Origin of the sequence: Arsenophonus endosymbiont of Aphis craccivora (assembly GCF_013460135.1) — a bacterium.
Lineage (GTDB): Bacteria > Pseudomonadota > Gammaproteobacteria > Enterobacterales > Enterobacteriaceae > Arsenophonus > Arsenophonus nilaparvatae.
The window spans coordinates 2359913-2402715 of the sequence record NZ_CP038155.1; the positions used below are offsets into that span (position 1 = coordinate 2359913).

At 40.1% G+C, this 42803-nt stretch carries 33 protein-coding genes, 2 tRNA genes, 3 rRNA genes, 6 pseudogenes and 1 other annotated feature; of the genes and pseudogenes, 28 read left to right on the forward strand and 16 right to left on the reverse strand.

Annotation, left to right across the window (positions count from 1 at the left end; genetic code table 11):
• Positions 1-83: 83 nt before the first annotated feature.
• Positions 84-713 carry a copper resistance protein NlpE N-terminal domain-containing protein gene (locus tag E3U36_RS11925; protein WP_238337465.1) on the forward strand — a complete coding sequence of 210 codons (630 nt, stop codon included), beginning with the start codon at positions 84-86 and terminating at the stop codon, positions 711-713.
• Positions 714-774: 61 nt separating this feature from the next.
• On the opposite strand, the gene proS is transcribed toward E3U36_RS11925, so the two are convergent.
• The 6 genes and pseudogenes from proS to metN all read right to left on the reverse strand — a co-directional run bounded on the left by proS (position 775) and on the right by metN (position 6389).
• Complete coding sequence (gene proS / locus E3U36_RS11930; protein WP_180816667.1) at positions 775-2490, reverse strand: proline--tRNA ligase; 1716 nt, start codon at positions 2488-2490, stop codon at positions 775-777.
• A 107-nt stretch (positions 2491-2597) separates the two neighbouring features.
• Positions 2598-3311 carry a tRNA (N6-threonylcarbamoyladenosine(37)-N6)-methyltransferase TrmO gene (gene tsaA / locus E3U36_RS11935; RefSeq protein ID WP_180816668.1) on the reverse strand — a complete coding sequence of 238 codons (714 nt, stop codon included), beginning with the start codon at positions 3309-3311 and terminating at the stop codon, positions 2598-2600.
• A complete protein-coding gene (gene rcsF / locus E3U36_RS11940; protein ID WP_238337466.1) occupies positions 3304-3564 on the reverse strand; it encodes an Rcs stress response system protein RcsF in 261 nt (86 codons plus the stop codon). Before rcsF ends, tsaA begins: the two co-directional genes overlap by 8 nt.
• 284 nt (positions 3565-3848) lie before the next feature.
• Positions 3849-4670, reverse strand: a pseudogene (locus E3U36_RS11945) (MetQ/NlpA family lipoprotein).
• Positions 4671-4702: 32 nt separating this feature from the next.
• Complete coding sequence (metI, locus tag E3U36_RS11950) at positions 4703-5365, reverse strand: methionine ABC transporter permease MetI (RefSeq protein ID WP_180816669.1); 663 nt, start codon at positions 5363-5365, stop codon at positions 4703-4705.
• Positions 5366-5411: 46 nt separating this feature from the next.
• Positions 5412-6389: a methionine ABC transporter ATP-binding protein MetN gene (gene metN, locus E3U36_RS11955; RefSeq protein ID WP_180816670.1), complete on the reverse strand. Its 978-nt coding sequence runs from the start codon at positions 6387-6389 to the stop codon at positions 5412-5414.
• 171 nt (positions 6390-6560) lie between these two features.
• On the opposite strand from metN, the gene gmhB reads away from it, so the two are divergent.
• From gmhB to E3U36_RS11990, 7 genes and pseudogenes are all read left to right on the forward strand, one after another.
• Positions 6561-7124, forward strand: coding sequence for a D-glycero-beta-D-manno-heptose 1,7-bisphosphate 7-phosphatase (gene gmhB, locus E3U36_RS11960; protein WP_180816671.1), 564 nt, complete (start codon positions 6561-6563; stop codon positions 7122-7124).
• A gap of 411 nt (positions 7125-7535) precedes the next feature.
• A 16S ribosomal RNA gene (locus E3U36_RS11965) occupies positions 7536-9080 on the forward strand.
• Between the two features lie 66 nt (positions 9081-9146).
• A tRNA-Ile gene (locus tag E3U36_RS11970) sits at positions 9147-9223 on the forward strand.
• A gap of 67 nt (positions 9224-9290) precedes the next feature.
• Positions 9291-9366 (forward strand) — tRNA-Ala (locus E3U36_RS11975).
• Positions 9367-9702: 336 nt separating this feature from the next.
• Positions 9703-12606 (forward strand): 23S ribosomal RNA (locus E3U36_RS11980).
• Positions 12607-12760: 154 nt separating this feature from the next.
• Positions 12761-12876, forward strand: a 5S ribosomal RNA gene (gene rrf / locus E3U36_RS11985).
• The 16S, 23S and 5S rRNA genes sit together here with 2 tRNA genes alongside, the layout of an rRNA operon.
• 370 nt (positions 12877-13246) lie before the next feature.
• Positions 13247-14170, forward strand: a pseudogene (locus E3U36_RS11990) (IS5 family transposase).
• A 56-nt stretch (positions 14171-14226) separates the two neighbouring features.
• On the opposite strand, the pseudogene E3U36_RS11995 reads toward E3U36_RS11990, so the two are convergent.
• The 3 genes and pseudogenes from E3U36_RS11995 to hxpB all read right to left on the reverse strand — a co-directional run.
• Positions 14227-14685: pseudogene (locus E3U36_RS11995) on the reverse strand (cation:dicarboxylate symporter family transporter); the annotation flags it as partial.
• A 161-nt stretch (positions 14686-14846) separates the two neighbouring features.
• Positions 14847-15440, reverse strand: coding sequence for a metal-dependent hydrolase (locus E3U36_RS12000; RefSeq protein WP_180816673.1), 594 nt, complete (start codon positions 15438-15440; stop codon positions 14847-14849).
• Positions 15441-15627: 187 nt separating this feature from the next.
• Positions 15628-16293, reverse strand: a complete 666-nt coding sequence (hxpB, locus tag E3U36_RS12005) for a hexitol phosphatase HxpB (protein ID WP_180816674.1) — start codon at positions 16291-16293, stop codon at positions 15628-15630.
• 183 nt (positions 16294-16476) lie between these two features.
• Here hxpB and E3U36_RS12010 point away from each other — a divergent pair, with 183 nt between their 5' ends.
• Positions 16477-17016, forward strand: coding sequence for a YniB family protein (locus E3U36_RS12010; protein ID WP_180816675.1), 540 nt, complete (start codon positions 16477-16479; stop codon positions 17014-17016).
• Positions 17017-17152: 136 nt separating this feature from the next.
• On the opposite strand, the gene E3U36_RS12015 is transcribed toward E3U36_RS12010, so the two are convergent.
• Entirely contained in the window at positions 17153-18076 is a 924-nt protein-coding gene (locus E3U36_RS12015) for an IS5 family transposase (protein WP_180816040.1), read from the reverse strand.
• A 493-nt stretch (positions 18077-18569) separates the two neighbouring features.
• On the opposite strand from E3U36_RS12015, the gene E3U36_RS12020 reads away from it, so the two are divergent.
• Positions 18570-19493, forward strand: a complete 924-nt coding sequence (locus tag E3U36_RS12020; protein ID WP_180816591.1) for an IS5 family transposase — start codon at positions 18570-18572, stop codon at positions 19491-19493.
• Between the two features lie 154 nt (positions 19494-19647).
• Here the strand turns inward: E3U36_RS12020 and E3U36_RS12025 are convergent, their stop codons facing one another.
• The 4 genes and pseudogenes from E3U36_RS12025 to E3U36_RS12040 all read right to left on the reverse strand — a co-directional run bounded on the left by E3U36_RS12025 (position 19648) and on the right by E3U36_RS12040 (position 23183).
• Positions 19648-20511, reverse strand: coding sequence for a metal ABC transporter permease (locus tag E3U36_RS12025; protein ID WP_180816676.1), 864 nt, complete (start codon positions 20509-20511; stop codon positions 19648-19650).
• A pseudogene (locus tag E3U36_RS12030) lies at positions 20504-21382 on the reverse strand (metal ABC transporter permease). Before E3U36_RS12030 ends, E3U36_RS12025 begins: the two are co-directional and overlap by 8 nt.
• A 3-nt stretch (positions 21383-21385) precedes the next feature.
• A pseudogene (locus tag E3U36_RS12035) lies at positions 21386-22269 on the reverse strand (manganese/iron ABC transporter ATP-binding protein).
• Positions 22270-22271: 2 nt separating this feature from the next.
• The gene (locus E3U36_RS12040) at positions 22272-23183 is read right to left on the reverse strand and encodes a metal ABC transporter substrate-binding protein (protein ID WP_180816677.1); all 912 of its coding nucleotides are present in this window, start codon (positions 23181-23183) and stop codon (positions 22272-22274) included.
• A gap of 326 nt (positions 23184-23509) precedes the next feature.
• On the opposite strand from E3U36_RS12040, the gene E3U36_RS12045 reads away from it, so the two are divergent.
• The 18 genes and pseudogenes from E3U36_RS12045 to lplA all read left to right on the forward strand — a co-directional run.
• Positions 23510-24154 (forward strand): transglycosylase SLT domain-containing protein, encoded by a 645-nt coding sequence (locus E3U36_RS12045; RefSeq protein WP_238337467.1) that lies wholly within the window; start codon positions 23510-23512, stop codon positions 24152-24154.
• A gap of 441 nt (positions 24155-24595) precedes the next feature.
• Positions 24596-26518, forward strand: a complete 1923-nt coding sequence (gene thrS / locus E3U36_RS12050) for a threonine--tRNA ligase (protein WP_180816679.1) — start codon at positions 24596-24598, stop codon at positions 26516-26518.
• Positions 26519-26521: 3 nt separating this feature from the next.
• Positions 26522-27061, forward strand: a complete 540-nt coding sequence (gene infC, locus E3U36_RS12055) for a translation initiation factor IF-3 (protein WP_180817658.1) — start codon at positions 26522-26524, stop codon at positions 27059-27061.
• A gap of 87 nt (positions 27062-27148) precedes the next feature.
• Positions 27149-27346, forward strand: a complete 198-nt coding sequence (rpmI, locus tag E3U36_RS12060) for a 50S ribosomal protein L35 (RefSeq protein ID WP_180816680.1) — start codon at positions 27149-27151, stop codon at positions 27344-27346.
• Positions 27347-27403: 57 nt separating this feature from the next.
• The gene (gene rplT / locus E3U36_RS12065; protein ID WP_180816681.1) at positions 27404-27760 is read left to right on the forward strand and encodes a 50S ribosomal protein L20; all 357 of its coding nucleotides are present in this window, start codon (positions 27404-27406) and stop codon (positions 27758-27760) included.
• A gap of 92 nt (positions 27761-27852) precedes the next feature.
• Positions 27853-27975: a sequence feature (Phe leader region), on the forward strand.
• Complete coding sequence (gene pheM / locus E3U36_RS13320) at positions 27857-27901, forward strand: pheST operon leader peptide PheM (protein ID WP_225507512.1); 45 nt, start codon at positions 27857-27859, stop codon at positions 27899-27901. (Overlaps the previous feature by 45 nt.)
• 65 nt (positions 27976-28040) lie before the next feature.
• Entirely contained in the window at positions 28041-29024 is a 984-nt protein-coding gene (pheS, locus tag E3U36_RS12075) for a phenylalanine--tRNA ligase subunit alpha (protein ID WP_180816683.1), read from the forward strand.
• Between the two features lie 14 nt (positions 29025-29038).
• The gene (gene pheT, locus E3U36_RS12080; RefSeq protein ID WP_180816684.1) at positions 29039-31426 is read left to right on the forward strand and encodes a phenylalanine--tRNA ligase subunit beta; all 2388 of its coding nucleotides are present in this window, start codon (positions 29039-29041) and stop codon (positions 31424-31426) included.
• Between the two features lie 4 nt (positions 31427-31430).
• Entirely contained in the window at positions 31431-31727 is a 297-nt protein-coding gene (gene ihfA / locus E3U36_RS12085; protein ID WP_180816685.1) for an integration host factor subunit alpha, read from the forward strand.
• A 379-nt stretch (positions 31728-32106) separates the two neighbouring features.
• Positions 32107-33252, forward strand: coding sequence for a UDP-4-amino-4-deoxy-L-arabinose aminotransferase (arnB, locus tag E3U36_RS12090; protein WP_180816686.1), 1146 nt, complete (start codon positions 32107-32109; stop codon positions 33250-33252).
• Complete coding sequence (arnC, locus tag E3U36_RS12095; RefSeq protein ID WP_180816687.1) at positions 33252-34244, forward strand: undecaprenyl-phosphate 4-deoxy-4-formamido-L-arabinose transferase; 993 nt, start codon at positions 33252-33254, stop codon at positions 34242-34244. Before arnB ends, arnC begins: the two co-directional genes overlap by 1 nt.
• On the forward strand, positions 34244-36244 hold the full coding sequence (arnA, locus tag E3U36_RS12100) for a bifunctional UDP-4-amino-4-deoxy-L-arabinose formyltransferase/UDP-glucuronic acid oxidase ArnA (RefSeq protein WP_180816688.1): 2001 nt from the start codon (positions 34244-34246) through the stop codon (positions 36242-36244). Before arnC ends, arnA begins: the two co-directional genes overlap by 1 nt.
• Positions 36244-37137 carry a 4-deoxy-4-formamido-L-arabinose-phosphoundecaprenol deformylase gene (gene arnD / locus E3U36_RS12105; RefSeq protein ID WP_180816689.1) on the forward strand — a complete coding sequence of 298 codons (894 nt, stop codon included), beginning with the start codon at positions 36244-36246 and terminating at the stop codon, positions 37135-37137. Before arnA ends, arnD begins: the two co-directional genes overlap by 1 nt.
• A 6-nt stretch (positions 37138-37143) precedes the next feature.
• Complete coding sequence (gene arnT, locus E3U36_RS12110) at positions 37144-38808, forward strand: lipid IV(A) 4-amino-4-deoxy-L-arabinosyltransferase (RefSeq protein ID WP_180817659.1); 1665 nt, start codon at positions 37144-37146, stop codon at positions 38806-38808.
• Positions 38805-39143 (forward strand): 4-amino-4-deoxy-L-arabinose-phosphoundecaprenol flippase subunit ArnE, encoded by a 339-nt coding sequence (arnE, locus tag E3U36_RS12115; RefSeq protein WP_180816690.1) that lies wholly within the window; start codon positions 38805-38807, stop codon positions 39141-39143. The genes arnT and arnE overlap by 4 nt, the downstream gene beginning before the upstream one ends.
• Positions 39140-39532, forward strand: coding sequence for a 4-amino-4-deoxy-L-arabinose-phosphoundecaprenol flippase subunit ArnF (gene arnF, locus E3U36_RS12120; RefSeq protein WP_180816691.1), 393 nt, complete (start codon positions 39140-39142; stop codon positions 39530-39532). Before arnE ends, arnF begins: the two co-directional genes overlap by 4 nt.
• Before the next feature lie 142 nt (positions 39533-39674).
• Positions 39675-40157, forward strand: coding sequence for a C40 family peptidase (locus E3U36_RS12125; RefSeq protein ID WP_180816692.1), 483 nt, complete (start codon positions 39675-39677; stop codon positions 40155-40157).
• A 71-nt stretch (positions 40158-40228) separates the two neighbouring features.
• Positions 40229-41227 (forward strand): annotated as a pseudogene (gene lplA, locus E3U36_RS12130) (lipoate--protein ligase); the annotation flags it as partial.
• A 70-nt stretch (positions 41228-41297) separates the two neighbouring features.
• On the opposite strand, the gene E3U36_RS12135 reads toward lplA, so the two are convergent.
• Entirely contained in the window at positions 41298-42221 is a 924-nt protein-coding gene (locus E3U36_RS12135) for an IS5 family transposase (protein WP_180816040.1), read from the reverse strand.
• Between the two features lie 227 nt (positions 42222-42448).
• Positions 42449-42739, reverse strand: coding sequence for a helix-turn-helix domain-containing protein (locus E3U36_RS00005; protein WP_238337468.1), 291 nt, complete (start codon positions 42737-42739; stop codon positions 42449-42451).
• Positions 42740-42803: the final 64 nt, after the last annotated feature.

Sequence of the window (42803 nt, forward strand, 5' to 3'; positions counted from 1 at the left end):
AAATGTTATTGTAATAGATCTATTTTATCGAATGGATTTTGGAGCGGATAATGAAGCGAAAAGTATTGAATATATTGCTCACAATGAGTGCGATGATCCTTGCCGGCTGTCAGCATAAATTGCCACAATCACAAAGCCAAACAATGGATAAAATTTATACTGGCGTACTCCCTTGTGCAGATTGTTCAGGTATTGAAACAACAGTTCTTTTCAATCCGCATGGTAAATTTATTGAGCAATTAACCTATTTGGGTAAGGAAGAACAAAAAAATACTTTTTTTACTACAGGAAATTGGACTAAAAAAGGCACTAAATTCTTTTTGATTGATTCTGATGAGCAAAAAACCTATTTTCAACCTAGCGTTGATGGTAAAAAAATAGAATATCTCGATCAGGAAGGAAATCGAATAGAAAGTAATTTAAATTATACCTTAGAGCAAGTAAAGCCAGATAAAAAGAGCGGGGAATATAGTTATATCGCTGACGCGGCATTATTTAAAGAGTGTAAAAGTGGACGTACTTACAGTGTGAGTAATATCGATTTAGAAAAAGGATATCTGGCAACCGATATTGAAGCGGGTAAACCTGTTTATGTTGAAGTTGAGGGCTATTACACCATCCGCCCATCAATGGAAGATGGATTGTTTGATGCAACCTTGATCCAGACCGGCGAGATTAAATTTGATAAACTGCGTATTTGTCACTCTCACTAATTATCATATATATCAAATGCCCAGCTATTTTTAGCAGGGCATTTTGCATCAATAAAGCTTATTAGTTAAGTTTTGTTTTTAGAAAATCAACTATCTCAGCAAGATCAATAAATTCTTTCTCATTATCTCGCCGCTGTTTATATTCAACCTTGTTGTCATCTAAATTACGATCACCGATCACGATGGTATGAGGTATTCCAATAAGCTCCATATCAGCAAACATCACACCAGGCCGTTCTTTGCGATCATCAAAAATGACATCAATACCATTGGCTTGCAAATCACAGTAAAGTTTTTCAGCAACTTCTTTAACGCGATAGGATTTATGCATATTCATAGGCAAAATAGCAACTTGGAAAGGTGCGATCGCATCAGACCAAATAATTCCTTTATCATCATGGCTCTGTTCAATTGCTGCTGCTACAATCCGAGTGACACCGATACCATAACATCCCATCGTTACCGTTTGATTATGGCCATCTTCATATTGAACGCTGGCCTTCATTGCTTCAGAATATTTGGTTCCTAGTTGAAAAATGTGGCCAACTTCAATTCCACGTTTAATTTGAACAGTTCCTTTACCATCGGGACTAGGATCGCCATCGACTACATTGCGTAGATCATAAACGTCGGGTAAAGGTAGATCCCGTTGCCAATTGATACCAAAATAGTGTTTATGATCAATATTGGCGCCGGCACTAAAATCACTCATCACGGCAACGCTGCGGTCGATAATTGCTGGTATTGGCAAGTTAACCGGGCCTAATGCACCGGGACCTGCATGCAGGATTGCACGTATTTCTTCTTCTGTTGCGAATTTCAGTGGACTTGCAACCAGAGGATGTTTTTCTGCTTTGATCTCATTTAATTCATGATCACCACGGATCAATAAGGCAACAAGCTGATGACCACTCTCTTTTGCTGCACTAACAATTAGGGTTTTAACTGTTTTTTCAATAAGTAAATTATGTTGATTAACTAGCTCGGCAATAGTTTTGGCGTCAGGGGTATCTATAAGACGCATATCTTCAGCCGGTGCTGCACGTTCTTCCGTAAGACAAATTGCCTCTGCCAGCTCAATATTAGCGGCATAATCTGAAGCGGTAGAAAAAACAATATTATCTTCACCACTATCAGCTAATACCTGAAATTCATGCGAAGCATTGCCACCAATAGAGCCAGTATCTGCTTGTACTGCCCTAAAATTGAAGCCAATACGGGTAAAGATTGTACTATATGCCTTGTACATTGCATCGTAAGTTTGTTGCAGAGAGTTTTGATCGGTATGAAAAGAATAAGCGTCTTTCATAATAAACTCACGGGAGCGCATCACACCAAAACGTGGCCTTACTTCATCACGAAATTTTGTGTGGATTTGGTAAAGGTTTAACGGCAGCTGCTTATAAGCAGTCACTTCATTACGAATAAGATCGGTAATTACCTCTTCATGAGTCGGGCCCAACACAAAAGGTCGTTCACCACGATCAACAAAACGAAGTAACTCTGGGCCATATTGCTCCCAACGCCGACTTTCTTGCCATAAATCTGCTGGCTGAACTATCGGCATGGAAATCTCAATTGCATCCGCGCGATTCATTTCTTCACGAATAATGTTCTCAACTTTGCGCAGCACACGAACACCGGTTGGTAGCCAGTCATATAGGCCTGAAGCAAGTTTACGGATCATACCTGCGCGAAGCATCAGCTTATGACTGATCACTTCTGCGTCGGCGGGAGTCTCTTTTAAAGTAGAGAGAAGATATTGGCTTGTACGCATTATTAGCTTCCAGCAACAACGAATTACTTCCAGTTGGTATTAACCAACCATTAAAACAAAATTATCCTTTAGTATACCAGCGAGTTGCTAATGTCTAAAGAGATAACTTAATTTTTTAGCGTATCTATAGCGAGAACGGCAGTGATATTTGCTGAAACCTGCCATCTAACATTAAAATCAAGCAAATGGGCAGCGTAGATTTTTTCGTCAGCTTTGCTTTTTTTATAAGCTGGACGTGGATCTTGCGCTAACACTTGACGAATAAAACGCTCAAGGAAAGGATAGCGGGTTTGTTGCTCAATCAACTGTTTTTGGGCAGTAGCTGAAAAAAACACTTTCATTTCACTGGCCGGTGCAGCTTGGGCAAATCCAGCAACCGCTTTTGGTAAAGATTCCGCAAACGGCAGATAGGGTTTTATATCAATCACAGGTGTGCCATCAACTAAATCCATACTACCTAAAGCTAAACCTACTTCGTTATCACGGATAATTAAATTTTTCAGTTCTATTAATGATATACCTATTGGATTAGGACGAAATGGTGAACGAGTGGCGAAAACACCCATTTTGGTATTACCGCCTAAACTGGGAGGCCTTACTACTGGACGCCAACCTTCAGTCATGGTTTGATGAAAAATGAAAATAAGCCAAATATGACTAAATTGTTCTAATTCACGAACAGCATCAGGATGATTATAAGGCGGAAATAGGCGCAAATAACCCTGTCCATCATCAATTAAGCCTGGTTGTCTCGGGATGGCAAATTTTTCTTTATAAGGTGCTTCTATCACCCCAATCACGTTAAATTGAAAATTATCCATTAATAATATTCAGCGCAGAGCCTTCACAAATAGCAGTTTGATAACAATCTGGTGTACTAATTATTTCACAACGGTGCAATAACACGCTATTCGCGCCGAGAGAAGAGGCCTTTTTCCGCATGTTTTTTTTCGCTACGGGAATACTTACACTTGGATCTTGTCGATTAGGTTGGCATGAAATACCGGAAACAATGCCCAGATCCTTAAATGGTTTACCCAGTAATGCTTCTGTTTTATCAATAATTTTTACCACAGAGCGCTTTTGTGGTGATTTTTTTTGAGAATATTTTTTGGATTTTTTAGCGAGTTATCTGGTTTATTATATTCAGCTGGAGAAAGTACATTACAGCCTGAGATACAGAGTGTAAGACAACAGAGTAATAGGCGCATATAAATTCCTTATTAAAGAAATCAAATAGAACTACAAATCAGTTTTAGCCATAATAATAGAAACAATTGACTGTATAAAATTTATAATAAAACAAGCGAATATAATCCGCTTGTTTTATTATAATGTCATTTTTTTTGAAAAAGCGATCACCAGCCTGGAATAGCACCACCGTCAAAAATTTTATTGGCTGTTTCAGCTACTTCTTCGGATTGATAGGCTTTAACAAACTTTTTCACATTTTCATTATCTTTATTATCTTCACGACTCACAATGAGATTTACATAAGGTGCATTTTTGTCCTCAATGAACAATCCATCTTTTGCGGGCGTTAATTTAGGTTCGGAGCTACTAGCCCAAGTTGAATTAATAATCGCTAGTGCAATTTTTGGATCATCTAAACTACGGGGTAATTGCGGTGCTTCAAGTTCAATAAAGTTTAGCTTTTTTGGATTTTCGGTGATATCCAATATAGTGGGTTGTAAACCGGCACTGGCATTTACTTTGATTAGCCCTTGTTTTTGTAGCAACAATAGTGAACGTCCTAAATTGGTAGGATCATTCGGGATCGCGATGTGGGCTCCATCAGGTAGTTGTTCAACAGATTTAATTTTTTTAGAATAAGCCGCAATAGTATAAATAAAGGTGTTTCCAACAGCGACTAATTTATAATTGCGATCTTTAATTTGTTGCTCTAAATAAGGTTTATGTTGAAATACATTGAGATCAATATCGCCTTTGTCCAGGGATTCATTTGGCAATACAAAATCATTAAAGGTAACTAATTCAACATCTAACTAATATTTTTCTTTGGCAACTTTTTGTGCGACTTCAGCCACTGCTAACTCTTTCCCCATAATGACACCCACTTTGATGTGATTAGGTTTTTCTGTTTTTTCACCACAGCCACTAAAAATTAATATGCTTAATAGCACTGCAACAGCGGTGATAGTTTTTATTTTGATAGACATAATTACCTCTATAAGACTAAATCTTAGTGCTTTTAAGCAATAATTTTATTTACGGTTTTTTTCATTACGTGATTACCAACAAATTGAATAGCAAAAACCAAAATAATTAGTAAAGCAAGAACCGTATTCATAACAGTTGTGTTATAGGTATAATAGCCGTATTGCATAGCAATCTGACCCAGTCCACCAGAACCCACTGCGCCGCCCATTGCAGAGTAACCTACTAACATAATTAAAGTAATGGTCGCTGCATTGACTAAACCGGGTAAAGATTCAGGTAACAGAATTTTACCAATGATTTGTAGCGGCGTTGCACCCATTGAACGAGCAGCTTCAATTAAGCCATTAGGGATCTCTAACAGCGTATTTTCAACCATACGGGCAATGAAAGGTGCTGCACCAATAGTTAACGGAACGATCGCGGCCTGAATACCGATAGATGTGCCGACAATTAATTTAGTTAATGGAATAATCCAAACCAATAAAATAATAAATGGAATGGAACGAAACACATTAACCAATGCAGACACTATTCGATAAAGGGTAAGATGTTCCATAACTTGCCCGGGGCGGGTCACATAAAGTAATATGCCAATAGGAATCCCCAATAAAAACCCCAAAAATCCCGACACAAAAGTCATGATAAGTGTATCTAACGTACCATTTAGTAGCAGAATGATCATTTTTTCAGACATAACCTAAGATCTCCACTTTTACATGGTGCTCTTCTAAAAAAGTAATTTATTTTTCAATACCTTCGTCAAGACCATGAAATTCAGCAAGCATAAAACCAAATTTAACACCACCGGCGTAATCTATTTGTGAGCTCAATATATTGATGTCGATATTAAATTTTCTAACAAACATTGAAATTAATGGTGCATCTACTGACTTACCGGTAAATTCCAATTTCAATAATGGCGATAAATCTGGCGCTGGAACCCTCTGCAAACGCGTTTGATAATCTTCTGGAATATCTAATACGAATGTTGATTTAATAAAATTTTGCGCAATTGGTGTCTTAGGATGAGAAAATACCTCACTGACGCTATCTTGTTCTATTAAACGCCCTTCACTGATAATCGCGACTTGATAGCATATACGTTTTACAACATCCATCTCGTGAGTAATAAGCAAGATGGTTAAACCTAAACGTCGATTAATATCTTTTAATAGATCAAGAATAGAACGTGTTGTTGCTGGATCTAATGCACTTGTCGCTTCATCACATAATAATATTTTAGGCGAATTGGCTAAAGCGCGAGCTATAGCAACGCGTTGCTTCTGTCCTCCAGATAGACTGGCTGGATAGGCATCTTTTTTATTTGCTAAACCGACTAGCTTTAATAACTCTGTTACGCGTTGATGGATCTCGGCTTTTGGCGTGTTATCTAGTTCTAGAGGTAAGGCAATATTATCGAAAACATTGCGTGATGAAAGTAGATTGAAATGTTGGAAAATCATGCCGATAGTACGACGCGTTAAGATTAATTGTTTTTCAGAAAGATCTGTCAACGCTTGCCCATCAATCAATACTTCACCTGTCGTTGGGCGTTCAAGCATATTGACACAACGAATTAGCGTACTTTTTCCGGCACCGGAAGCACCGATAACTCCGTAAATTTGGCCTTGAGGAACATGCAGATTAATATTGGTTAATGCGTGAATTGCATGTGCTCCTTGGTGAAAAATTTTATTAATGTTAGAAAGTCTTATCATTATTGTGATCTACTAAATAATGGAAATAGAGCGGTAAGAAAATTCGACTATATTTAACACAGATGTTAAGGCGTCTAGACGTCTGAGTCAACAAAAATATAAATACGACTCTTGTTCTTATTTAGCTGCTTTTCATATAATGAAAAAAGTTAAATTTAATGGAGTAATGTGGTGAGTCAAAGTATTCCGGCAATTTTCCTCGATCGTGATGGTACTATTAACCTCGATCATGGTTATGTTTATGAAATAGATAATTTTCAGTTTATCGAAGGCGCAATTGAAGCAATGCTTGAATTAAAAAAAATGGGCTATGCATTGATTATTGTTACTAATCAATCAGTTATTGCAAGAGGATTCTTAACCGAAGCACAATTTCTTGAACTGACAGAATGGATGGATTGGTCTCTTATTGATCGTGGCGTTGAGCTTGATGGTATTTATTATTGTCCTCATCATCCTGATGCAATTGAACAAAAATATAAACAAATATGCGATTGCCGTAAGCCGAAAGCTGGTATGCTATTGGCAGCGCGAAAACAACTTAATATTAATATGAAGGCCTCTTACATGGTGGGCGATAAGCTTTCTGATATGCAAGCCGGTAAAGAAGCACATATTGGTACTAATGTATTGGTAACTACAGGAAAATCTGTCACTGAAGATGATAAAAAGTCTGCTGATTGGATTATAAATAGCCTGGCAGATTTACCTAATAAGATAAAAAATCGCCAATAAAAAAATAAAAGTATTGTTCATAAATAAAGCAAATTTATTTTTTTCAAAAAAGTACTTGTACAAAGCTAAAATCAATCTATAATGCCCTCCCGTTAACGCAATTTACTCATCAATTGATGAATAAAAGCGAAAAGGAAAATTAAGGTGAAAAGCGTAATATACGCCACCTCGCGGCCTAGGTCGCACGCTCTTTAACAATTAATCAGACAATCTGTGTGGGCACTCGCAAGACATCATCAAAAAATATTTGATTTTAAAGTCTTGAAGAGTGACAAACAGTTAATTCATATATGAACTAATATGCAGTAACGTTATTTTGGACGGCAGCGGCGAAGGTGGTCAAACATCGGCAAAGCGGGTTGAACAAAAGGGCGTTACGGTCAGTAAAACATTCTTTGAGCATCAAGCTTTTAATTGAAGAGTTTGATCATGGCTCAGATTGAACGCTGGCGGCAGGCCTAACACATGCAAGTCGAGCGGCAGCGGAAGGAAGCTTGCTTCCTTGCCGGCGAGCGGCGGACGGGTGAGTAAGGTATGGGGATCTGGCCGAAGGCGGGGGATAACCACTGGAAACGGTGGCTAATACCGCATAATCTCTAAGGAGCAAAGTGGGGGACCGTTCTGGCCTCACACCTGCGGATGAACCCATATGAGATTAGCTAGTAGGTGGGGTAATGGCTCACCTAGGCGACGATCTCTAGCTGGTCTGAGAGGATGATCAGCCACACTGGGACTGAGACACGGCCCAGACTCCTACGGGAGGCAGCAGTGGGGAATATTGCACAATGGGCGCAAGCCTGATGCAGCCATGCCGCGTGTATGAAGAAGGCCTTCGGGTTGTAAAGTACTTTCAGTCGTGAGGAAGGTGTTAAGGTTAATAACCTTAGCAATTGACGTTAGCGACAGAAGAAGCACCGGCTAACTCCGTGCCAGCAGCCGCGGTAATACGGAGGGTGCGAGCGTTAATCGGAATTACTGGGCGTAAAGGGCACGCAGGCGGTTAATTAAGTTGGATGTGAAATCCCCGGGCTTAACCTGGGAATGGCATTCAAGACTGGTTAGCTAGAGTCGTGTAGAGGGGGGTAGAATTCCATGTGTAGCGGTGAAATGCGTAGAGATGTGGAGGAATACCGGTGGCGAAGGCGGCCCCCTGGACAAAGACTGACGCTCATGTGCGAAAGCGTGGGGAGCAAACAGGATTAGATACCCTGGTAGTCCACGCTGTAAACGATGTCGATTTGGAGGTTGTGGTCATAAACTGTGGCCTCCGGAGCTAACGCGTTAAATCGACCGCCTGGGGAGTACGGCCGCAAGGTTAAAACTCAAATGAATTGACGGGGGCCCGCACAAGCGGTGGAGCATGTGGTTTAATTCGATGCAACGCGAAGAACCTTACCTACTCTTGACATCCAGCGAATCCTTTAGAGATAGAGGAGTGCCTTCGGGAACGCTGAGACAGGTGCTGCATGGCTGTCGTCAGCTCGTGTTGTGAAATGTTGGGTTAAGTCCCGCAACGAGCGCAACCCTTATCCTTTGTTGCCAGCGAGTAGTGTCGGGAACTCAAAGGAGACTGCCGGTGATAAACCGGAGGAAGGTTGGGATGACGTCAAGTCATCATGGCCCTTACGAGTAGGGCTACACACGTGCTACAATGGCGTATACAGAGAGAGGCGAGCCAGCGATGGGAAGCGGAACTCAGAAAGTACGTCGAAGTCCGGATTGGAGTCTGCAACTCGACTCCATGAAGTCGGAATCGCTAGTAATCGCGGATCAGCATGTCGCGGTGAATACGTTCCCGGGCCTTGTACACACCGCCCGTCACACCATGGGAGTGGGTTGCAAAAGAAGTAGGTAGCTTAACCTTTTTGGATGGCGCTTACCACTTTGTGATTCATGACTGGGGTGAAGTCGTAACAAGGTAACCGTAGGGGAACCTGCGGTTGGATCACCTCCTTACCTAGATAGATGGAATGTGAGTGTTCACACAGATTGTCTGATGAAGATTGAGCAGAATGTATCATTAGGCTTGTAGCTCAGGTGGTTAGAGCGCACCCCTGATAAGGGTGAGGTCGGTGGTTCAAGTCCACTCAGGCCTACCAACATTGCTGACGGAAGTGGCTGAAAGGCAAGGTTAGCAGTAAGGTGTAATGATACGACAATCTTAATGGGGCTATAGCTCAGCTGGGAGAGCGCCTGCTTTGCACGCAGGAGGTCAGCGGTTCGATCCCGCTTAGCTCCACCATATTGCAAGATAAAAATAGAAAAAAAGTTATTCAGAGCAGGCTGGCAACAGTATGCTGCGAATAATTATGCTCTTTAACAATCTGGAACAAGCTGAAAATTGAAACACACATTATTAAAAAAATAGTGTGGAGAACTCTCAAAACTCCAATCAGTTGGGTTTTTGTTGTCATGATGAAGAGTTATGAGCGAGCAGTCAGCAATTCGAGGCGGCCAGCGCACAGCAAGCGCAGCGTACTAAAGTACGTGAGCATTGCGCGCAATGCCCAACACAGAATTGGTGGACGCTCATCCATAACCCAACAAAAAGACAGTAGAAGACCCCTTCGGGTTGTGAGGTTAAGCGAATGAAGCGTACACGGTGGATGCCTAGGCAGTCAGAGGCGATGAAGGACGTGCTAATCTGCGAAAAGCGTCGGTAAGCTGATATGAAGCGTATTAGCCGGCGATGTCCGAATGGGGAAACCCAGTGCATTAATGCACTATCGTTTGATGAATTCATAGTCAAACGAGGCGAACCGGGGGAACTGAAACATCTCAGTATCCCGAGGAAAAGAAATCAACCGAGATTCCCCCAGTAGCGGCGAGCGAACGGGGAGCAGCCCAGAGTCAACATCAATATTTACCGCAGGAGAAGGGTCTGGAAAGGCCAGCAATAAAGGGTGATAGCCCCGTATCTGAAACGGTAAGTGTTGTGAACTCGAAGAGTAAGGCGGGACACGTGTTATCCTGTCTGAATATGGGGGGACCATCCTCCAAGGCTAAATACTACTGACTGACCGATAGTAAACCAGTACCGTGAGGGAAAGGCGAAAAGAACCCCGGCGAGGGGAGTGAAATAGAACCTGAAACCGTGTACGTACAAGCAGTGGGAGCACCCGACAGGGTGTGACTGCGTACCTTTTGTATAATGGGTCAGCGACTTATATTCTGTAGCAAGGTTAACCGTATAGGGGAGCCGTAGGGAAACCGAGTCTGAACTGGGCGTTAAGTTGCAGGGTATAGACCCGAAACCCGGTGATCTAGCCATGGGCAGGTTGAAGGTTGGGTAACACTAACTGGAGGACCGAACCGACTAATGTTGAAAAATTAGCGGATGACTTGTGGCTGGGGGTGAAAGGCCAATCAAACCGGGAGATAGCTGGTTCTCCCCGAAAGCTATTTAGGTAGCGCCTCGTGCATTCATCTTCGGGGGTAGAGCACTGTTTCGGCTAGGGGGTCATCCCGACTTACCAACCCGATGCAAACTACGAATACCGAAGAATGTTATCACGGGAGACATACGGCGGGTGCTAACGTCCGTCGTGAAGAGGGAAACAACCCAGACCGCCAGCTAAGGTCCCGAAGTCATGGTTAAGTGGGAAACGAAGTGGGAAGGCTTAGACAGCCAGGATGTTGGCTTAGAAGCAGCCATCATTTAAAGAAAGCGTAATAGCTCACTGGTCGAGTCGGCCTGCACGGAAGATGTAACGGGGCTAAACCATGCACCGAAGCTGCGGCAGCGACATTTAGATGTTGTTGGGTAGGGGAGCGTTCTGTAAGCCGTAGAAGGTGGACTGAGAGGTCTGCTGGAGGTATCAGAAGTGCGAATGCTGACATAAGTAACGATAAAGCGGGTAAAAAACCCGCTCGCCGAAAGACCAAGGTTTCCTGTCCAACGTTAATCGGGGCAGGGTAAGTCGACCCCTAAGGCGAGGCTGAAAAGCGTAGTCGATGGGAAACGGGTTAATATTCCCGTACTAATGGTTACTGCGAAGGGGGGACGGAGAAGGCTAGGCTATCCGGGCGACGGTTGTCCCGGTTTAAGCGAGTAGGTGGGTAGTGCAGGCAAATCCGCACTGCTACAACACTGAGACGTGATGACGAGCCACCAAGGTGGTGAAGTAGTTGATGCCCAGCTTCCAGGAAAAGCCTCTAAGCGATAGGTAATCATTAATCGTACCCAAAACCGACACAGGTGGTTAGGTAGAGAATACTCAGGCGCTTGAGAGAACTCGGGTGAAGGAACTAGGCAAAATGGTGCCGTAACTTCGGGAGAAGGCACGCTGGCATTAGGTGAAGGGTCTAGCATCCGGAGCTGAAGCCAGTCGAAGATACCAGCTGGCTGCAACTGTTTATTAAAAACACAGCACTGTGCAAACACGAAAGTGGACGTATACGGTGTGACGCCTGCCCGGTGCTGGAAGGTTAATTGATGGGGTAAGCAGTAAGGCGAAGCTCTTGATCGAAGCCCCAGTAAACGGCGGCCGTAACTATAACGGTCCTAAGGTAGCGAAATTCCTTGTCGGGTAAGTTCCGACCTGCACGAATGGCGTAATGATGGCCAGGCTGTCTCCACCCGAGACTCAGTGAAATTGAACTCGCTGTGAAGATGCAGTGTACCCGCGGCAAGACGGAAAGACCCCGTGAACCTTTACTATAGCTTGACACTGAACATTGAGCCTTGATGTGTAGGATAGGTGGGAGGCTTTGAAGTGTGGACGGCAGTCTGCATGGAGCCAACGTTGAAATACCACCCTTTAATGTTTGATGTTCTAACTTAGGCCCGTAATCCGGGCTGAGGACAGTGTCTGGTGGGTAGTTTGACTGGGGCGGTCTCCTCCCAAAGCGTAACGGAGGAGCACGAAGGTTGGCTAATCACGGTCGGACATCGTGAGGTTAGTGCAAAGGCATAAGCCAGCTTGACTGCGAGCGTGACGGCGCGAGCAGGTACGAAAGTAGGTCTTAGTGATCCGGTGGTTCTGAATGGAAGGGCCATCGCTCAACGGATAAAAGGTACTCCGGGGATAACAGGCTGATACCGCCCAAGAGTTCATATCGACGGCGGTGTTTGGCACCTCGATGTCGGCTCATCACATCCTGGGGCTGAAGTAGGTCCCAAGGGTATGGCTGTTCGCCATTTAAAGTGGTACGCGAGCTGGGTTTAGAACGTCGTGAGACAGTTCGGTCCCTATCTGTCGTGGGCGAAGGAAGATTGAGGGGGGCTGCTCCTAGTACGAGAGGACCGGAGTGGACGCACCACTGGTGTACAGGTTGTCATGCCAATGGCATCGCCTGGTAGCTAAGTGCGGAAGAGATAACCGCTGAAAGCATCTAAGCGGGAAACTGGCCTCAAGATGAGTCTTCCCTGACAGTAATGTCCTATAAGGGGTGTTCGAGACGAGGACGTAGATAGGCTGGATGTGTAAGCGTAGCGATACGTTGAGCTAACCAGTACTAATGACCCGAGAGGCTTAACCTGACAACACCGAAGGTGTTTTGAGAGAGAGAATTTTAGCTTGTTTTGAGATTGAATCTGGTCGGATTTTGCTGAAGGCCGAGGTATGTTCGCTACTGAGGTAGGTGAGCAGACTATAAGGCAGCGAAATAAGACGGGATAAATAGAAAAGAATTTGTCTGGCGGTAATAGCGCGGTGGTCCCACCTGACCCCATGCCGAACTCAGAAGTGAAATGCCGTAGCGCCGATGGTAGTGTGGGGTATCCCCATGTGAGAGTAGGTAACTGCTAAGCTTAAAATATTAAGGCCACCTAATTAAGGTGGCTTTTTTTATCTAAAAAATAGCTATATTCAATATAAAACTTGCATAACAACTTTAATACTAATGCAATTTTTTATATCAATAATAAAAGTGATATTTATATTAATTTTAATAATTTCATTTGTTCATAATTAATTACGCTAATTATCTTGTAATATATTTATTTGATATTAGCGACATTATTATTCTATTTTTTAACAAAATTGAGCCTATCAACATTTATCTATTGAATATTTGATATAAGATTAAATAACCTCAAAAAAAGGGGCTTTGTTGAATAAATCGAACTTTTAGGTGATTGGCGGAGCTGATCGCTAAATTCGTTTCAACATCAGGTCCCCATGGCAAAGCAAAAGTTTAAAATTACCAACTGGCCCGCGTACAACAAGGCACTCAGACAACGCGGTTCCCTGACGGTCTGGCTTGATGAGTCGGCCATCGCTGGATGGACTGACAGTTCTTCGCCTGAAGGTCGTGGCCGGCCGCTTTACTACAGCGATATGGCTGTTACCACTGTCCTGATGATGAAGCGTGTGTTTAACCTGTCGCTCCGGGCATTACAGGGCTTCGTTGATTCGATTTTTAAACTCATGTCTTAGCCGCTGTGCTGTCCGGACTACTCGCTGGTCAGCAGACGAGCAAAGAGCGTCAACATCAGCATAAAAACGCCAACGCGTGGTGAAATCTCGCATCTGGTCATCGACAGTACCGGTCTGAAGGTCTTTGGCGAAGGTGAATGGAAAGTCAGGCAGCATGGGGCTGACAGACGAAGAGTGTGGCGCAAGCTTCATCTGGCAGCAGACAGTGTGACTCATGAGATTATCTGTGCCGACTTATCGCTCAGCGGAACGACAGATGCGCAGGCACTGCCGGGCCTGATTAACCAAACCCACCGGAAAATCAGGGAAGTGTCAGCAGACGGTGCTTATGACGCCTGTTACTGCCACGATGCGTTGCTAAGAAAGAAAATCAGGCCCCTTATCCCGCCGCGAAGCGGAGCGAAATACTGGCCGGACAAGTACCATGAACGTAACCATGCGGTGGCGAATCAGCGTCTGAGCAGGAGTAATGATATGTGGAAAAAGAAAGTGGGTTATCAACGGCGTTCAGTGGCAGAAACAGCGATGTTCCGCATAAAAACTTTGCTGGGTGGCCATCTGAGCCTGCGTGACTATGAGGCTCAGGTAGGTGAAGCAATGGCGATGGTCAAAGCGCTGAACCGTATGACGTTGTTGGGTATGCCACACAGCGTCAGGATCGGATAACAGGTGTAGCAGAGGGAGCCATCCTGGCGGCTAATTCTGATTTATTCAACAAAGCCGTTATTTTCTATTATCCCAAGTTGAATAGTTGCACTCCTAGTTTGTACCATACCTTCTGCAGTTAAGCCAAACCAATATGTAATAATAATCCTGATGAGAGCGGCAATCGCTGTTGTAAAAAGAAGGATTCCAATGGTGAAAAAACTGATTTTTCCTAATGAAGAGGTTTGATGCAAACGTGCTACCGCATTTAGTATGGAAGCAAATACCAAAGGCATAATAATCATTTGAAGTAATTTCACATACCCATTGCCTACAATATTGAACCAAGATAATGAATCATGCACTATTTGATTATTAATACCATATATTAAATGTAAAACAACACCAAAAACAGTACCAATAAGAAGACCGACAAAAACTTTTTTTGATAGACTCCATCCATCTGCACTTATTTTGGCCAATAACAGCAATAATAGGATAAAGATAAGTACATTCATAATTACAGGGAAATTCATACCCACTCTCCAGCTCGGTTTATTGTTCTAGGTATAAGATTTTTTGTCATTGGTGAAGTAAGATGATGAAAAACTTCCAATGAAATTCATTTTCCCTTATATATTATCAGCAATAAAAATAATTTTCTTATAACTAAATTCAATTTTATATTCATAATATTTCATCGTGAATGGAATAAAATTAAATCATTTAATTCATTAACTACATATGTAATAAAGTTTTTTTTTGGTTCTTGTAACAGCGAGCGTAGTGGTAATTGATAGTTCGATGGAATTAATATCGCACAAATAGCTAATAATATGGCGATAGAATGTTCTGCTCTTTGATTAGAATTATTACCTAAGATAGGAAAACAGAAAGAAATTTTTGCTGGCCATAAGAAAGGTATCCCTTTCGCGGTTAACATATCCCCGACTAAATGACTAAAATAACCTAATAAGAATGCTTGAATCAGGGCATCAGAAAGCCAGTAACTATTGGGCAATTGAGTTGATAATAACATAATGAGCAGCCATGCGAGTAAACTGTGGGTAAAACCACGGTGACCACATAAACGACAAATTGGCACAGAAATGAAACGAAATAAGCGTCCGAGAGAAGAGGATGGATGATCTATATCCGGTAGCAGTGCGCCAAGTAGCGCACCGGCTAATAAATGAAGCCAATCACCATGTGCAAACTCAGGTGTTATTGCTAGTTTATGCACAAGTATTAATGATGATACTGAAAAAAACAGATGCCCGGTGGCAGTCATAGCATATAATATCCTACTGTTTATTTATACAGTTTGCAAAGTATAATAGTTTTGGCTTAGTTTGAGTAGTGTAATCGAAAAAAATATCTTATTTATTAAATAATAAGAGCAATTTTTTATAAGAGAAGTGATATTGCATTAGTTTGGCAGTATACTGATGCATCAAATTACTGCCAATTGATCAAATTTAAACGATATGCTTAGTTGTTAATTCAGCCAGCGTATTGAGTTTGACGTCTGCTAATGTCCAACGTGGATCAGTGAAATGATCTTTTTGTGGGACAACGATACTACGCATACGTGCAGCTTTAACCGCAATCATACCATGAAAAGAGTCTTCAAAAGCCACACCATGTGTTGGTTCTATAGCTAGCAGTTTCGCTGCTTGTAAATAAACTTCTGGATGGGGTTTACTGTAGGGTAATGGTGTCGCTGATACTACGGCTGAAAAGTAATCGCTAATATTAAACATAGTGAGTACTTTTTCTAATATGTGCTTTGGTGAAGCTGATGCTAAACCAATTTTTAAATTATGATCCTGACATAGTTGAAGTGCATGTTTAACACCTGGTAATAAAGGTCGTTGTTCTTCTATAAGTTCAATAACCCGTCTAACAATTTTTTGTTCCACCTCTTCTAATGAGGTTCCTTGCCAGGGGGCAGCTAAATACCACAGTTGTACCACTTGATCGATACGTAATCCTAGAGTGTCGGGAAGTTGATTAGCAATTGAAGTATTAACGCCAAGTTTACTAAGAATTTCTTTTTCTGCTTGGCTCCAAAGGGGTTCAGAATTAATCAATAACCCATCCATGTCAAAAATAGCAGCTTTTATAGATAGCTCATGAGACATTAAAAGCACTCCTATTATTCATTATTTGTTGCTTAATTCTATCAATTTAAAATAAATAAAGAAATCTTTTAATATAGGTAGGTGAGGTCTTATTTTGGTTAGTGATAAAATAACATTTATATGTTTTTGATAACATTTTATCATTTAATATAAATGGTAATATAAAAAATATGAGGAGATTTAATGAATTATCAAACAGCATTTTATATCGCTATTACAAAGCGTGTTTTAGGATGGATAATTTTTTCTTTAGCGTTGGTGTCTACTGTAGTTTCATTAGTTTTGCTAGCAGAAAAGCAAGGTTTACAAGGGGATGGCTTAAATGCTGTAGCCAATGATTTTATTAAAATTATGGCTCTTATTATACGGCAAAACACGGTCTTTTTAAATTTTTTTTGGCATAATTCACCAATTCCCAGTACTAATATGGGACTTTCGACAGCTAATCTTGGTTTTATTTTACTATTTTTCTTAATGTTTGTTGGTCAAGCTTTGAGTGCTTCAGGTAACAGAATGAATCGTCAATTGAAATTTATTAAAGAAAGTATTGAAGATCATCTTATTTTTGAAAGAGCGAAAGGTACTGAAGTATCAAAAGAAGAGATAGAAGCCAAAATTACTATTCCTCGTCATACCATTTTCCAGCAGTTTTTTATTTTGTATATATTACCGATTATATTAGGAGTAATACTTTACTTCATAATGAATATTTTAGGCTGGTAGTTTTTTTATATTATAATCAATTGAAAAATAATTTTATTGAACAGTTGAATGAAGATCATCAGTAATAACTTATCTAACAAGGCTTTGTTGAATAAATCAGAATTAGCCGCCAGGATGGCTCCCTCTGCTACAGCTGTTATCCGATCCTGACGCTGTGTGGCATACCCAACAACGTCATACGGTTCAGCGCTTTGACCATCGCCATTGCTTCACCTACCTGAGCCTCATAGTCACGCAGCCTCAGATGGCCACCCAGCAAAGTTTTTATGCGGAACATCGCTGTTTCTGCCACTGAACGCCGGTGATAACCCACTTTCTTTTTCCACATATCATTACTCCTGCTCAGACGCTGATTCGCCACCGCATGGTTACGTTCATGGTACTTGTCCGGCCAGTATTTCGCTCCGCTTCGCGGCGGGATAAGGGGCCTGATTTTCTTTCTTAGCAACGCATCGTGGCAGTAACAGGCGTCATAAGCACCGTCTGCTGACACTTCCCTGATTTTCCGGTGGGTTTGGTTAATCAGGCCCGGCAGTGCCTGCGCATCTGTCGTTCCGCTGAGCGATAAGTCGGCACAGATAATCTCATGAGTCACACTGTCTGCTGCCAGATGAAGCTTGCGCCACACTCTTCGTCTGTCAGCCCCATGCTGCCTGACTTTCCATTCACCTTCGCCAAAGACCTTCAGACCGGTACTGTCGATGACCAGATGCGAGATTTCACCACGCGTTGGCGTTTTTATGCTGATGTTGACGCTCTTTGCTCGTCTGCTGACCAGCGAGTAGTCCGGACAGCACAGCGGCAAAGACATGAGTTTAAAAATCGAATCAACGAAGCCCTGTAATGCCCGGAGCGACAGGTTAAACACACGCTTCATCATCAGGACAGTGGTAACAGCCATATCGCTGTAGTAAAGCGGCCGGCCACGACCTTCAGGCGAAGAACTGTCAGTCCATCCAGCGATGGCCGACTCATCAAGCCAGACCGTCAGGGAACCGCGTTGTCTGAGTGCCTTGTTGTACGCGGGCCAGTTGGTAATTTTAAACTTTTGCTTTGCCATGGGGAACTGATGTTGAAACGAATTTAGCGATCAGCTCCGCCAATCACCTAAAAGTTCGATTTATTCAACAAAGCCATCTAACAATAAAACTATTGTTTTGAATGTTTTTATAGCAATTTAACAATAATAGCCTTGATATATCAATTAATGCTTATTAAAGCTGACAAGGAAATGTCAACTTCTGCGCGAGCCAGCTTTGACCAAATTCCGATTAATTATTTTAAATAAATTAATTGGAATATTTATTTTGCTATGATTGTTAAATATATTGTTTTATAATTTAGCTTTAGTAAAGATTTTTATGATGACAAAGTGTTAATTTAAATAATGAAATGAATTATTACCTATTTACATTCTAGTTATTGCATTATTCATTTCAATTCTTGAGATCATATTATGACAATTTATAGTTAATAAAGGCTTTGTTGAATAAATCGAACTTTTAGGTGATTGGCGGAGCTGATCGCTAAATTCGTTTCAACATCAGGTCCCCATGGCAAAGCAAAAGTTTAAAATTACCAACTGGCCCGCGTACAACAAGGCACTCAGACAACGCGGTTCCCTGACGGTCTGGCTTGATGAGTCGGCCATCGCTGGATGGACTGACAGTTCTTCGCCTGAAGGTCGTGGCCGGCCGCTTTACTACAGCGATATGGCTGTTACCACTGTCCTTATGATGAAGCTTGTGTTTAACCTGTCGCTACGGGCATTACAGGGCTTCGTTGATTCGATTTTTAAACTCATGTCTTTGCCGCTGTGCTGTCCGGACTACTCGCTGGTCAGCAGACGAGCAAAGAGCGTCAACATCAGCATAAAAACGCCAACGCGTGGTGAAATCTCGCATCTGGTCATCGACAGTACCGGTCTGAAGGTCTTTGGCGAAGGTGAATGGAAAGTCAGGCAGCATGGGGCTGACAGACGAAGAGTGTGGCGCAAGCTTCATCTGGCAGCAGACAGTGTGACTCATGAGATTATCTGTGCCGACTTATCGCTCAGCGGAACGACAGATGCGCAGGCACTGCCGGGCCTGATTAACCAAACCCACCGGAAAATCAGGGAAGTGTTAGCAGACGGTGCTTATGACGCCTGTTACTGCCACGACGCGTTGCTAAGAAAGAAAATCAGGCCCCTTATCCCGCCGCGAAGCGGAGCGAAATACTGGCCGGATAAGTACCATGAACGTAACCATGCGGTGGCGAATCAGCGTCTGAGCAGGAGTAATGATATGTGGAAAAAGAAAGTGGGTTATCACCGGCGTTCAGTGGCAGAAACAGCGATGTTCCGCATAAAAACTTTGCTGGGTGGCCATCTGAGGCTGCGTGACTATGAGGCTCAGGTAGGTGAAGCAATGGCGATGGTCAAAGCGCTGAACCGTATGACGTTGTTGGGTATGCCACACAGCGTCAGGATCGGATAACAACTGTAGCAGAGGGAGCCATCCTGTCGGCTAATTCTGATTTATTCAACAAAGCCGTTAATAAATAGAATTTGTATGAAACACTAAGGATTATCATCTGTAATAAATAAGATAATCCTAATTTTTTCTGGTTATTTTTAATATATTTCTTAGCTTAAGGATGAATTGAAATTTTATCGAAAGAAGAGAGCTTTTTTATTTTACTAATATAGCTGTGGATTAATGCAGCAATAAAATAAATTGCTTGAGTTATTACAATACAAGGCCCCGTTGCTGCATCAATATGAAAACTCAAAATAGTGCCTATTAACGAGGATGTGGTTGAGGCAATAACTGCAATAATTAACATTCGATTGAAATTTTGACAGAGTGTAAAAGCTATAATTCCAGGGTAAATAAGCATAGCAATGACCAGAATTATTCCTACCGCTTGTAAAGATGCCACAATGGTAAGTGCTAATAAAGAGAGTAATCCATAATGTAAAAGTTTAACAGGTAAACCAATACCATTTGCCTGATTAGGATCAAAACAATACAGCATAAAATCTTTGCGCTTTAACAGGATAATCGCGATAGTAAAAGCTGAGATCAAAAGCGTTTGTTTAAATTCAGCTTTGGTAATGCCAAGGATATTACCAAAAAGAATATGGGTAAGATGTTGATCTGTATCGATACGGGCAAATAGTACTAAACCAAAGGCAAACATACCGGAAAAAATAATACCCATGACAGTATCTTCTTTTATGCGGCTATTTTCTTTTAGATAACCGGTCGCGAATGCACAAAAAATTCCTGATATAAAAGCACCAATTGATAAAGGAATACCAATAACAAAGGCGATAACGATGCCGGGTAATACAGCATGAGAAATAGCATCACCCATTAAAGACCAACCTTTAAGTATCAAAAAGCAGGAAAGAATAGCACACACTGTTCCGGTTACAAGGGCGGTAATGATAGCTTTTTGCATAAAAGGAAAAGTAAAAGCTGTTATTAATAATTCCATCAAATCATTCATTGTTGCTTACCGCTTGTTTTAACTGTTTGAGGTGTACAATTTCTTGTCGTGCTTTGCGGCGGGAAGCAAATAAACCATATTTAGGGGCCAAAAAGAAGGCATAAAGAAAAATCAGTGTTTGCAAAGTAACGATAATTCTGCCTGTCGCACCATTAATAAAATAACTGATATAAGCGCCAAGAGCACTGGAAGTAAATCCGATTAGTATGGCAATAATAAGTAACCGCTTGAATTGATCCGTGAGTAAATAAGCTGTAGCGCCTGGGGTAATAACCATTGCTATCACAAGTATGGTTACCACAGTTTGTAAGGCAGCAACCGTACATGCGCTTAATAGGGTAAAAAAATAATTTTTAATTTTAGCGGATTTAGTCCAATAGAACGGGCATGATTTTCATCAAAGAATACTGCAAGTACATCTTTCCAGATAAACATAAGTATAATAAAAGAAATGGTAATAATAATTTCAACTTGTAATACATCTTCATCTGCAATACCTAAAATATTGCCAAAGATAATGTTTTGTACATTAACGGAAGTGGGATTTAAGCAATCCTATGGCAAAGAAGGTGGAGAAAATAAAACCAATTACTGCATTTTCTTTTAGTTTTGAAATATGGCGCACCAATGTCATGGAAAGTGCGGCAAGAATACCGGTAAAAAATGCCCCTATAGAATAGGGAAGGCCAAGGGCATAGGCACCTGCGACTCCGGTAACAACAGAATGAGAAAGGGCATCGCCCATTAACGACCACCCCTTTAACATTAGATAAGCTGACAGAAAAGCGCAGACTGCTCCAACGATAGCACTAACCCAGATTGCTTTAACCATGTAGTTATATTCAAAAGGTTGAAGTAATAGATCCAACATGATTTATTCCTTTGGTGGCTTTTTAATGACGGATGCTTGTTCATGGTTGCCATAAAAAACAGCTGCTCTTTCATCATCAGTAATAACAGTTAATGAACGAGGATCATCATCATCGTGAAGTTCTGCACCAGAGATATTAATATGGCGTAGTACACCGCCGAAGGCGAGTTGAAGATTTTTTTGGGTAAAGGTTGTTTCGATCGGACCACTAGCCAGTATAGTTCTGTTTACTAAAATAAATTGATCGCAAAATTCAGGCACGCTTCCCAAGTTATGTGTAGAAACCAAAATTAAATAGCCATTGCTACGTAAAGAACGTAAAAGCTCAATAATCGCATTTTCTGTTTTTACATCGACGCCAGTAAAAGGGTCATCAAGCAGTAATACTTTTCCTTCTTGCGCAAGTGCTCGCGCAAGAAAAACTCTTTTCTTTTGGCCGCCAGAAAGCTCACCTATTTATCGTTGTTCTAAACCGGTAAGATCAACCTGCGCCAATGCTTCAGCAACAATTTGTTTATCTTGCTGGCTTGGAATACGTAAAATACCCATTTTACCGTAGCGGCCCATCATAACTACATCATAAACTAGAACTGGACAGTTCCAGTCAACTTCTTCAGTTTGTGGTACGTAAGCAATAATATTTTGTTTAAGCGCTGTTTTGATCGCAGCATTGTTTAATGTTACACGTCCTTGTGTTGGTGTTACTAAACCCATTATTGTCTTAAACAGCGTTGATTTGCCACTACCATTAACGCCTACTAGCGCACAAATTGAACCACCAGTAATATAAAACTGGCATCGTAAATAGCAGTATGCCCGTTATTGTATGTAACAGTAGCATTATCAACAACTAAGTTTGGTTTTTCGTAAAAAATATTGTTACTCATTATTATTGACCAAAACCTTTTGCAATAGTATCAACGGTAGTTTTTAATAATTCGATATATGTTGGAACTGGGCCATCTGGGGTAGACAAAGCGTCAACATAGAGTATACCACCATATTGAGCCCCGGTTTCTCGGCTGACTTGTTTCGCTGGTGTATCAGAAACGGTACTTTCGCTAAACACAACTGGAATATTATGTTTTTTCAAAGTATCGATAACTTTACGAACTTGTTGCGGTGAACCTTGTTCTTCTGCATTAATTGGCCACAAATAAGCTTCTTTAAAACCATAATCGCTAGCCAAATAACTAAAAGCACCTTCACTGGTTACTAGCCAACGCTTTTGCTGCGGGATTTGTGCCAGTCTTTTCCGTAGTGGTGCATCAATTTTGCTAATTTTACTAGCATATATTTTCGCATTTTGGTTATAAATATCTATATTTTTAGGATCATATTTTACTAGTGCTGCCCGAATATTTTCAATGTAGATCAATGCATTTTGGGCAGAAATCCAGGCATGAGGATTAGGATTTCCTTGATATTCCCCTTCTCGAATAGGCATCGGTTTTATTCCTTTAGTAACTGTAACGTCAGGAATATGTTTGAAGTTTTCAAAAAAACGACTAAACCAGGTTTCAAGTCCTAATCCATTCCATAAAATTAAATCAGCATTATGTGCTTTTAATATGTCTTTGGGAGTTGGTTGATACTCATGAATTTCAGCTCCCGGTTTGGTAATTGCTTGGACATTGGCTGCATTACCTGCCACATTTTGAGCAATATCCTGAATAATAGTAAAAGTTGTTACAACGGTAAATTTTTTTGCGTAAGCGATTGGATTAAAAAGAAGAACAACAGCAATTATTATTAAAACAGTAAAAGTGTGCTTAGATGAAAGGTTGGATCTTTTATACATAAGTGGTTTCCCGGTAAAAAAGTAGTAAATTGCACTTTAATGAGAATGATTATTAACTATATATGAAAGATGTCAATACAACCGATTATTGTAATTGTAATGTAAGTAGCAGATATGAGAACCTCTTCACAACTCAACGCTAAAGAGGGTCATTTTTTATTTTTATCTTATTAGGCTATGCTAAATAGATCATACCACTATAGGATTGGTGTAAGGTGAAATTTAAAAGTTGTGGAGTCGTATTCATTATGTTATTAATTGGCTGTTCAAGCAAACAATCTAATAACCCCAAAACAGTTTATCAGAACGATTATCTACGCTATTTCATGGAAGAGCAAACCGAAAGTGTACCGTCAAAAAACCCTTACGATGCTGTAATTAAACAAGCGGCGCAACGCTATGCGATTGATGAAAATTTAATTAGAGCAATTATTAAAGTGGAATCTAATTTTCGAGTTAATGCTGTGAGTAAATCCAATGCAATAGGTCTAATGCAAGTTAAGGCTTCTACTGCTGGTCGTGATGCGTATCGGTTACAAGGCAAAGCGGGGCAACCTACCACGAGTCAACTTAAAGATCCGGCGATCAATATTGATGTGGGAACCACCTATATTCGTTTTATTCAAAAAAATCATTTAGTTGGCATTCGTGATCCAAAAGTACTTTATTATGCAACTGTGGTTGCTTATGCTTATGCTTATGCTTATGCTTATGCTTATGCTTATGCTTATGCTTATGCTTATGCTTATGCTTATGCTTATGCTTATGCTTATGCTTATGCTTATGCTAATGGTGCTGGGGCATTATTACGAATTTTTGATAAAAGTCGTCATGTTGCAATCGATAAAATTAATGAACTAACAGCAGAAGAATTTTATCAACATATTCAAACAAATTACCCTATGCACAGGCAACCACGCTATCTTTGGAAAATTAAAAACGCTTACAACTCAATAGCTATGATAGATTAATTGTTGATTTATAAGAAGAAAGTTGATAATGACTTTTATCGTACTATATTTTTTACTAAAAATTGTAGCGAACCGAACTGAATAAAATTTTAGCGATAGACTAAACTAGTTTTTTATTGCTATATCATTGTATAGTAAAAACTAAATTTAAATTAAGTTAATTAATCAAAATTTAACTAGCTGACAATTATTTTGTCACTAGTTTTTTAGCGTTTTATTCTTCTTATCCCAGATTTAATCTATTAATTAGACCTGCATGATGGTAATATGCGCCGCTAAGTTAATGCAAGTACGTATTCCTTTTGCTCTATTTTAGGTATTTTATCACGTATATCACTTACAAGGTGAAGTAAGAAATTGCTTTAACTCACTTTTAATAAAAATATATTTCTATACATGTGATCTTGCGTATGGGTCACCACTGTAAATTAAGGATTTTAAATGCCAGTGATTACTCTTCCTGACGGAAGTCAACGTCAATATGAGCATCCTGTTTCAGTAATGGATATTGCAAAGGATATTGGCTCAGGTCTTGCAAAAGCCTGTTTAGCCGGTCGTGTTAATGGTGAACTTGTTGATGCGAGTGATATAATTAATAGTGATGCTCAATTAGCCATTATTACTAGTAAAGATCTTGATGGTTTAGGGATTATTCGTCACTCATGCGCACATTTACTTGGTCATGCGATTAAACAATTATGGCCAACGACTAAAATGGCAATTGGTCCTATCATTGAAAATGGTTTTTATTATGACGTTGATCTGGAACACGCTTTAACCCAGGAAGATTTAGAAAAACTTGAGCAGCGCATGCACGAACTTGCTGAAACGAACTATGATGTTATCAAAAAGCGGGTTAGTTGGCAGGAAGCTAGGGATACGTTTGTTGCTCGAGGTGAAGATTATAAAGTTAAAATTTTGGATGAAAATATTAATAAAAATGATCATCCTGGACTTTATTATCATGAAGAATATATTGATATGTGTCGTGGGCCGCATGTCCCTAATATGCGTTTTTGTCATTACTTCAAATTACAAAAAGTGGCTGGTGCATATTGGCGCGGTAATAGCGATAATAAAATGCTACAAAGGATCTATGGAACAGCCTGGGCTGATAAAAAACAATTAGCTGCTTATTTATTACGTTTAGAAGAAGCGGCTAAGCGAGATCATCGTAAGATAGGTAAGCAACTTGATCTTTATCATATGCAGGAAGAAGCTCCAGGTATGGCGTTTTGGCATAATGATGGTTGGGTAATATTTCGTGAATTGGAAACCTTTATCCGGACTAAATTGACTGAATATCAATACCAAGAAGTAAAAAGTCCATTAATGATGGATCGCATTCTTTGGGAAAAAACAGGTCACTGGGAAAACTATAAAGAAAACATGTTTACCACATCATCGGAAAACCGAGAATATTGTATAAAACCGATGAATTGCCCAGGGCATGTACAAATATTTAATCAAGGCTTGAAATCTTATCGTGATTTACCATTACGTATGGCGGAGTTTGGTAGCTGTCACCGTAATGAGCCATCTGGCGCTTTACATGGTTTGATGCGAGTGCGTGGTTTTACCCAAGATGATGCGCATATTTTTTGTACTGAAGATCAGATTTTAACTGAAGTAAAAAGTTGCATTAAAATGATTTATGATGTGTATGCAACCTTTGGTTTTGAAAAAATTGCCGTTAAATTGTCAACCCGGCCAGAAAAACGAATAGGCACTGATGCTCAATGGGATCGCGCAGAAACCGATCTTGCCGAGGCACTGGGGGATATTGTATTTGATTATCAACCCGGTGAAGGTGCATTTTATGGGCCTAAAATTGAATTTACCCTGTATGATTGTTTGGATCGGGCTTGGCAATGTGGTACTGTACAGCTCGATTTCTCATTACCGGGTCGTTTAGGTGCTTCCTATGTGGATGAAAATAATGAACGTCAGGTACCAGTCATGATCCATCGTGCTGTTTTAGGATCACTTGAACGTTTTATTGGGATTTTAACTGAGCATTATGCCGGTTTCTTCCCAACCTGGTTAGCGCCATTACAAATTGTTATAATAAATATCACGGATGCACAGGCTGATTTTGTACAAAAAATAGTAGAAAAATTGAGTAATTTTGGTATTCGTGCAAAAGCGGACTTGAGAAACGAGAAAATAGGCTTTAAAATTCGTGAGCATACTTTGCGTCGTGTTCCTTATATGCTAGTGTGTGGTGATAAAGAAGTTGAATCGGATCAGGTATCTGTTCGAACCCCTAATGGTAAAGATTTAGAAACATTTGACGTCATAGAATTTGCAGAAAGAGTGCTTGATGCAATTCGCACTCGTCGTATTTATCAACTGGAGGAATAAGGTATTAAAGGCGGAAAAAGAATTCAAACGGCGCGCCCGAATCGTATTAATACGGAGATTCGTGCTTCTGAAGTTCGTTTAACTGGTTTAGATGGCGAGCAGATTGGTATTATCAGTCTAAAAGAAGCTCTTGAAAAAGCCGAGGAAGCTGGTGTTGATTTAGTCGAAATCAGTCCAAATGTCGAGCCGCCGGTTTGCCGTATCATGGATTACGGCAAGTTCCTCTATGAGAAGAGTAAATCGCTCAAAGAGCAAAAAAAGAAACAAAGAGTTATTCAGGTAAAGGAAATTAAATTCCGACCTGGTACAGATGAAGGTGATTATCAGGTCAAACTACGCAACCTGATTCGCTTTCTGGATGATGGTGATAAAGCCAAAATCACGTTACGGTTTCGTGGTCGTGAAATGGCGCACCAACAAATCGGTATTGATATGCTTAATCGTATCAAAAACGATTTGGATGAGATGTCAGTCGTCGAATCTTTTCCAAGCAAGATCGAAGGCCGTCAAATGATCATGGTGCTTGCACCGAAAAAGAAATAGTTAGGCAATCAAGTAATAGCGTTCTATCTAGATGGAAAACGATTCGCCTAGCTAGTTACAATTAACAATGCGAAGTGGATATTTAAAATGCCAAAGATCAAAACAGTACGTGGTGCGGCAAAGCGTTTTAAAAAAACTGCCAGTGGTGGTTTTAAACGTCAGCACGCTAACCTTCGTCATATTCTGACTAAAAAGGCAACTAAGCGTAAGCGTCATTTACGACCAAAAACCATGGTTTCTAAAGGTGACCTGGATTTAGTAGTGGCTTGTTTGCCATACGCATAAGTTTGAATTTTTTAGTTTAAGATTATCGAATTTAATTCGAAGTGATAGGAGGTATATATGGCTCGCGTAAAACGTGGTGTAATAGCCCGCGCACGTCACAAAACAATATTAAAGCAAGCGAAAGGTTACTATGGTGCTCGTTCGCGTGTTTATCGTGTTGCTTTCCAGGCGGTAATTAAAGCCGGTCAGTATGCTTATCGTGACCGTCGTCAGCGTAAGCGTCAGTTCCGCCAATTGTGGATCGCACGTATTAATGCTGCTGCTCGTCAGAATGGTTTGTCTTATAGTCGTTTTATTAATGGTTTGAAGAAAGCCTCAATTGAAATTGACCGTAAAATCTTATCTGATATTGCTGTTTTTGATAAAGTTGCATTTGCAGCATTAGTCGAGAAGGCAAAAAGCGCGTTAGCTTAAATCAGTTAAATTAAGGGGGACTTAGCTCCCTCTTTTTTATTATCGATGACCCGTTGTATTATAAGTAAGAGTTATTTGATGAATAGCTGCTTAAAGATGAAAATTGTTTTTTTTCGTTTCTTTTTTTATTTTAGCACCTAAAATTTGGGGCTTTCGCGCATTTAAGAAAAGAAAAGAAAAACCGCGATAAGCCTCCAAATGGAGGCTTTTTTGTTAGTAATTGCTAAAAAATTTTATTTTCAACAATGATTAGGCCAAAGGGTCGTAATAAGAGGGAACAATGCCACATCTCATCGAGTTGGTTGAGCAGGCAAAAGCAGCCATAGAAAAAGCTCAGGATGTTGCTGCGTTGGATTCAGTGCGTGTTGAGTTTTTAGGTAAAAAAGGCCATTTAACACTACAAATGTCAACGTTGCGTGATCTACCTGCAGAAGAGCGCCCTGCAGCAGGAGCAGTTATTAATCAGGCGAAACAACAAGTTCAGAATTCATTGAATATACGTAAAGAGCAGTTAGAAAATACGATATTGAATGCTCGATTAGCGGCAGAAAAAATAGATATTTCATTGCCAGGTCGCCAGATCGAACATGGTAGTCTTCATCCAGTAACCAGTACCATTGATCGTATTGAAGAATTTTTTGCTGAACTTGGTTTTTCTGTTGTTTCCGGCACTGAAATAGAGGATGAATATCACAATTTTGATGCTTTAAATATTCCAGCTCATCATCCGGCTCGTGCTTCACATGATACTTTTTGGTTTGATACTAAGCGTCTATTACGTACACAAACTTCTGGTGTGCAAATTCGTACCATGAAGGGTAAACAACCCCCAATTCGTATTATTGCTCCTGGTCGAGTGTATCGAAATGATTATGATCAAACCCATACGCCAATGTTCCATCAGACAGAAGGCTTGATTGTTGATAAAAATATTAGTTTTACCAATTTAAAAGGTACATTGCATGACTTTTTAAATCATTTTTTTGAAGAAAAAACCTGCGTTCGTTTTCGGCCATCATATTTTCCATTCACTGAACCTTCAGCTGAAGTTGATGTGATGGATAAAAATGGTAAATGGTTAGAAGTGTTAGGTTGTGGCATGGTACATCCCAATGTATTACGCAATGTTGGCATTGATCCTGACTTATATTCTGGTTTTGCCTTTGGAATGGGAATGGAGCGTTTAACGATGTTACGCTATGGTGTGACGGATTTACGTGCTTTTTTTGAAAATGATCTTCGTTTTCTTAAACAATTTAGATAGGGCAGGATTATCACATGAAATTGAGTGAATTTTGGTTACGTGAATGGATAAATCCAGCAATAAGCAGTGAAGCCTTATCAGAGCAGATGACGATGGCGGGTCTGGAGATTGATGATGTTAAATCTGTTGCCGGTCAATTCCAGGGTGTGGTAGTCGGCGAGGTTGTTGAATGTGTTCAGCATCTTAATGCAGATAAGTTACGATTAACAAAGATCAATATTGGCACTGAACAGTTACTCAATATTGTCTGTGGAGCACCAAATTGTCGTCAATGGTTAAAAGTCGCTGTGGCAACAATTGGCGCGGTTTTACCCGATAATTTTAAAATAAAAGCGACAAAACTCCGCGGTGAGCTTTCTGAAGGTATGCTTTGTTCTTATTTTGAACTTGGCATTTCGGATGATCATACTGGTATTATTGAGCTACCACAGGACGCGCCTATTGGTAACGATATTCGTAACTACTTGCAACTAGATGACCATATTTTTGATGTAAGCTTGACACCAAATCGAGCTGATTGTTTAAGTATTTTAGGTATCGCTCGCGATATTGCAGCTATCAATAACCTAGAGTTAAATACGATAGAAATTGAACCAGTTAAAGCCACTGATGCTAGTGTTTTTCCTATTCAGGTGGAAGCGCCTATGGCATGCCCACGCTTTTTAGGACGAGTAATAAAAGGCATCGATGTTACAGCGCAAACCCCTAGCTGGATGAGAGAAAAATTACGTCGAGGGGGGATCCTTAGTATTGATCCGGTAGTTGATATTACTAATTTTGTGTTATTAGAATTAGGTCAACCATTGCATGCTTATGATCTTGATCGCTTAAATGGCATGATCATTGTTAGAATGGCAAAACAGGATGAAACATTAGTTTTGCTCGATGACAGCAAGGTAAATTTGAAGCCAGATACTTTAGTCATTGCCGATGAGAAGAATGCCTTAGGAATTGCCGGTATTTTTGGTGGCAAGCACTCCAGCGTTAATGAAAAAACCACTAATATTCTGTTAGAGAGTGCTTTTTTCGATCCACTGTCGATTGCTGGCCGGGCACGTAATTATGATCTGCATACTGAGGCTTCACACCGTTTTGAGCGGGGCGTTGATCCACAGCTGCAATATAAAGCTATGGAACGTGCGACTAGATTAATCGTTGAAATTTGTGGTGGCGAGGTTGGAAATATTATTGATGTTAGCCATCAAACAAACTTACCGAAAGTGGCAACAATAACCCTGACTCGGCAAAAACTGGATCGCTTGATTGGTCATTGTATTACAGATATTAACGTTACCCAGATCCTTCAACGTTTAGGATGCAAAGTGAATGGTGAGCAAGATAATTGGCAGGTGGTTGCTCCTTCTTGGCGTTTTGATATGCAAATTGAAGAAGATCTGATTGAAGAAGTAGCTCGTGTTTATGGTTATAATAATATACCTGATGTACCGTTACATGCAGATTTAGTTATGACCCCCCGTTGTGAATCAGCGCTGCCATTAAAACGAGTGAAAACATTATTAATTGATCGTGATTACAATGAAGCGATTACCTACAGTTTTGTTGATCCTAAAATTCAGCAACTACTGCATCCAGATTCTGATGCAATGATTTTACCGGATCCTATTTCAGCAGATATGTCGGTAATGCGGCTTTCTTTATTGCCCGGCTTATTAACGACAGTAATTTACAATCAAAATCGTCAACAAAATCGCATTCGACTGTTTGAAACTGGATTACGATTTGTGCCGGATGTAACAGCAGAGCATGGTATTCGGCAAGAATTGATGTTAGCGGGTGTGATTACTGGCAATCGTTATGAAGAGCACTGGTCACAAGAAAAACGCGCTGTGGATTTTTTTGATATCAAAGGTGACGTCGAAGCAATACTGGCATTAACCGGAAAATTAGACAATATTATTTATAAGGTTCATTCTGATCCTGCACTTCATCCTGGACAAAGCGCTGCGATTTATCTGAATAATGATTATATTGGATATATAGGCGTTATTCACCCTGAACTGGAAAATAAGCTAGATTTGAATGGTCGGACACTTGTTTTTGAATTGCTGTGGGATACTGTTGCAGAGCGTGTTATTCCTAAAGCAAATATGATTTCACGTTTTCCTGCCAACCGACGGGATATTGCTGTTGTAGTACCAGAAGAAGTAGCAACAGCTGACGTATTAGCTGAATGCAAGAAAATTGGCATAAATCATATAGTTGGCATAAACTTGTTTGACGTGTACTGTGGTAAAGGTGTAGCGGAAGGTTATAAGAGCCTTGCTATTAGCTTAATCTTGCAGGATACAAATCGTACTCTGGAAGAAGAAGAGATTGCCGCAACTGTTGATAAATGTGTTGCTGCGTTAAAACGGCGATTCCAAGCATCCTTGAGGGACTAAACCTATGGCGCTTACAAAAGCTGAAATGTCAGAAAGTCTGTTCGAAAAACTGGGTATAAGCAAACGTAATGCGAAAGACCTGGTTGAACTTTTCTTTGAAGAAGTTCGTCGTTCATTAGAAAATGGGGAGCAGGTGAAACTGTCAGGGTTTGGTAATTTTGATCTGCGTGATAAAAATCAGCGACCAGGTCGAAATCCAAAGACTGGAGAAGATATTCCCATCACTGCTCGTCGAGTGGTGACTTTTCGACCAGGGCAAAAGTTGAAAGGCCGGGTTGAAAAGATAAAGCCTCATAAATAATGAATTATTATTCTAAAAAGCCGCTAAAGCGGCTTTTTTATTATTCAATATCAATATAATCCTAAACAAAAGTTCGTTATTTTGCTCTATTAATCAAAAACACTTATTAACAAAATTGCAATAACATTGACTTTAAATTTACTTATTATTATTTATTCACTTTCTTATTGATAAGAATTATTAGGGGTTTTATTTTGCTTTTTAATTTACTTCACTAATATGAAATTCTCTTTAGCCAAGTATATTTAACAAATTAATCCGTTCTGATTAGTGAGATTAGAAAGTTATTGTCATGTTGATGTGTAGTTAAGCTATTTTATGATATTATAGACAACTGACTCTAAAAAAATATTAGATGAATTGCTAGTAGGTTAATCTCATGAATGATTTTCTTCCTTTTTCTCGCCCAGCAATAGGTGACGAAGAGATCCGGGCGGTAGAAAATGTATTACGTTCTGGTTGGATCACCACCGGGCCGCAAAATCATCAACTCGAAGAAGACTTTCGCCATAAATTTGGTTGTCAGCATGCAATTGCTTTTTGTTCGGCAACAGCGGGTATGCATATAACGCTTATGGCCTTAGGAATTGGTCTTGGAGCTGAAGTTATTACCCCCTCATTAACATGGGTTTCAACCATTAATGTGATCACCTTGTTAGGGGCACATCCAGTCATGATTGATGTAGATCGTGACACTTTAATGGTTCAGCCTGATGTCGTTGAGAAGGCGATTACCCCTAAGACAAAAGCGATTATTCCGGTACATTACGCCGGGGCGCCATGCGATCTTGACGCGTTACGTGAGATTGCACAAAGAAACAATATTACATTGATCGAGGATGCGGCTCATGCCGTAGGTACTCAGTATCAAAGTGAATGGATTGGTCAACAGGGCACAGCCATTTTTTCATTTCATGCGATTAAAAATATCACTTGTGCCGAAGGAGGTTTAGTCGCTACCGATGATGATTCCTTGGCCACACGTCTGCTATGTTTAAAATTTCATGGTTTAGGTGTAGATGCCTTCGATCGACAAATACAAGGTCGTAAACCACAGGCTGAGGTCGTTGAACCTGGATTTAAATATAATCTCTCTGATATTCATGCGGCAATTGCTGTTGTTCAATTAACAAAGTTAACACAGATAAATAAACGTCGTGCAGAGCTTGTTGCTTATTATCGACAAGCGCTTGCCAATCTGCCGTTAAAAATGTTGGATGTACCCGATTATTCCCATTTACATGCCAATCATCTGTTTATGGTTCGAGTCGATAAAGCTGTCTGTGGTATTGACCGTGATAGTTTTATGGAACGCTTAAAAGAGAAGAATATTGGTACTGGTCTACATTTCCGAGCGGCTCATACGCAAAAATATTATAGAGAACATTATCCATCTCTTTCTCTACCTAATTCTGAATGGAACTCGAAGACCTTATGTTCATTGCCACTATTCCATGACATGCGTGCTCAAGATGTTGATCGCGTTGTTGCTGCTATTCATGAAATTTTTTCGGAGCCGAGATAGTGTCTTTTCAAAATGATTTTGAAGAAATAAAAAAAGTTTCTATCGTTATCCCTATTTATAACGAAGAGCAAAGCTTACCCCAGTTATTGGAAAGAACATTGGCTGCTTGTCAGAGATTGAAACAGCCATATGAATTAATTTTAGTTGATGATGGTAGTGCTGATAATTCAGCTAGATTGCTGATGGATGCTGCTGAAAATCCGGCAAATCACGTTATCGCAGTGATTTTAAATCGTAACTATGGTCAACATTCTGCCATTATGGCTGGTTTTAAACAGGCAACCGGTGATCTTGTGATCACCTTAGATGCTGATTTACAAAACCCGCCTGAAGAAATTCCACATCTGGTACAGGTAGCGGAAGAAGGCTATGACGTAGTCGGGACCAGACGGATGAATCGGCAAGATTCTTGGTTTCGTAAAACAGCGTCAAAAATCATTAATGCCATGATCACCAAAGCAACTGGGCGCACCATGGGCGATTATGGCTGCATGTTGCGTGCTTATCGGCGTAATATTATTAATGCGATGCTACAGTGTCATGAACGCAGTACATTTATTCCCATTTTAGCAAATACGTTTGCTAAAAGAACGATCGAAATTGATGTTGCCCATGCAGAACGTGAGTTTGGTGATTCAAAATATAGCTTGATGAAGCTAGTAAATTTAATGTTTGATTTACTCACTTGTTTAGCTACTACTCCGTTACGTTTGTTGAGTGTAGTTGGTAGTTTGATTGCGGCAAGTGGATTTTTACTGGCGGTTCTGTTAATTATTTTGCGTCTTATGTTTGGTGCAATGTGGGCTGCAGAGGGTGTTTTTACGCTGTTTGCTATTCTATTCATATTTATTGGCGCGCAATTTATTGCCATGGGACTACTCGGTGAATATATTGGCAGAATGTACAATGATGTTCGTGCCCGACCCCGTTACTTTATTCAAAAGATAGTTGGTGTTCATCTAGATACTGACGAAAATCAGGAAAAAAAATAATGAAAGCTATTGTTTTTGCTTACCATGATATTGGTTGTGTGGGATTAAAGGCGCTACAGAAGGCGGGCTTTGAAATTCAGGCTGTTTTTACACATACAGATGATCCTAAAGAGAATCATTTCTTTTCCTCAGTTGCGCGCTTGGTAGCTGAGATGGGTTTATCTGTATTTGCGCCAGAAAATATCAATCATTCACTTTGGATTGAGCGTATTGAGAAAATGCAACCGGATGTTATTTTCTCTTTTTACTATCGCCACATGCTTAGTCAAGAGTTATTGGCGTTAGCTCCTAAAGGTGCTTTTAACTTGCATGGTTCTTTATTACCTAAATATCGTGGTCGTGTGCCGATCAATTGGGCTATTTTGCATGGTGAAACAGAAACGGGTGTCACATTACATAAGATGATAGCCAAGCCGGATGCAGGTGATATTGTTGCACAGAAAAAAATCTCTATTGATGCAACAGATACCGCATTAGTGTTACATGAGAAAATTCGTCAGGCGGCTGAACAGCTTTTGGCTGATACATTACCCTTAATTAAAATAGGTGATTATTCAGCAACACCCCAAGATGAAAGTAAGGCAACCTATTTTGGCCGTCGTAGCGCTGAAGATGGTTTAATTGATTGGTCTAAATCTGCTACCGAAGTGAATAACTTAGTACGAGCGGTAACCGAGCCATATCCAGGTGCATTTACTTATTTGGCTGAGAGTAAAATGATTGTCTGGCGTGCCCGTGTGCTAGAAAAATCACACGATAAATTACCTGGTACAATCATTTCTACCGAACCATTGCAAATAGCTTGTGGTCAAGGTGTGCTTGAAATTCTGACCGGGCAGAGTGGAGCTGGATTATACGTTGAAGGATCGCGTTTAGCGGCTGAAATGGGAATCGTCAATGGCGTGCGAGTTGGGGCTAGACCGACGACCCAGGAAAAACGGCGTAAGCGTGTTTTGATCTTGGGTGTAAATGGTTTTATTGGTAATCACTTAACCGAACGTTTATTAGCAGATGGTCATTATGATATCTATGGTTTGGATATTAGTTCTTCTGCTGTTGCCCGTTTTATTAATGATCCCCGTTTTGGTGATGATCAGCGTTTTCATTTTGTTGAAGGCGATATCAGTATTCATACTGAGTGGATTGAATATCATATTAAAAAATGTGACATCATTTTACCACTGGTTGCTATTGCAACACCGATTGAATATACCCGCAATCCATTAAAAGTTTTCGAGTTAGATTTTGAAGAAAACTTAAAGATAGTGCGTTATTGTGTAAAATATAATAAACGTATTATTTTCCCATCAACTTCTGAAGTTTACGGGATGTGTGATGATAAAGAATTTGATGAAGATACTTCTCGTTTAATTGTCGGGCCAATTAACAAACAGCGTTGGATTTATTCTGTTTCTAAACAGCTATTAGATCGCGTTATTTGGGCATATGGTGTTAAAGAAGGGTTGAAATTCACTCTATTTAGACCGTTTAATTGGATGGGCCCACGTCTCGATAGTTTACATTCTGCCCGTATTGGTAGTTCACGAGCGATTACACAATTAATTTTAAATTTGGTCGAAGGTTCACCGATAAAATTAGTTGATGGCGGCGCTCAGAAGCGTTGTTTCACCGATATTAAAGATGGTATTGAAGCATTATTTCGTATTATTGAAAATAAAGATGAAATATGCGATGGTCAAATTATTAATATTGGTAATCCGACCAATGAAGCAAGCATTGCTCAATTAGCTGATATGCTACTTGACAGTTTTGAAAGACATCCGTTACGTAAACACTTTCCTCCATTTGCTGGTCTTAAAAAGATTGAAAGTAGTAGTTATTATGGTAAAGGATATCAAGATGTTGAGCACCGTAGACCTAGTATTGAAAATGCGCGGCGCTTGCTCGATTGGGAGCCAACTGTTGATATGAAACAGACTATTGATGAAACTTTAGATTTCTTTTTGCAAGCTGCGACGGAAGAATTAGGTAAAAAATAATGAAGAAAATTGGCTTAAGAATTGATGTGGATACCTATCAAGGTACCAAAGAAGGTATGCCACAGTTACTTAAAGTGCTCGCTAAATATCAAATTCGAGCCAGTTTTTTTTTCAGTGTCGGTCCAGATAACATGGGGCGTCATTTATGGCGCCTGTTTCGACCTAAATTTTTATGGAAAATGTTAAGAGCGAATGCGACATCACTCTATGGTTGGGATATTTTATTAGCCGGTACAGCATGGTCAGGTAAAAAAATAGCCAATGATCTAGGTTACTTAATGAAACAAACATTGGATGCAGGTCATGAAGTTGGGCTACATGCATGGGATCATCAAGGCTGGCAAGCTAATGTAGGTAAATGGCCAAGAACCAAATTAGTCGAACAAATTAAATTAGGCGTAGATGCGCTTGAAGCCGCAACGGGCGCTACCGTGAAATGCTCAGCTGTGGCTGGTTGGCGGGCCGATGAACGTGTATTAACGGCGAAAGAAAATTTTAAATTTGACTATAATAGTGATTGCCGTGGTACCCATCCTTTTCGTCCTATTTTAGCGGATGGTTCGATTGGTACTGTACAAATTCCAGTAACACTACCGACTTATGATGAAGTTGTTGGCACTTTGGTTAAAGATGAAAACTTTAATGATTTTATTATTAACGCGATGCAGGAAGATGCAGGAACGCCTGTTTATACTATTCATACTGAAGTAGAAGGTATGTCTAAATCGATGCAATTTGACAGCTTACTAGCGAGAATGATTGCAGAACAAATGGTATTTTGTCCGTTGCGTGAATTAATACCTAATGATATTAATTCTTCACCACACGGAAAAATTATTCGTTCATCTTTTCCAGGTCGTGAGGGTTGGCTAGGGTGTCAACACGACGTATAGCGCTTGATGTTAACTAAACAGTTACAAAAAACAGGTGCTTTTTTATTAGCACTTTTTTTTATTTTTACCTATTTAGTACCGTTAAATGGCCGACTGTTGTGGCAGCCAGATGAAACGCGTTACGCAGAAATTAGCCGAGAAATGTTGCAAAAAGGTGATTGGATTGTGCCTTACTTGCTTAATATTCGCTATTTTGAAAAGCCAGTGGCCGGATATTGGATAAATAATATCAGTCAAATGATATTTGGTAATACCAATTTTGCTGTTCGTTTTGGTGCTGTGTTTGCAACTATGATCAGCGCTGGCTTAATTTACTGGTTAGCGATGGTAATGTGGCGTAATCGAAATGTCGCGTTTGTTGCTACTTTGATGTATGTTTCGATGTTTTTGGTTTTTGCAGTTGGCACCTATAGCGTACTCGATCCGATGCTGACCATGTGGCTTACTGCTTGTATTCTATGTTGTTTTTGGTTATTAAAAGCATCAACGGTTGCTGCAAAGTTACTTGCCTGGGCAGTTATGGGGCTTACCTGTGGTATGGCATTTATGACCAAGGGTTTTTTAGCCTTAGCTATCCCGGTTATTGTCATGCTGCCAATTATGTTGTATCAAAAACGTTTTACTGAGATGCTCAAATTTGGTGGCGTAGCCATCATCAGTGCGGCATTAATAAGCCTTCCTTGGGCATTAGCTGTCAATCAATATGAACCGGATTATTGGCATTACTTTTTCTGGGTAGAACATATTCAGCGCTTCTCATCAGAGGATGCCCAACATAAAGCGCCTATTTGGTTTTATATTCCCATTATTTTACTTGGTGTCATACCTTGGTTAGGGCTTTTACCTGGTACATTATTAAAAAGTTGGCGGGAACGAAAAATCAAACCGGAAATGTTTTTTCTGCTTTGTTGGTTTATTGTCCCTTTTGTATTTTTTAGTATCGCTAAGGGTAAATTACTTACTTATATGTTGCCGGTGATGGCACCGCTTGCATTAATGATGGCAAAATATGCGGTTGATTGTGTTAAAAATCGCAATTTGACAGCCATTAAATTTAACGGTTTTACCAATCTCGCTTTTGCCATATTGGCAATTATTACTTTGATTATTATGGGGTTATTTGTTGAGCATCCTTTATATACCCCGTTGGAGTGGCCAAAACTGGCATTAGGTATAACGGTTTTTTGCATTTGGCTGATTATTGGCTATTTTAGTTTGATATCCAATGCCAGGTATTGGCTGTGGGGCGCGGCATGTTCTTTAGCCTTGAGCTTATCAATAAGTTATGCATTACCGCAAGATACTATTGATTCTAAGTTACCGCAGCAATTAATTCGGCAAAATATATCTTTGTTGGAAGAAAGTAAGTTTGTGCTAGGGGATAATGTTGGATTAGGCGCAGCTTTGGCATGGGAATTACATCAAGGTGATATTTATTTATATGAAAGATCAGGTGAATTAAGATACGGCTTAAATTATCCCGATAGCCAATTTCGCTTAATCAAACAAGGAAATTTTGCTAAATGGCTTAGCTTGTCACGGAAAGAAGGACAAATTTCAGTGGTTCTTTTATTACGTAGAAATGAAGGGCTGCCTGATGATATTCCTAAGCCTGATCATGTAGTTCGCAATACAAGAATGGCAATAATGACCTATTATCAGCAACCATGACACATTTTTTCTTATTGATAATTGTTAGCCTGTTAACTTGCATTGGACAGGTTTGCCAAAAGCAAGCGGTGATATATTGGCAAAGTGGTTTGCCGGCAAAAAATAGTTTAGCCATTAAATGGCTGCTAATAGCGATTATTGTGCTTGCGTTAGGCATGCTATTTTGGCTTAAATTACTACAAATTTTACCGCTTAGTCTTGCTTATCCTATGTTAAGTATTAACTTTGTTATCGTTACACTGATTGGACAATTTATTTATCAAGAGAAGATCAGTATCAAACATTGGATCGGCGTATTTATTATCATGTTGGGTATAGTTTTATTAAATATATGAAAGGCTACTTTTGGGGTATCGGTAGTGTAATATTGATCACTTTAGCGCAGCTTTGTTTAAAAGCTGGAGTAACTATATTACCTGAGTTTAAATTAAATCATCAGTGGATGGATGATAATTGGTTACTTGAAAATCTGCCGGCGTGTGGGCTGATTTTTATCGGTTTAATTGGCTATGTGCTTTCGATGGTTTGCTGGCTATTTGCCTTGAAATTTTTAGCATTAAGTAAAGCTTATCCACTGATTAGTTTAAGCTATGTACTAGTTTATTTATTCGCAGTTACTTTGCCTTGGTTTAATGAATCGGCGACATTGATTAAATTTGTCGGTGTAGTATTTATTTTGCTTGGTATTTGGATTATTTCTCGGCCTGAAGTAACGCGAAAATAAAGCTAAAAAACTTAGCAGAATACTTATTTTTATAGCCAGTGTATTGCTTAAAAATAGCGATTACCGATTAATAAAAACTTGTTTTTTATTAAACACTGATTAAAGTCTATTTAATTATCCTATTAAGCGATAAAGGTGCTTTATGTTAATAAGAATTACACACCTGCTTTTTTTATTTTACCTTATTTTAATTGGCTGTTCTTCTTCAGTAAACAGAACAGCACCGCCGTTAAAAAGCCAACTTTCTGATCCTATTATTACCATCGCTCAACTTAAAGAACAACTATCACAATGGTATGGTACGCCATATCGTTATGGTGGTTTAGCATCAAGTGGAGTTGATTGTTCAGGCTTTGTTTATCGAACTTTTAGTGATCGTTTTGCCATTCAATTACCGCGCACGACAATAGCTCAAACCACTTATGGCACCCGTATTAATATTAAGGATCTTATGCCGGGCGATTTGGTTTTTTTTAAAACCGGCTCAGGTGAAAATGGTCTACATGTTGGTATTTATGATACGGATAATACTTTTATTCATGCCTCAACTAGCAAAGGTGTTATTCGCTCTTCGTTAAACAATATATACTGGCGCAAGGTTTTCTGGCAGGCACGCCGTATTTAAGTGTCATTTTTAGTTATAATAACTTTTTGGTTTTTGCTATAACAAAATGAATATAGGCTGGCAAAATTCTTATGGCTTCAATACGTCTTCTTATTTCTGAATCATTTGATCCCTGGTTTAATTTAGCTGTTGAAGAGGCTATTTTTCGCCAAATGTCAGTCAAGCAGCGGATTATGTTTCTTTGGCGCAATAATAATACTGTCGTTATTGGTCGGGCACAAAATCCATGGAAAGAGTGTAATACACGTAAAATGGCCCAAGATGGAGTCAAATTAGCTCGCCGCAGCAGTGGTGGTGGTGCGGTTTTTCATGATTTGGGAAACACCTGTTTTACCTTTATGGCGGGTAAACCAGCCTATGATAAAACTATTTCAACACAAATTATTATTGCAGGACTAGCTGAGGTTAGGATAAAGGCTCAAGTTTCAGGTCGAAATGATCTAGTTGTCCATTCCGCCCATGGTGAGCGTAAAATTTCCGGATCAGCTTATTTTGAAACACACGATCGCGGTTTTCATCATGGCACTTTACTTATTAATACAGATTTAAACCGTTTAGCCAGTTATTTAAATCCGGATCCGAAGAAATTAATTAGTAAAGGCATTACCTCCGTACGTTCTAGGGTAATGAATTTAGCTGAAATTGATGTTCGGATTAGTCATCAGGCAATTTGTAACGCCTGAGCAAACAATTTTTTTAACTATTATGATGAGGTAGTGAAGGCAGAAATAATTTCACCAACTAATTTGCCTGATTTACCCGGTTTTGTTGACATTTATGCTGAACAATCTAGCTGGGAGTGGCATTTTGGTCACGCGCTAGCTTTTAGTCATATACTTGAAACCCGATTTGCCTGGGGTGTAGTTGAACTTCATTTTGATATTGATAAAGGAAAAATTTCAACTAGCAAAATTTATACGGATAGTTTAGATCCATCGCCATTAGAGCTTTTTAGCCAAAAGTTGATTGGCAAAAAATACCAACCAGCGACAATTAAGCAATTAATCGCTGAGATCCAGTTTCAATATCCAAATTTTCATCAGCAGCTTATACAATTCGAAAATTGGTTAGTCAATGAAATAGCGGCTTTGTTGAATAAATCAGAATTAGCCGCCAGGATGGCTCCCTCTGCTACAGCTGTTATCCGATCCTGACGCTGTGTGGCATACCCAACAACGTCATACGGTTCAGCGCTTTGACCATCGCCATTGCTTCACCTACCTGAGCCTCATAGTCACGCAGCCTCAGATGGCCACCCAGCAAAGTTTTTATGCGGAACATCGCTGTTTCTGCCACTGAACGCCGGTGATAACCCACTTTCTTTTTCCACATATCATTACTCCTGCTCAGACGCTGATTCGCCACCGCATGGTTACGTTCATGGTACTTGTCCGGCCAGTATTTCGCTCCGCTTCGCGGCGGGATAAGGGGCCTGATTTTCTTTCTTAGCAACGCATCGTGGCAGTAACAGGCGTCATAAGCACCGTCTGCTGACACTTCCCTGATTTTCCGGTGGGTTTGGTTAATCAGGCCCGGCAGTGCCTGCGCATCTGTCGTTCCGCTGAGCGATAAGTCGGCACAGATAATCTCATGAGTCACACTGTCTGCTGCCAGATGAAGCTTGCGCCACACTCTTCGTCTGTCAGCCCCATGCTGCCTGACTTTCCATTCACCTTCGCCAAAGACCTTCAGACCGGTACTGTCGATGACCAGATGCGAGATTTCACCACGCGTTGGCGTTTTTATGCTGATGTTGACGCTCTTTGCTCGTCTGCTGACCAGCGAGTAGTCCGGACAGCACAGCGGCAAAGACATGAGTTTAAAAATCGAATCAACGAAGCCCTGTAATGCCCGGAGCGACAGGTTAAACACACGCTTCATCATCAGGACAGTGGTAACAGCCATATCGCTGTAGTAAAGCGGCCGGCCACGACCTTCAGGCGAAGAACTGTCAGTCCATCCAGCGATGGCCGACTCATCAAGCCAGACCGTCAGGGAACCGCGTTGTCTGAGTGCCTTGTTGTACGCGGGCCAGTTGGTAATTTTAAACTTTTGCTTTGCCATGGGGACCTGATGTTGAAACGAATTTAGCGATCAGCTCCGCCAATCACCTAAAAGTTCGATTTATTCAACAAAGCCTGAAATAGCATGAATCAAATTAATGATTGTTAATTATTAGCATCCATTGCTGGAAAGAGATATATTCAAGCATAATTTTATTGCAAACAGCCGTAAAGCCAGCATTTAGACTGGCATATAATAACTAAAGTCTAAAAATGAATAATTATAGATTAGTCCATAAATTGATTAAAGTCGGGTAACTGCCCATTTTGGCGAAATTTAGCCGGTGTAGTATTAAAATGTTTTTTAAAAATGCGGGTAAAAGTTGCTTGCGAACTAAAACCGTATTTTAGGGCTATATCCAAAATATAAAATTTATCTTCTCGTAATAACCTGGCTGCTTCCAGTAATCGACGTTTACGAACATCTGCACCTAAAGTGCAACCTTTTAATTGTTTAAAGATCCGTTGTAAATGCCATTTAGAATAACCACTTTTATTAGCAATGGTATCAATCTTCATGCCTTCATTTCGCTGTAATTGGCTTTCTAGCCAATTAACAATATCATTGATTACATTTTCCGAC

Bases quoted from the DNA above. Each gene is read 5' to 3' on its own strand.
- rplT (WP_180816681.1), top strand. From the start codon at position 27,404: ATGGCTCGCGTAAAACGTGGTGTAATAGCCCGCGCACGTCACAAAACA.
- E3U36_RS12010 (WP_180816675.1), top strand. From the start codon at position 16,477: ATGAATTATCAAACAGCATTTTATATCGCTATTACAAAGCGTGTTTTA.
- arnF (WP_180816691.1), top strand. From the start codon at position 39,140: ATGAAAGGCTACTTTTGGGGTATCGGTAGTGTAATATTGATCACTTTA.
- tsaA (WP_180816668.1), bottom strand. From the start codon at position 3,311: ATGGATAATTTTCAATTTAACGTGATTGGGGTGATAGAAGCACCTTAT.
- E3U36_RS12015 (WP_180816040.1), bottom strand. From the start codon at position 18,076: ATGGCAAAGCAAAAGTTTAAAATTACCAACTGGCCCGCGTACAACAAG.
- E3U36_RS12135 (WP_180816040.1), bottom strand. From the start codon at position 42,221: ATGGCAAAGCAAAAGTTTAAAATTACCAACTGGCCCGCGTACAACAAG.
- arnB (WP_180816686.1), top strand. From the start codon at position 32,107: ATGAATGATTTTCTTCCTTTTTCTCGCCCAGCAATAGGTGACGAAGAG.
- rpmI (WP_180816680.1), top strand. From the start codon at position 27,149: ATGCCAAAGATCAAAACAGTACGTGGTGCGGCAAAGCGTTTTAAAAAA.
- ihfA (WP_180816685.1), top strand. From the start codon at position 31,431: ATGGCGCTTACAAAAGCTGAAATGTCAGAAAGTCTGTTCGAAAAACTG.
- metI (WP_180816669.1), bottom strand. From the start codon at position 5,365: ATGTCTGAAAAAATGATCATTCTGCTACTAAATGGTACGTTAGATACA.
- thrS (WP_180816679.1), top strand. From the start codon at position 24,596: ATGCCAGTGATTACTCTTCCTGACGGAAGTCAACGTCAATATGAGCAT.
- pheT (WP_180816684.1), top strand. From the start codon at position 29,039: ATGAAATTGAGTGAATTTTGGTTACGTGAATGGATAAATCCAGCAATA.
- E3U36_RS12125 (WP_180816692.1), top strand. From the start codon at position 39,675: ATGTTAATAAGAATTACACACCTGCTTTTTTTATTTTACCTTATTTTA.
- arnE (WP_180816690.1), top strand. From the start codon at position 38,805: ATGACACATTTTTTCTTATTGATAATTGTTAGCCTGTTAACTTGCATT.
- E3U36_RS12045 (WP_238337467.1), top strand. From the start codon at position 23,510: ATGGAAGAGCAAACCGAAAGTGTACCGTCAAAAAACCCTTACGATGCT.
- arnA (WP_180816688.1), top strand. From the start codon at position 34,244: ATGAAAGCTATTGTTTTTGCTTACCATGATATTGGTTGTGTGGGATTA.
- E3U36_RS12025 (WP_180816676.1), bottom strand. From the start codon at position 20,511: ATGAATGATTTGATGGAATTATTAATAACAGCTTTTACTTTTCCTTTT.
- pheS (WP_180816683.1), top strand. From the start codon at position 28,041: ATGCCACATCTCATCGAGTTGGTTGAGCAGGCAAAAGCAGCCATAGAA.
- arnD (WP_180816689.1), top strand. From the start codon at position 36,244: ATGAAGAAAATTGGCTTAAGAATTGATGTGGATACCTATCAAGGTACC.
- E3U36_RS12040 (WP_180816677.1), bottom strand. From the start codon at position 23,183: ATGTATAAAAGATCCAACCTTTCATCTAAGCACACTTTTACTGTTTTA.
- metN (WP_180816670.1), bottom strand. From the start codon at position 6,389: ATGATAAGACTTTCTAACATTAATAAAATTTTTCACCAAGGAGCACAT.
- hxpB (WP_180816674.1), bottom strand. From the start codon at position 16,293: ATGTCTCATGAGCTATCTATAAAAGCTGCTATTTTTGACATGGATGGG.
- E3U36_RS00005 (WP_238337468.1), bottom strand. From the start codon at position 42,739: ATGAAGATTGATACCATTGCTAATAAAAGTGGTTATTCTAAATGGCAT.
- arnT (WP_180817659.1), top strand. From the start codon at position 37,144: ATGTTAACTAAACAGTTACAAAAAACAGGTGCTTTTTTATTAGCACTT.
- E3U36_RS11925 (WP_238337465.1), top strand. From the start codon at position 84: ATGAGTGCGATGATCCTTGCCGGCTGTCAGCATAAATTGCCACAATCA.
- E3U36_RS12000 (WP_180816673.1), bottom strand. From the start codon at position 15,440: ATGACTGCCACCGGGCATCTGTTTTTTTCAGTATCATCATTAATACTT.
- proS (WP_180816667.1), bottom strand. From the start codon at position 2,490: ATGCGTACAAGCCAATATCTTCTCTCTACTTTAAAAGAGACTCCCGCC.
- E3U36_RS12020 (WP_180816591.1), top strand. From the start codon at position 18,570: ATGGCAAAGCAAAAGTTTAAAATTACCAACTGGCCCGCGTACAACAAG.